The organism is Mesomycoplasma ovipneumoniae SC01 (assembly GCF_000218525.1).
GTDB classification, from domain to species: Bacteria; Bacillota_I; Bacilli_A; order Mycoplasmatales; family Metamycoplasmataceae; genus Mesomycoplasma; species Mesomycoplasma ovipneumoniae_A.
The window spans coordinates 1-57,671 of the sequence record NZ_AFHO01000003.1 but is presented as its reverse complement, the minus strand read 5'-3'; the positions used below and the strand labels follow the sequence as shown (position 1 = coordinate 57,671).

At 27.7% G+C, this 57,671-nt stretch carries 52 protein-coding genes and 1 pseudogene (1 of these 53 running past the window's edge); 37 read left to right on the top strand and 16 right to left on the bottom strand.

Annotated features, from left to right (window positions below):
• The 9 genes in view from dnaB to nusG are tightly spaced (at most 41 nt apart) and all read left to right on the top strand, a layout consistent with a single transcriptional unit that may run on beyond the window.
• A protein-coding gene (gene dnaB / locus MOSC01_RS0100735) for a replicative DNA helicase (RefSeq protein WP_010320918.1) crosses the window boundary here: on the top strand, positions 1–252 show its final stretch. The gene continues 1,146 nt to the left of window position 1, outside the view; 252 of the gene's 1,398 nt are visible here — the last part of the coding sequence; its start codon lies off the left edge, out of view; the stop codon is at positions 250–252.
• Positions 252–1,490, top strand: coding sequence for a CNNM domain-containing protein (locus MOSC01_RS0100730; protein WP_010320917.1), 1,239 nt, complete (start codon positions 252–254; stop codon positions 1,488–1,490). Before dnaB ends, MOSC01_RS0100730 begins: the two co-directional genes overlap by 1 nt.
• Positions 1,468–2,163: a YgjP-like metallopeptidase domain-containing protein gene (locus tag MOSC01_RS0100725; protein WP_010320916.1), complete on the top strand. Its 696-nt coding sequence runs from the start codon at positions 1,468–1,470 to the stop codon at positions 2,161–2,163. The genes MOSC01_RS0100730 and MOSC01_RS0100725 overlap by 23 nt, the downstream gene beginning before the upstream one ends.
• Positions 2,150–3,358 (top strand): cysteine--tRNA ligase, encoded by a 1,209-nt coding sequence (gene cysS, locus MOSC01_RS0100720; RefSeq protein ID WP_029513065.1) that lies wholly within the window; start codon positions 2,150–2,152, stop codon positions 3,356–3,358. The genes MOSC01_RS0100725 and cysS overlap by 14 nt, the downstream gene beginning before the upstream one ends.
• Before the next feature lie 33 nt (positions 3,359–3,391).
• Positions 3,392–4,081 carry a 23S rRNA (guanosine(2251)-2'-O)-methyltransferase RlmB gene (gene rlmB, locus MOSC01_RS0100715; RefSeq protein WP_029513064.1) on the top strand — a complete coding sequence of 230 codons (690 nt, stop codon included), beginning with the start codon at positions 3,392–3,394 and terminating at the stop codon, positions 4,079–4,081.
• 26 nt (positions 4,082–4,107) lie between these two features.
• The gene (locus tag MOSC01_RS0100710) at positions 4,108–4,659 is read left to right on the top strand and encodes a sigma-70 family RNA polymerase sigma factor (protein ID WP_010320913.1); all 552 of its coding nucleotides are present in this window, start codon (positions 4,108–4,110) and stop codon (positions 4,657–4,659) included.
• A gap of 41 nt (positions 4,660–4,700) precedes the next feature.
• Positions 4,701–4,841: a 50S ribosomal protein L33 gene (rpmG, locus tag MOSC01_RS04505; RefSeq protein ID WP_010320912.1), complete on the top strand. Its 141-nt coding sequence runs from the start codon at positions 4,701–4,703 to the stop codon at positions 4,839–4,841.
• Positions 4,841–5,077 (top strand): preprotein translocase subunit SecE, encoded by a 237-nt coding sequence (secE, locus tag MOSC01_RS0100705; RefSeq protein ID WP_010320911.1) that lies wholly within the window; start codon positions 4,841–4,843, stop codon positions 5,075–5,077. The genes rpmG and secE overlap by 1 nt, the downstream gene beginning before the upstream one ends.
• A gap of 18 nt (positions 5,078–5,095) precedes the next feature.
• Positions 5,096–5,671: a transcription termination/antitermination protein NusG gene (nusG, locus tag MOSC01_RS0100700; protein ID WP_029513063.1), complete on the top strand. Its 576-nt coding sequence runs from the start codon at positions 5,096–5,098 to the stop codon at positions 5,669–5,671.
• Positions 5,672–6,565: 894 nt separating this feature from the next.
• Here nusG and MOSC01_RS0100690 read toward each other — a convergent pair.
• The 9 genes from MOSC01_RS0100690 to MOSC01_RS04075 all read right to left on the bottom strand — a co-directional run bounded on the left by MOSC01_RS0100690 (position 6,566) and on the right by MOSC01_RS04075 (position 23,246).
• On the bottom strand, positions 6,566–10,198 hold the full coding sequence (locus MOSC01_RS0100690; RefSeq protein ID WP_010320909.1) for an Mbov_0399 family ICE element protein: 3,633 nt from the start codon (positions 10,196–10,198) through the stop codon (positions 6,566–6,568).
• On the bottom strand, positions 10,198–12,840 hold the full coding sequence (locus tag MOSC01_RS0100685; protein ID WP_010320908.1) for an Mbov_0397 family ICE element conjugal transfer ATPase: 2,643 nt from the start codon (positions 12,838–12,840) through the stop codon (positions 10,198–10,200). Before MOSC01_RS0100685 ends, MOSC01_RS0100690 begins: the two co-directional genes overlap by 1 nt.
• Positions 12,841–12,881: 41 nt before the next feature.
• Complete coding sequence (locus MOSC01_RS04085) at positions 12,882–15,197, bottom strand: Mbov_0396 family ICE element transmembrane protein (protein WP_010320907.1); 2,316 nt, start codon at positions 15,195–15,197, stop codon at positions 12,882–12,884.
• Positions 15,197–15,508: an Mbov_0395 family pilin-like conjugal transfer protein gene (locus MOSC01_RS0100675; protein WP_010320906.1), complete on the bottom strand. Its 312-nt coding sequence runs from the start codon at positions 15,506–15,508 to the stop codon at positions 15,197–15,199. Before MOSC01_RS0100675 ends, MOSC01_RS04085 begins: the two co-directional genes overlap by 1 nt.
• Entirely contained in the window at positions 15,508–16,287 is a 780-nt protein-coding gene (locus tag MOSC01_RS0100670; protein ID WP_010320905.1) for a DNA-processing protein DprA, read from the bottom strand. The genes MOSC01_RS0100675 and MOSC01_RS0100670 overlap by 1 nt, the downstream gene beginning before the upstream one ends.
• Before the next feature lie 229 nt (positions 16,288–16,516).
• Positions 16,517–17,872: an APC family permease gene (locus tag MOSC01_RS0100665; protein ID WP_010320904.1), complete on the bottom strand. Its 1,356-nt coding sequence runs from the start codon at positions 17,870–17,872 to the stop codon at positions 16,517–16,519.
• 83 nt (positions 17,873–17,955) lie between these two features.
• A complete protein-coding gene (locus MOSC01_RS04080; RefSeq protein WP_010320903.1) occupies positions 17,956–19,611 on the bottom strand; it encodes an LppA-related lipoprotein in 1,656 nt (551 codons plus the stop codon).
• 67 nt (positions 19,612–19,678) lie between these two features.
• Complete coding sequence (msrB, locus tag MOSC01_RS0100655) at positions 19,679–20,110, bottom strand: peptide-methionine (R)-S-oxide reductase MsrB (RefSeq protein WP_010320902.1); 432 nt, start codon at positions 20,108–20,110, stop codon at positions 19,679–19,681.
• Positions 20,111–20,651: 541 nt separating this feature from the next.
• Positions 20,652–23,246, bottom strand: a complete 2,595-nt coding sequence (locus MOSC01_RS04075) for an MAG2960 family serine endopeptidase lipoprotein (RefSeq protein ID WP_010320901.1) — start codon at positions 23,244–23,246, stop codon at positions 20,652–20,654.
• Between the two features lie 321 nt (positions 23,247–23,567).
• On the opposite strand from MOSC01_RS04075, the gene recO reads away from it, so the two are divergent.
• The 8 genes from recO (at position 23,568) to MOSC01_RS0100605 (ending at position 30,281) form a co-directional block, all read left to right on the top strand.
• Positions 23,568–24,248: a DNA repair protein RecO gene (gene recO, locus MOSC01_RS0100640; protein ID WP_010320900.1), complete on the top strand. Its 681-nt coding sequence runs from the start codon at positions 23,568–23,570 to the stop codon at positions 24,246–24,248.
• A 27-nt stretch (positions 24,249–24,275) separates the two neighbouring features.
• Positions 24,276–24,836 (top strand): 16S rRNA (guanine(966)-N(2))-methyltransferase RsmD, encoded by a 561-nt coding sequence (gene rsmD / locus MOSC01_RS0100635; RefSeq protein WP_010320899.1) that lies wholly within the window; start codon positions 24,276–24,278, stop codon positions 24,834–24,836.
• A complete protein-coding gene (gene gmk, locus MOSC01_RS0100630; protein ID WP_029513061.1) occupies positions 24,817–25,410 on the top strand; it encodes a guanylate kinase in 594 nt (197 codons plus the stop codon). Before rsmD ends, gmk begins: the two co-directional genes overlap by 20 nt.
• Positions 25,411–26,268: a ribosome small subunit-dependent GTPase A gene (rsgA, locus tag MOSC01_RS0100625; protein WP_010320897.1), complete on the top strand. Its 858-nt coding sequence runs from the start codon at positions 25,411–25,413 to the stop codon at positions 26,266–26,268. It abuts the gene before it with no gap.
• On the top strand, positions 26,249–26,899 hold the full coding sequence (locus tag MOSC01_RS0100620; protein WP_010320896.1) for a ribulose-phosphate 3-epimerase: 651 nt from the start codon (positions 26,249–26,251) through the stop codon (positions 26,897–26,899). Before rsgA ends, MOSC01_RS0100620 begins: the two co-directional genes overlap by 20 nt.
• 152 nt (positions 26,900–27,051) lie before the next feature.
• Positions 27,052–28,401 carry a phosphopyruvate hydratase gene (gene eno, locus MOSC01_RS0100615; protein WP_010320895.1) on the top strand — a complete coding sequence of 450 codons (1,350 nt, stop codon included), beginning with the start codon at positions 27,052–27,054 and terminating at the stop codon, positions 28,399–28,401.
• A 13-nt stretch (positions 28,402–28,414) separates the two neighbouring features.
• The gene (gene serS / locus MOSC01_RS0100610) at positions 28,415–29,656 is read left to right on the top strand and encodes a serine--tRNA ligase (protein ID WP_010320894.1); all 1,242 of its coding nucleotides are present in this window, start codon (positions 28,415–28,417) and stop codon (positions 29,654–29,656) included.
• Positions 29,657–29,744: 88 nt separating this feature from the next.
• Entirely contained in the window at positions 29,745–30,281 is a 537-nt protein-coding gene (locus MOSC01_RS0100605) for a DJ-1/PfpI family protein (protein ID WP_010320893.1), read from the top strand.
• A 627-nt stretch (positions 30,282–30,908) separates the two neighbouring features.
• On the opposite strand, the gene MOSC01_RS0100600 is transcribed toward MOSC01_RS0100605, so the two are convergent.
• The 3 genes from MOSC01_RS0100600 to MOSC01_RS0100590 are packed head-to-tail and all read right to left on the bottom strand — an operon-like array spanning position 30,909 to position 33,070.
• The gene (locus tag MOSC01_RS0100600) at positions 30,909–31,715 is read right to left on the bottom strand and encodes an alpha/beta fold hydrolase (protein ID WP_029513060.1); all 807 of its coding nucleotides are present in this window, start codon (positions 31,713–31,715) and stop codon (positions 30,909–30,911) included.
• 6 nt (positions 31,716–31,721) lie between these two features.
• Entirely contained in the window at positions 31,722–32,720 is a 999-nt protein-coding gene (locus MOSC01_RS0100595) for a lipoate--protein ligase (RefSeq protein ID WP_010320891.1), read from the bottom strand.
• A gap of 14 nt (positions 32,721–32,734) precedes the next feature.
• Positions 32,735–33,070 (bottom strand): hypothetical protein, encoded by a 336-nt coding sequence (locus MOSC01_RS0100590; protein ID WP_010320890.1) that lies wholly within the window; start codon positions 33,068–33,070, stop codon positions 32,735–32,737.
• A gap of 143 nt (positions 33,071–33,213) precedes the next feature.
• Between MOSC01_RS0100590 and dnaX the strand changes: the two genes are divergently transcribed.
• Genes dnaX through ligA form a run of 11 tightly spaced genes read left to right on the top strand, consistent with a single transcriptional unit; the run spans position 33,214 to position 43,888 of the window.
• On the top strand, positions 33,214–35,445 hold the full coding sequence (dnaX, locus tag MOSC01_RS0100585) for a DNA polymerase III subunit gamma/tau (RefSeq protein WP_010320889.1): 2,232 nt from the start codon (positions 33,214–33,216) through the stop codon (positions 35,443–35,445).
• Between the two features lie 60 nt (positions 35,446–35,505).
• Positions 35,506–35,784: a YbaB/EbfC family nucleoid-associated protein gene (locus MOSC01_RS0100580; protein ID WP_010320888.1), complete on the top strand. Its 279-nt coding sequence runs from the start codon at positions 35,506–35,508 to the stop codon at positions 35,782–35,784.
• Between the two features lie 9 nt (positions 35,785–35,793).
• Complete coding sequence (locus MOSC01_RS0100575) at positions 35,794–36,378, top strand: toprim domain-containing protein (protein ID WP_010320887.1); 585 nt, start codon at positions 35,794–35,796, stop codon at positions 36,376–36,378.
• Between the two features lies 1 nt (position 36,379).
• On the top strand, positions 36,380–37,039 hold the full coding sequence (tmk, locus tag MOSC01_RS0100570) for a dTMP kinase (RefSeq protein WP_010320886.1): 660 nt from the start codon (positions 36,380–36,382) through the stop codon (positions 37,037–37,039).
• Positions 36,999–37,874, top strand: a complete 876-nt coding sequence (locus MOSC01_RS0100565; RefSeq protein ID WP_010320885.1) for a DNA polymerase III subunit delta' — start codon at positions 36,999–37,001, stop codon at positions 37,872–37,874. The genes tmk and MOSC01_RS0100565 overlap by 41 nt, the downstream gene beginning before the upstream one ends.
• A gap of 4 nt (positions 37,875–37,878) precedes the next feature.
• Complete coding sequence (gene rsmI, locus MOSC01_RS0100560; protein WP_010320884.1) at positions 37,879–38,610, top strand: 16S rRNA (cytidine(1402)-2'-O)-methyltransferase; 732 nt, start codon at positions 37,879–37,881, stop codon at positions 38,608–38,610.
• A gap of 29 nt (positions 38,611–38,639) precedes the next feature.
• Complete coding sequence (gene hpt, locus MOSC01_RS0100555) at positions 38,640–39,182, top strand: hypoxanthine phosphoribosyltransferase (RefSeq protein ID WP_010320883.1); 543 nt, start codon at positions 38,640–38,642, stop codon at positions 39,180–39,182.
• A gap of 9 nt (positions 39,183–39,191) precedes the next feature.
• Positions 39,192–40,010, top strand: a complete 819-nt coding sequence (locus MOSC01_RS0100550; protein ID WP_010320882.1) for an energy-coupling factor transporter ATPase — start codon at positions 39,192–39,194, stop codon at positions 40,008–40,010.
• Entirely contained in the window at positions 39,983–40,888 is a 906-nt protein-coding gene (locus tag MOSC01_RS0100545) for an ATP-binding cassette domain-containing protein (protein WP_010320881.1), read from the top strand. Before MOSC01_RS0100550 ends, MOSC01_RS0100545 begins: the two co-directional genes overlap by 28 nt.
• The gene (locus MOSC01_RS0100540) at positions 40,878–41,840 is read left to right on the top strand and encodes an energy-coupling factor transporter transmembrane component T family protein (protein ID WP_010320880.1); all 963 of its coding nucleotides are present in this window, start codon (positions 40,878–40,880) and stop codon (positions 41,838–41,840) included. The genes MOSC01_RS0100545 and MOSC01_RS0100540 overlap by 11 nt, the downstream gene beginning before the upstream one ends.
• A 2-nt stretch (positions 41,841–41,842) precedes the next feature.
• Positions 41,843–43,888 carry an NAD-dependent DNA ligase LigA gene (gene ligA, locus MOSC01_RS0100535; RefSeq protein ID WP_010320879.1) on the top strand — a complete coding sequence of 682 codons (2,046 nt, stop codon included), beginning with the start codon at positions 41,843–41,845 and terminating at the stop codon, positions 43,886–43,888.
• A 26-nt stretch (positions 43,889–43,914) separates the two neighbouring features.
• Here ligA and mutM read toward each other — a convergent pair whose 3' ends face one another.
• From mutM to rpsD, 3 genes are all read right to left on the bottom strand, one after another.
• Positions 43,915–44,733: a DNA-formamidopyrimidine glycosylase gene (mutM, locus tag MOSC01_RS0100530; RefSeq protein ID WP_010320878.1), complete on the bottom strand. Its 819-nt coding sequence runs from the start codon at positions 44,731–44,733 to the stop codon at positions 43,915–43,917.
• Positions 44,734–44,735: 2 nt separating this feature from the next.
• Positions 44,736–45,170 carry a ribose 5-phosphate isomerase B gene (rpiB, locus tag MOSC01_RS0100525; RefSeq protein ID WP_010320877.1) on the bottom strand — a complete coding sequence of 145 codons (435 nt, stop codon included), beginning with the start codon at positions 45,168–45,170 and terminating at the stop codon, positions 44,736–44,738.
• Between the two features lie 93 nt (positions 45,171–45,263).
• Positions 45,264–45,881 (bottom strand): 30S ribosomal protein S4, encoded by a 618-nt coding sequence (gene rpsD, locus MOSC01_RS0100520; protein WP_010320876.1) that lies wholly within the window; start codon positions 45,879–45,881, stop codon positions 45,264–45,266.
• A 1,293-nt stretch (positions 45,882–47,174) separates the two neighbouring features.
• On the opposite strand from rpsD, the gene rpsP reads away from it, so the two are divergent.
• Genes rpsP through pgsA form a run of 6 tightly spaced genes read left to right on the top strand, consistent with a single transcriptional unit; the run spans position 47,175 to position 51,723 of the window.
• Positions 47,175–47,438 (top strand): 30S ribosomal protein S16, encoded by a 264-nt coding sequence (gene rpsP / locus MOSC01_RS0100510; protein ID WP_010320875.1) that lies wholly within the window; start codon positions 47,175–47,177, stop codon positions 47,436–47,438.
• Positions 47,439–47,459: 21 nt separating this feature from the next.
• The gene (trmD, locus tag MOSC01_RS0100505) at positions 47,460–48,146 is read left to right on the top strand and encodes a tRNA (guanosine(37)-N1)-methyltransferase TrmD (RefSeq protein WP_010320874.1); all 687 of its coding nucleotides are present in this window, start codon (positions 47,460–47,462) and stop codon (positions 48,144–48,146) included.
• 57 nt (positions 48,147–48,203) lie between these two features.
• Complete coding sequence (gene rplS / locus MOSC01_RS0100500; protein WP_010320873.1) at positions 48,204–48,566, top strand: 50S ribosomal protein L19; 363 nt, start codon at positions 48,204–48,206, stop codon at positions 48,564–48,566.
• Between the two features lie 15 nt (positions 48,567–48,581).
• Positions 48,582–50,486: a type I DNA topoisomerase gene (gene topA, locus MOSC01_RS0100495; protein WP_010320872.1), complete on the top strand. Its 1,905-nt coding sequence runs from the start codon at positions 48,582–48,584 to the stop codon at positions 50,484–50,486.
• Between the two features lie 26 nt (positions 50,487–50,512).
• Positions 50,513–51,157, top strand: coding sequence for an MHJ_0274 family protein (locus tag MOSC01_RS0100490; protein ID WP_010320871.1), 645 nt, complete (start codon positions 50,513–50,515; stop codon positions 51,155–51,157).
• Positions 51,142–51,723, top strand: coding sequence for a CDP-diacylglycerol--glycerol-3-phosphate 3-phosphatidyltransferase (gene pgsA, locus MOSC01_RS0100485; RefSeq protein WP_029513058.1), 582 nt, complete (start codon positions 51,142–51,144; stop codon positions 51,721–51,723). The genes MOSC01_RS0100490 and pgsA overlap by 16 nt, the downstream gene beginning before the upstream one ends.
• A gap of 4 nt (positions 51,724–51,727) precedes the next feature.
• Here pgsA and MOSC01_RS0100480 read toward each other — a convergent pair whose 3' ends face one another.
• Positions 51,728–53,332, bottom strand: coding sequence for a CTP synthase (locus MOSC01_RS0100480; RefSeq protein WP_010320869.1), 1,605 nt, complete (start codon positions 53,330–53,332; stop codon positions 51,728–51,730).
• Positions 53,333–54,089: 757 nt separating this feature from the next.
• Between MOSC01_RS0100480 and MOSC01_RS0100470 the strand changes: the two genes are divergently transcribed.
• The 3 genes and pseudogenes from MOSC01_RS0100470 to MOSC01_RS04970 form a co-directional block, all read left to right on the top strand.
• Complete coding sequence (locus tag MOSC01_RS0100470; protein WP_010320868.1) at positions 54,090–55,697, top strand: ABC transporter ATP-binding protein; 1,608 nt, start codon at positions 54,090–54,092, stop codon at positions 55,695–55,697.
• Positions 55,681–57,258 (top strand): ABC transporter ATP-binding protein, encoded by a 1,578-nt coding sequence (locus MOSC01_RS0100465; RefSeq protein ID WP_010320867.1) that lies wholly within the window; start codon positions 55,681–55,683, stop codon positions 57,256–57,258. The genes MOSC01_RS0100470 and MOSC01_RS0100465 overlap by 17 nt, the downstream gene beginning before the upstream one ends.
• A 205-nt stretch (positions 57,259–57,463) precedes the next feature.
• Positions 57,464–57,671, top strand: a pseudogene (locus MOSC01_RS04970) (IS256 family transposase); the annotation flags it as partial.

Below are 57,671 nucleotides of genomic sequence, written 5' to 3'. Positions count from 1 at the left end.
GGAGCTATTGAACAAGATGCTGACCTTGTTGCTTTTTTACACCGCGACAATTATTATAATAAAAAAGAAGATGATCAGTCTAATTTTGACAGTGGACCAAATACAAAATTAATTATCGCAAAACACAGAAATGGTCCAACTGGAACGCTATTTTTTAATTTTTTGCCTGAAATTGGTCAATTTGTTGCCGCCCTTGATTTTAATGTTTCAAATAAAAATAAAAATGAAATAAATTTAGGATTAGAGGACTAATGCCGGGTTATTTTATTGCTTTAGGGATTGTTTTATTATTTTTATTTTTGATTTCGGCCATTTTTTCAGCAAGTGAAACTGTTTTTACCGCCACAAGTCGGGCAAAAGTTGATGAAAATATTTCTGATTCTTTTTGAGGAAAAAAACAAATTCTTAAATATTATGATAATTATGAAAAAACTTTAACTATCATTTTAATTTGAAATAATATTGTCAATATCGGAATTTCTATCATAATTTCGGCACTTTTTTCTAATTTAGCAATTAATGAATCTCTACAAATTTTAATTTCAATAGCAGCAACAACTCCACCTTTAATAATTTTTGGTGAAATTTATCCTAAAATTTTTGGTCGAAAAAAACCCATTTTATTTTTAAAGTCTTTTTGGATTTTTATTAGTTTTTTTTACTACTTTTTACTTCCTTTAGCGGCTTTAATGACTAAATTTGTCAAAAAAATCAATGTAACAAATACTGAAAATGAACTAAAAAAAATAATTTTACAAGCTCACCAAGAAGATGTTCTTGAAAAAGATGAATCTGATTTGGCAATTAGAGCGCTTGAATTTGACTCTTTCAAAACCGCCAAACACTTTACCAAACTCGAGGATGTTGTCTTTGTAAAATATGAAGATAGTCTTGAATCCATAAAAGAAGTAATAATTGACTCAAATTTTTCTCGAATTCCTGTTTGAAAAGACGACAATTTTGTTGGAATTTTACTTTCAAAAGACATTTTACATCTTGATAAATTTGATATTAATGATCATATAATAAAAACTCCTCTTCTTCTTGCGACATCTTTAATTAAAACAAATTATGAGATTTTGAAAAAATCAAAATCTCATTTAGGGTTTGTAGTTGAGTCAAAAAAATCACAAAAAATTGTTGGAATTCTTACATTTGAAGATATACTTGAGTGTCTTTTGGGCCCAATTTATGATGAGTATGATTATCGCGATGACCTTGATTTTTATCAAATTAGTCCAAATCAGATCACAACAAAAGCTGATACTAGTATTTTGACAATCAACAAAATTTTAGCGGTTGATCTTCCTGTTAATTTTAAAAATTTAAATCAGTGACTTTTATCCCAAAGTTCGAAAAAAAAGCTGGTTTTAGGGGCAAAATTCTATTTTCAAGGGCCAACATATCAACTTGAATTTGAAATTATTGACAAAAGTGCAAATACAATTGAGCTAAAAATAACCAAAAATGAATTCCAACAAAAAAGCTAAGTTTCGCGAACTAAAAATTGATTTAAATGGTCAAAAATATCCTATTTTTGTTGAATTCAGGCCTAAAAGTTCGCGTTTAATAGTTAAATTAGTTGATGACTATATTCTTGTTCAAACCGGACTTGTTTTAAGCGATGAAGTTTTAATTAGAAGCGTCAGAAATTCAAAATATTTTAATAAAATTATAAAAATTTTGCCACTAAGGCAAGTATTACACTTTTCTGAATCTTTTTTTTACCTTTTTGGTAAAAAAAACTATTTTAGCTTAATAAAAACAAAAAACAAACTCTATTTGCAAAGTCAGTTTGCTATTTTTTCCTTAGGTCGGCCGAAAAATATTGAGGCTAAAATTGAAAAACTGTTAATGAAATATTTTGAAGACTACCTAATACAGCGAACAAATTTTTGAACCAAAACTTTAGAAGTCCCTGATTATATAGTCAAACTATCACGAAAAAACACATCATGAGGCACCAATTATTATCGCCAAAAAATTCATTATAGCAAATATTTATTTGCATTTTCAAAGGAAATTATCGATTATGTAATTGTTCATGAGGTAGTTCACCATTTTTTTCGCAATCACGGCAAGCTTTTTTGGGAAAAAATTGGTAAAATTATACCTAATTACACTGATTTAGTTAAAAAATTAACGAATTATGAGCTCAACTAAAAGTAATTTGAATGTTTATCTTTGCGGTCCTACGGTTTATAATCACGTTCATATCGGCAATTTAAGGTCGGTAATTGTGTTTGATTTTTTAGTTTCAGTATGAAAATATTTTGGCAAAAAAGTTAATTTTGTCCAAAATATAACTGATATTGATGACAAAATTATCGAAAAAGCTATGGAATTAGGGCTAACTGAAGCTGAACTAAGTCAAAAATACATTTTTGAATATTTTAGTGTTCTTGAAACATTTAACATTAAAAAACCAGACAAAATAATAAAAGTAACGCAAATTCTTGACAAAATTATCGACTATATTGTCGAGTTAAAAGATAAAAATTTTACCTATTTTAATCAAAACGGTGACCTTGTTTTTGAGGCAAGTAAAATTGCAAATTACGGTGTAATTTCACAACAAAAAGTCCACAATTTGTATCAAAAAGATCGTCAAACTAAGTCTGTAAACGATTTTGTTTTGTGAAAAAAAACAAAAAAAGGCGTACTTTTTGACTCGCCTTTTGGCCTAGGTAGACCTGGGTGACACACTGAGTGCTCGGCAATTATTTATAATCATTTTGAGAAAAATTCAGTGGATATTCACGGAGGTGGTGTTGATTTGATTTTTCCGCATCATGAAAATGAAAATGCCCAACATTTTGCTTTAACAAATGAACCAATTTCAAAAAAATGAATTCGTGTTGGTTTTGTAAACTTTAATGGTAAAAAAATGTCTAAATCAATAGGAAATATAATTTTTGCAAAAGAATTTGCCAAAAAATATGATCCAGATGTTCTTCGCAGCATTTTTTTGTCAATAAATCCTAGTGTCCCGATTAATTTAACAGATGAATTAATCCAAAATCACCAAAAATTAATAACAAAATACAAAAAAATTTATTTTGATTGAATTCTTGATCCTAAAGAAATTGAAAAAAGCGCTGTTGAGCAAATTTTATTACTTATTGATGAACAAAAATTTTCTAATGCTATTTTTTTAATCTCTAATTTAGCAAAACAAAAAAAGAATTCAGAAATTGTTTTTATATTCAAATTACTAAGATTTAGCTTTACAAAAAAAGAAATTAACTCTGAAGATCAAGAAAATATTCAAATCTGAAAAAAACTTCTTGAACAAAAAAAATATGAAGAAGCTGATAAATATCGCGAAAAATTATGAAAAAGGTTCATTTTTTCATAATTTTTTCCACGTTTCATACGAAAGTGAAAAAATATGATTAAATATATCTGTGGCAAGAATTCGGTGATAGAAGCAATTAAAAATGGGTTTGTTTTTAAACAAATTTATTGTTTAAAACAGCCCGATAGTCCAATTTTTTCGAACCAAAAAGTACAAATAGTTAATAAAGATTTTTTAGATAAATTAGTTTTAGCAAACCACCAAGGTTTTGTTGGCGTTGTTGAAAACTTTAAATTTTTTGAAATTGATGTTTTAAACAAGGATAAACCTGAAATTGTTTTAGTTCTTGATCATATTCATGATCAAAATAATCTTGGTAACATCATTAGAACAGCAAATTGTTTTGGAATTAAGCATATAATTTTGCCCAAAAAGCGAGCAGCTAAACTAAATGAAACCACATTCAAAGTTGCATCAGGCGGTTTTATAGGTATTAAGTTTATTCTTGTTAATTCAATTGTAGCTGCAATTAATAAATTAAAAAAAATAGGTTTTTGAATTTATGCCACTAATTTAAACGAAAAAAGCAAAAAAATTAATGAAATTCAGTTTAATTTTCCCTGTGCAGTTATAGTTGGCAATGAGTCTACCGGAATTAAAAAAAGTAGTTTGTATGCTAGCGATGATTCATTTTTTATTCCGATGGAAGGTAAAATTGATTCTTTAAACGTTACAGTTGCAACGGGAATTATACTTTTTTATCTAAAAAACAAACAAAAATAAAGAACTATGAGGTTAATATTTACAAAATGTGATTAGATCGTAAGAAAAAAATAGCTAAAAATAAGAGATATTTTACCGTTTTAAACAAATATTCACATATTTTATTAGCTTGTTCAAAACAAGTAATGAAAACTTTCGCCCTCACACCGATAACTTATCATGATCTATTTAATGCTTCAATCGACAAATTTGTACAGTTATATGAAGAATTTGACCCTAGTTTAGGTATCCCGCTTGAAAATTATCTTGTTCACAAAATTAAATTATTTATGTTGGGATATGCAACTTCTTTTACCACAAAAAACTATCAAATAGCAAATTTTTCAGTTTCACTTGATGAATTACCTGAAAATATTGAATTTGCTGTTGAATCCGAGCTTCACAAATTAGAAATTCAAGATATTTACAACCGAATTACCGAATCTTTTGATGAACTTGAGATGGAAATGTTTGAAATGTTTTTTATTCAGGATATTCCAACTAATGTTATTGCTAAAAAAATTGGCATCACCACACAAAAGGTTAATGATTTTATTCGAGCTACAAGTAATAAATTAAGAAGTTTTTTCCTAAATTAATATATAATTATAGACTGTAATGTTAAATTTTTAGGATTTATATGAAGAAAAAAATTAGTCTAAGCTGCTTTGTTTGTAAAAATCGGAACTATAAAACAAATAAATCCCTTCAAACTCGCCTTCAGATTAATAAATTTTGCAAAATATGTCGCAAATCTACTTTACACCAAGAGGAAAAATAATGTGAAAAAAACAAGCAAAAAATATTAAAATTCCCGATGGAATAAAAAAAAGGAAAAAAAAATTTTTCTTTCGCCTTTTTATTAAAGAGATGAAAAGGGTAAAATGACCAACAAGTCGAGTCGCTTTTCAAAGTTTTGGGCAAACAATAATTTTTTCACTTATTTTTATGGCTGTTTTTTTCACAATTACAATTATTGCTGCCTATATTTGAAATCAAGCCGGAGTAGGAATTTAGAAAGGAGCAAAAAATATTATGAAAATATATAAGTGATATATGATTTCAACTATTTCATCAAAAGAAGATGTTGCAATTACTTTACTTAAAAATCGAATAAAATACGAAAATTTAGAGGAGCACTTTCAGGAAATAATAAAATTTGATGTCCCTTATTATGAGGAAAGCACAAATGGAAAAGCTGAAAAAAAACTCAAATATCGTAATTTATATAAAGGCTACTTTTTTATCAAGATGAATATGGTTGATAAAGCCTGATTTGTTGTTAGAAATACTCAATATGTAACAGGGCTTGTAGGTTCTCACGGTAGAGGAACTAAACCAACGCCAATTTCAATACGCCAATTTGAGCGAATGAAAGAAAATTGAAATCAAAAAATTCTTAGTTTTCAAGAAACTAATGATACTACTGCAATAAGTTGACAAATTGGTGATTGGGTAAAAGTGACTCAAGGACCTTTTTCTGACGATATTGGTAAAATTATTGAGATGAATGAGACTAAAACCTTAATAACAGTTGAACTTGAAAATGTTTTTGGGCGTAAAGCTCCTGCAACTTTTGAATATAAAAATTTAAAAAAGGTCAATAACTAAAATTTAAATTTTAGTGTTGAATTTTAAATATTTTTTAAATTCGACTCTATCTATCAAGGCTAAAATTTTTCTTCTTAGTTGATAAAACTTATCTAAAACAACTATTATTTTGTTTTTTGAAAAAATTTTTGAAAAATCTGAAAACTCCTTTCTGAAACAAAGTCTAACAAAAAATAGTTTTATTTTTAGTCAACAAATTAATTTAAATTTATAAATAAAAAAAGTCTTTTATTCACGTAAAAGACTTTTTTTATTTACTATTTGTGATTTTCCCGAGTTTGGTAGTTTAATGGCCAAAATTCATTTTTAGTGAATACAAATATGCAAAAATACCGGTAAATCCGTGTTTTTCGACGCTAAATCCTTAATTTTTATAGTTTTGAAATTAAACTTTTGCAAAAAAAAAAAAAAAATGTTTGGTCTAAGAAAAAATTCTGTTATAATTACACTTACCAAGAATGAATTAATAAATTTCGATATTGAATTAAGGGGGAATTAGTTATGTTTTTTGTCGTATTAAAATAAGAAAATGCGAATTATCCATTATATTTTAAATATGATGGAATGCCTTAAATTTGACCGTTTAGAAATCTACAAATTTATGGCTTTTAATTATTGTTCTTTCAAAACTTCATATGTTTTTTAGGCTCAATTTAAATAAAAACGAGTTTTATATTTACATTGAGTTTAAATAGTAGTTGTATTTTTTTATGATTTTTTGCTGTTTTATCCATAAATTGATTTTTGCCAGTGTTTTAAAATAGGTAATTAACTTTTGCCAAAAAAGTTAAAAAAGCGCCCAAAAACCAGACACTTTTTTAAGATTGTCTCATCAAACTGGGAAACTCGGGAATTTAATATTTGGGATTTTGATTTATATATTTTTCTGGGCTACTAATTTTTAAACTTTGCAATAAATTTGTTATAAATCCAAAAACCAAAAAACAGTAATCCTATTATTGAAAAAATAATTAACGGAATTAGTCAATAAGCTGTGGATTTTTCAATATTGGACTTAGTAGTGTCAGAATTTTTTTCTAAACCGACAAAATTTAAATCACCTAAAGGTGAAAAATCTGAATTAAAAATAGTGAGTTCTTTTTTTCCGTTTAGCTGAGGCGTTCCAGGTTTTAAAACAAGTGTTGCCTTTTCCAATTTTGGATTAGTTCGAAAATTATTTACAATTTGTGAAATATTCTGTAGGTATAAATATTTTTTTGAATCAATTTCCTCAGGTAAAAGAAGATTATAGACATGATCTTTAATAGCATTTTCCAAATTATCACTATTTTTCGAGATAGAAAGACTAAATTCTTTGGCTTTGATTTGGCTTAAATTGTTAATTTTAGGGTTATTTAGACTTCCTACAATATTAACAAGTTTAATAGTTTTTGATCCATAAAATTTATTAATTTGATTTTCCTTGACTTTTAGAGTCAAATTTCAAATTTTGTGAGGTATTTGTTCACTTTCTTCGATATTTTTTATCGCATTTTCAACGACATTATCAAAATTTTCAATTACAAAGTCAAAATTATAATTGTATTTAACGTCTTTTCAACTCGCCTGGATTTGCTCCAATATAAAATTTTTGGCATTTTGTAAATTTTCAATACCAGTAAGATTAATTCGCTCTAACAAAAGTTCATCAAAAATATTTCTTGATTCCTGAAAAATATCACTATTTTTTGTGCTTTTTTCCACAACAATAAAGGGGGTTTGTAAATGAAAGAGCTCCTTAAATTCTGGTTTTAGATTAAAATTGGCGATTATATTTTCGTCATACTCTTCTAAAAATAGATTCACTTTATCAAAATTTTCTTGATTTGAAAAGTAATCAATTATTTGAGATGAATTTTGCAAATTTTGGTTTACTGTGTGTTTGTCGTTTTTCAAATTAAACTTAATTTTAGTTTTATTTTTATTTTGCTCAGAATCTTTAATTTCAATATCAGAAAAACTTAAGATACCTAAAACTTCTTCAAAATTTTCTGTTTTTTCATTATCTTTTTTAACTATCTTAATGTCAAAATCAAATTTATTATCTTGACTCTGAACAATATTTTCAATTCTTATATCAATATTACTAGAATTTTCATTGTCATTTATAAAAAATTTAGATATTTCAGAAATCATTTCTGGGTTAATTTCAAGAGCTTTGTTGCCTGTCGAGTTCGCAAAATCCTGATTTGAACTTGTGTTTTGGTTAATTGTCTGTTCTAAATTTTCAAAATTTAAATTTTTTTGAACTAATAAAACAATTTTGTTTTTAATTTCGATATTTTCGTCTAATTTTTGATTAATTCTGTTAATTTGCTGTTTTTTTACAACGTTATCAATAAAATTTCTTCAATATAATAAAATTTGCTCATAGGTTAATTTTTTGATATTTTCATTTGTTATTTTTTCTAGAAGTAAGTATTGCTCTAAAATTTGACCTGCTTTTGATTCCCAAAAAGGGATAATTGATTTATTTGGAAAAACATCATTAAAAAGCTGTGAACTTGAATTTTCACCAATAGAAACAATTTTATATGATGAAAGTCCTTTGTCAAATTTAGATGAAAAAAGTCAAACTCCCCCAATCGAAAAATATTTATTTGCACTATTAGTGATGTCAAATTTTTCTGATTTTTGACCATTTTTGCTTAAAATTTCAAAATTTTCGCTGTTATCTGAATCAATTAAATATCTAAATGATGAAACTTTATCATTCTCAGGATTTGAATTTAAAACTATATTGGCGCCTTTTCCACTAACACTTGCTTCTGCAATGAATCCAAATTCTGATTCAAGACCTAAATTAAAACGCGAAACTTCGCTTGGAAGTTGAGCAAAATTGCTGTTTTCAGGTATAGAATTAGGATTTTTACCGGTTGATACTCAAACAATTTGTTTTTTAGTCCCAGTTTTTACATCAATTAACGGGTCATATTCAGGATTCTTAACCTTAACTCCAAATTGATCATAAATTGTTTGCCCATTTTTATCTTTTAAGTAAGGTTCAATTAATTTTTGCTGATCCTTGTTATTTTTTGGATCTCAAGCAAATCACTTTATATCCATAATTGAATTTGCAGCTTTAATTACAAATTCAATTTCATAAATGGCAACTAATTCTGAATTATCCTGTATTTTATTGTCTTTTTGAAATTTTTTAATTTCAACTTTATAACTATTTGTTGAATTTTGCTGTTTTTTTTGCTCAAGTCTCAAGTCCTCAAGATCATAATCAAAACTAAGATCTAAAACATCGACAGGATTTCCGTTAACATATAAAATTTCATTTTCATCTGGATTAGTAATGAAATTTAACTTTATTTTATTATGATATTCTCATTTTCCGCCGTATATTTTCCGAACTCCACCTTCGATTGTTTGAGTTTTTGGTTCAGAAATTTGCACTGGTTCGTCTATTTTTGACTGATAAGTGTTGGGATCATAAATATTACCCGGAATAATTGTTAGTCTTTTTCAAAATTTATCTTTATCTTCAAAAAATAAGTTTACATTCACCTTGCTATTTAACTGGAAATTGTAAAAATTTTTGTCCTGAGGGTGCTTAAATCTTATAAAAAATTCAATTTGCCTGTCGCCAATAACGTTAAAATGTAGATCTTCGCTGTATTTTTTCCCTTCTTTAAAAAGTTTTTTTGAAAATTCTGCAACTTTTTTTTCAATTTCTTTTAGACCTTTTTGAGATGAAGTTAGTAAAAAACTTTGAATTTCATTATTTTTTTGTTGATCTGTTTCAATACTTATTGAAATTTGGTTATTCTTGATAATTGAATTATTAAAATTTTGCCTTAAATCAGACAAATATTTTTCAAGTTCTAGATCCTTATTTAGAACCCTTTTTTGGTAAGAATATCGATATTGTAAATTTACAGTAAATTTTTTAATTTTATCTTTTTGTAATTCAAATCCCACTCTATAAATCAAATGATTAATTTTTATGTTTTTAAGATTAAAATTCTTTTCAAGTTCTGTAATTTTATTTTTTGCATATTCATTTAAAATGTTTGATATGTTAATTTTATTATATTTTTTTGATGTAATTGATAATGAATTTCGATCAAAAATTGACTTATCATATTCGCCATAAATGCTAAAAATTGTTTCTTCTTTTCAATTTCTGAATGTCGATTCATTTAAATAAAATTGTCAATTTCGACAATTTTCAAGTTGATTGCAATATTCAGGTGCAAAATTTTCACTTTTTATTTCAGGTCTTGTGCCTGGTTGGTAAAATTTTTCTTTGATCTCTCGATCAAATCAATATGAATTTAGTTTCCTTATTTCACTTTTTGAGTCAATATTTTTATCTTTTATTCATTCAAAACTAAATGAATCAGGTTGTCTTTCAATTTCTAAGTCAAATTGAGCACTAAAATTTGCAAATTCAGATTTTATCTCATAATTATCATAATTATTTAATTTAAAATAAGTTGTGTTTTGGAAACCTGCTGACAAAAAAAGCACAGGAATAAGGCCAGAAATTAAAAAAAATGGTATTTTTTTGCTCATTAATCCCCTTTGTTAATTAGTTTATCGCCTTTATCGAAAAATAATTTTTTCTCGGCATTGTTAAAATAGCCTGAACAAATATATCGATCATTTAAATTTGCAGAAAAAATGAACTCACCTATTTGGGCCAGTGCAATAAATTTTTTTTCTTCATCAGTAAGTCCACCCGAAGATGAAAAAAGTTTGTCTACTTTATTTATATCGTTACTTTTTAAATTAAAAAAGAAAGCATACTGGCAGTTTTCAATAATAGCTTCACTTTTTCGGGCAGCTTCGCCACTAATTGCAAAATCGCCGGGATTTTGTGTTGTTATTATCAAGCCACCATTATATTTACGAATAGTTTTAGCAATTTTAAACAAAAAATCTAGCGCGATTGTGTTTGATTCATCAATAAATCGGTGTGCTTCGTCGACAATTAGGGTAATTTTTTTATTTTTGTAAAAATTTGTAGCAATTTTTCCTTCTATAAATGACAGAATTAAAAAAAATGCTGCTTGGTAAATACGTTTTTCTAGATGCATCAATGTTGAAACATTAAATATTACAAGACCATTTTCAATATTAAAATTCGAGTTTTGACCATTAAAAAGTCTATTAAGTTTCCCGTATTTACTAAATTCGTACTCCAAAGTTGATGAGACAATCATTTTTTCATGCTGACTGATGTAGGAAAAAGTCATTGATTTGTAACTAGCAATTAAGTCATCAATAGTTGGAAATTCACGGGGTTCTAGAAGGCTAACATCATTAAAAAGTGTATAAAAATTCTTATTTTTATAAATTTCATTAACACATTCAATGATAGACATTAGCATTTTGTGATCTAAATTTGGAAGCAAAATACCGAAAAATCGCTCTAAATTTTGTAGGTGAAGTGAAATAGTTTCGGCGTTGTTATAAATAGTTTCATCAATAATTTTTGACTGAGGATTAAAAACTTTTTGAATTTGTAAAGGGTTAAAAATTGTTGATGATCCGCTGGCAAAATTAATTGTATTTGCTTTTAGTTCTTCACCTATTTTTCAATATTCATTTTGTGGATCTAAAATAATCACTGAATTTCCGACAGCTTTATTATAAGTTAGCAATTTTTTTGTCAATGTCGACTTACCAGCACCAGAAGTTCCTAAAATAAAACAATTTGAATTTTTTCGATCTTGATTTTGCAAAAAAAGATCGAAAAAAATAGGAGTATAATCAGTTTTACTAATCCCAATTATATTATAATTTCCGTCATTAAAATTTCGAGATGTAAAAGGAATTCCAAATGCAACATTACTTGCCTGCATTTCAATTTCTTCCTTTAAAAGGTTGCTAAAACGGAAAAAAAGTGAAGCAAAACCCTGTAATTGACGGTATTTTAGTGGATTTATTGTTCCGCCAATATTCCTTAAATTATTTCGATTTTTACTTTCAATTTCTTTAAGTTGAGACTTTGTTTCCCCTCAATTCAAAAAAATGAATGTCGAATAAAATATTTCTTCATTTGAAGAGCCAGCGATGTTAATTATTTCTTCAAGAGCTGCTCGCTCAGTAGCGGTTTTAGATTTTTGGACAACATTTTTTTGGTCATTCAAATTAGATTCTAAATTTTTTGCACCTCGGTTAAAACTTGTTTCTTTTTCGGCGCTTGTTAGTCGATTCAAATGCCAAACAACGCTGCTATTTGTTGAAAAAAGTTGTGCTGCTCACCCAAGAGGAAGATTGAATGGATATTCATTAATTGTTTGGACTGAAAAATAAATGTCATTAATTTTAAAATATTCTGGATGTCATTCAATTCGGTCTTGTGCCAAATATTTGCTAATATCATCACCTTCTTGAATTTTTTTATATTCTTGATCACTTAAAAAATCACTAAAATTAATTATTTTCAAATTTAAATCAAGTAAATTTCTAAGTGTGCAAGTTTTAGCGCGAAAACCTGTTGATGAAATGTTCGATCTAAGCAAATTAAGTTGCTGAAGCAAACTAACATCATTTTTTTCATAAATAATAATAAAATAACGATGATGTAGATAAGTGTCAAAATTCGCAATATCATTTTTGTAAAACTGGCAAAAATTCTCGTTCAAATTAGCTTTACATTCTTCTTGATTTTGTAAAAAAAATAGTTTATTTTTCGTTAAATCATTAGGGTGAGCAATTTTTACAATCGAAATTCGACTATTAACAGCATTAAGACTTGTTGTAAATTGTTCAAGAATTTGTTCAATTTTTTGACTTCCAATGCTAAAAATATCTTGACCATAAATTTCAATTCCAGCTATAAATCCGCCTGAAATTTTAATAAAATCTTGTTTAGCGCGGCTATATGGTAATAAATTTCGTGTATTTGCACTTGTAGAGGAAATTTTGCTATAAACTTTAGGTCTTGTAATGTAAAGAGCGATATACCAGATAATTTTATATCCTTTTAGCCCCCAATTTTTGTAGTATTTTATTAATGGAACTGTTCAAGCTAGAAAAAAGGCAGTAGAAATTAACATTTTTAGCAAAATAAATAAATTTTCAGGCAGCGCAAAACTAATAGAGGCAGAAACTAAAAACATAACTATAATTATTGGAATGTCAATTAGCGTAATGTGTCGAAAAATTTGGATTTGAACATTTTTAATTCGTTTATTTTGTAATTTCATAATTTCCCTATCCAAAATACAAAAAGTTTGTATTAATTGTTTTAATTATCTTTTTCTTGTTTTTCAGCGCCATTAGTGTTTGGTTTATCTGATTGACCCTCAATTTGCTCATCTTTTTTAGTATTATTTTCGTTTAATTCATCTTTAACTGGTTTTAAATTTTGCTTAGATTCAGCAGTTTTTAACTCAGAATTTAAAATTATTTCAGTATTATTTTGGGCTTGATTGTCAACATTAATTTCATCTTTTTTCTTTCTAGTTCGTGTTTTTTTGGGCACAATATTGTCAATTTTTTCATCATTTTGTTCAATTTGTGGACCAACTTTTTCAATGGTTTTTGAGTTTTCTTCTTTAGCTATGGATGATTTTTTATCTGATGTTACAGAGTCACCGCTACTTTTTTCACTAGTTTTTATTTTTCTTGTTTTTTCTTTTTTGTCAGTAGTTTTTTCATCTAATTTTGAATCAGACTTGTCAATTTTTACCTTTTTTTCTTTAGGTTCACTTGCTTTTTCTGCTTTAGTTTCCTTCTTTTTTACTGCTTTTTTAACTTTTTTAGTTTCTTTTTCAACGGTTGTATCTTTTGTTTTAGAAGATTTTCTTCGCGTTTTTTTAGTCTCTTCTTCAGGTCACTCACCTCAAAATCTAGCCCAAAAACCTTGTTTTTTTGCAGGTTTTTCTACTATTTCTGGATTTTCAGTTTGATTTTTTTCATCAGTTTTATTTTCAGGATTCTCTTGTTGATCTGAATTTGGTCTAATTTCAACATCATTTTTTTCCATTTTTAGTTGTTTTTCACCACTAGATTCATTTTTAGATTGGCTTAATGAATCAGTTTGTTGTAGTTTATCTTCAGAAGTTGCACTTTTTTCAGTCAATAATGAATCATTTTGATTTATTATTGGCGCTTCGTCGATTTTATTTTGAGATGACGGATTTTCTGATGTTTTTTCAATAGTTGAGCGTGTATTTTTTGGCTTTTGCTTTAAATTTTGACTTGAATCGCCTCTTTTAAATTTCGAGAATAAACTATTAATTTTTTTGTTAAAAAAATTTTTTAATCCTTTTTGCTCCCCATTTAAAGCCCGATTAGCTCTGTAATTTCGTCATTTTCGAATCAAAGGTTTAGCTTGTGTCGCGGCAAAAGCAACTCCAGTCCCAATTCCCACTAGGTTCATTGCATTTCTTCAAGGACTTTGTTTTTGATTTGGAAGAATTGAATTATCAATAATATCAAAAGGTTTTTTTTGATTTCATTTTGAAGGCAAACCTGTTAAATCGGTAGCATTTTTGTGATTATTTTGGTTTAATCTAAACATTGTCCCGGTAGCTCCAGCAAGAGCAACCCCCCCAACTTTTAGAGTAGAGGAAGCCAATCTTTGGTGATGTTCAACAGCTCTAGCCTGTCCATAATTAGCCGCAATTTGGCGAGTAAAGGTAGAAATTGCCAGTCCGCCGCCGATTATAAAAGATATTTTTAGCAAAAAACGGAAGATAAATATCCCTTTTGCTCCTTCAAAATCAATTGAGTCTGCAATTTTATAGGTCGAAGCTACTCAAATTAGGAACAAATTAAAGCTGACTTGGTAAATAATAATTACTGCAAATTGGCCAAAAAATGTTCTTGTTCAAGTTTTTAGTTTTCGACCATCGTCCCAAATGCTACTTACTGCTCAAAGTGGCATGGTTATAAAATTCATAAAAAGTTGCGCTGATGCCGTGAATAGCGAAATAAAACTAATTCCTAAAATATAAGCAACAACAATTGAAGATGCTGAAAGTGTTATAATTAAAATTATTCCCTCACCGGATTCCATTGAAGTAAAAGTTGAATAAGATGGAACACTAAAATCTTGACTAATTGTTTGAATTTCGCTATCAGGAATTTTGTTTGATGCCGATTTTAACATTAATTCAATTAAATTTTGGTCGCCACTAATATAATTATTTATTATTGTTAAGGTCGACTGAATAGCAATTAGTAAAGCAAAAAAAATAACTGGAAAAGTAAAAATAAAAATAAAAGAGCCAACACTAACTTTAGACATTGCCGCAATTTCTATATCTGCGGAATTACGGCGAATAATTAAAAATTTAACATATCGTAAAATAAGAACAATAAAACCCATTGAAATCGAGGCAATTGCAAAAATTCAAAAACCGATTGGAAGACTTTCAAAGGAAAAAGTTTGTCTATGAAAAATTGCATGAACAATAATGTTTATCCCAATTTTTTCGAAAATATAATTAAAAAAGGCAATAACTGAAAAAGGTAAATAAACAAGTAAATACCATCCCAAAGTAAAAAATGGGTAAGTAATAATATTGATTAAACCATTAAAAAGTCAACCAAACATTACCCTTTAACCCCGCCAGTTGCGGCTGAACTTGCAACAGAGATTATTACTGTTGATAATCCAAGGGCAACTAGAATGATCACAAATCCAATTGAGGACCAAATTAATGCTTTTTTTCATTTATCCCGCTTTTCAACATCGTGGGTAATTGCAAGCATTGTTGCGAAAAAAACAATTGCGGCAACTAAAATTCCACCAACAACAGGCATTCCTATTTGAGTCAGATATTTTATTCAATTTTGCAGCGTAGTTGCAAGAGTCGATAACTCGCCTCCAACTTTGGCTTCTTGAAATAAACTTAAAAAATACATTATTTTTCACCCATTCCTATTTTGTAATACACATCTTTGATTTCAGTTATCCAATTTGCTCCTTGATAAATTAAATCAAAAGAACCTTTAAAATCATTTAGATTCTCATAATCATCATCATAAAAGCAATAAATTTCCTTACCAAGATCGAGAAAAAAATTAACTAGATTTTGTGATCCACCTTTTTGTCTGAGTGAATAAACCACTAAAAAATTACTAAGGGCAGCAACTATTCGATTCCGTTGGATTAGCCGTTTTTTATTAATGTTAACCCCCTTAGGGTATTCGGAAATTATCAATAATTTATCGTAATCTTTAAAATTTTCAAACATTCAAGGATTTTCAACTCCATTTACTGAAACGCCAATAATTGGTATTTCATGTAAACGAAAAAATTCCATTACTTTTTGTTCTACTCCTTTATATCCATTTGTTACTAAAACGTGTCTTTTTATTATTTGATCAAGTGAACGATTAAAAAAATTTTGAATTTGGGGAATGTAATTTTCACCAATTAGTGAAGCTTTTGGCTGTAAGTCATTTAAAACTTCGATATTGCCACTATAAAATATCACATATGGTGGGTTTTTAAGAATCCGTAAGGATTCAGGGTAATTTTTATCTGTAATTGTAATTGCCCTAACTTCTCCTGAATTAATTAATTGTTCAATTCTTTCTATTTGCTCATCTGTTACCTCTTCGTTTTGTTGAATTGCCTTTTGGATTGAAAAATAATCCCCTTTATATTTGATTGCATAGTGAATTAATTTTTTATTCATACGTCCTCCTTCTGCTCTAAATTAAGAAAAAAGCCCAAGAAAACATTTAAAAAAAACTTTTTAGCTAAAAAGTCTTTTTATTATCCTTTTTTAGTAAATAAACTTAAATCTGGCTTAACTTATTGTCTTTATTTTTTTGGAAAAATTTTTAGAATTATAAAAGCTAAAACATAAAAAAAGCTATGAATTCATAGCTTTTTTTATGTTTTGATGAACCTTAAAAGAATAATTAACTAAGTTTTTTATTCATTTTTCTCTTTTTTTGCCAATTAGTTAAAAATTTAACAATATATCCAATTAAAATTGCGCCAACATAACTTATTAAAGGTATAAACTGCTCAAAAGTTACTTTTTCAGTACTAATAAAAGGTAACTGAGAAACAATAAGTGTAAATAAAATAACAATCATACCTAAAATATAAATTACAATTTCTCAAATTGGTATTTGTTCGTTTTTTCGTCATTTTCAAATTAAAACTGTAAAAAGTGTGAGAAAATACTGAATTAAAAAGGAGATATTTCCTGCCTTTAAAATCGTACCAAAAGTGTCTGTAACACCGGCAATTCGAGGAATAATTGTAAAAATTATACTTGAAGTAATTGCCAGCGAAACTGAAAGATAAATAGCATGTTGGTATTCGTTGTGCTTATTTTTTTTGGCAAAAACTGAAGGCAAAAAACCGTCTTCAGCAAGTGGGGCAATATATCTTGCATAAGGTTGGACTGATCCCATTGTTGCTGACATTCGATTAAAGAATAACCCGATTGTAAAAAGTGATACTCCTGAGGCACCTCAAAGAGTTTCGTAGACTTTTTCAAGTCCAAAGTTTGAAAGATATTCGTTACCAAGTCCTAAAAAAATTATATAAAATAAAAAATAGGCGGAAATTACTATAAGAAACATTAGAATTATTACTTTTTTAAATCGTTTTGTTTCGACATTTTGTGAAATTGTCGCTAATGATTCAAAACCACCATAAGAATAAATAAAGGATAAAATTGTACTAGCAAATAATGTAACACTAAAAGGTTGGATTTGGCTAAAACTATGTCCATATGTATTTGATTGAATAATTAAATAAATAATTAAACCAAAACCAATAAAAAGAGTTGCCCATTTAAAAATGGCAGTAAATAAAATTATTTGTTTTGAGAGCTTAAACCCAAAGCTACCGGCAAGAATTAAAATTATATAAACTACTAATGAAATTGCAACATAAAGTCATTGGCGATCAGGATCAAATTCTGTTAGCAGAGTTGAAAAAAATAGCGGACTTGTTGCCGAAAAAAGCATAATTCGGGCAACTTGATTTCAACCTAAGAAAAAAACAAGTCCATTTTTAAAGGTTTTTTTAGCATATGCATATGAACCACCAACTTCATTTTGGTATTTCTGTCCAGCTCGCGCAAAAGCAAAAATAACCGCTAAAGTAATTAAAGATGTTAGAATAAAGACAAAAACACCCCAAATTCCTTGATTAATTACTCTCGAAATAGTGGCTATGAAGCCAAATCCTACAACATAATTTAGCCCATAAAAAATAAATTGTCGTTCTGTAAGTGAGTTTTTTGATTTCGTTTTCATTATTTTGGCCTTTAATTTTCAAAATTGTATTAAATTGTACCACTAGAAAAATAATTAATTAAAAAAATTTACTTGAAATTTTTTTAATTAATTTCAAGAACACCACTAATTTTGTGAATTTTTTCCTTGCCTAGCAAAAATTCGCCATTAGGGGTCAAAATTTGATTATTATTTAGTAAAACTGTTTTTAAATCTAAGGTTCAAGTAATTTTTTTATCATTTCTTTCCAAAGTCAAATCATTTATTAATTGAGTGGGAATTAAATTTGCAAATTGAATTTGCGGGAAAATCAGTCATCTGTTATGTTGAACTTCAGATAATTTAATCCACTTATTATTAATTTCAGTATTAACTCTTATATATAAGTGTTCTAGTAAAAGTTTTAAAAACTCATGTTTTCTAAAGTTAGATTTTAAATCTCTTTCTAATAATGTTTTTTTAACTTTACTTTTTAAAGTTTCAATTTCTAAAGTATTTTCTGCTAATTCGATTTGGTAAATATTGTCTGAATTTTTAGCTAAACCTGAAAATTCAAGACTTTTATTATCTGGTAAAAACGTTTTTATCTCAGTATTTTGTTCTATTTTTCAAATTTGTAAATTAAGTTTTAATTTTCCATTTTCGTCATCGGGTTGAGCACTAACAACATCAAATCCATATTTTTCCTTTTCATCATCGCTAATTTCAGGGCTAAATTTGGCAAAAGTATCTTTAAGTCCAACCCCAAAATTTCGATTATTTAAAACATGACCAATTTGATTAAAAAATGGGTTGGATATAACATCATTGTTTGAGTTTATCAAGGAAAAAGCTAAAAATGAAGGAAAAATGTTTTTAAAATCATCAGGTAATTGTTTAGCTACTAAACTTATTTGCGATGTTTGTTCTTGTTCATAAAAAAGACTGACTGTTTTTGAGGATTTAATCGAGGAATTATCTTTACGATATAAAACTAAAAGCACGTTATTTATAGGTTTTTTTTCGTTTGATGCGCCTGTAGAAGCAACAACAGCGCTGGAAAAATCTAATTTAATATCATACTCATTTTTCAAATCATGGATTGGGTCAACAAAATTTACATAAGAAAAATTTTTATAATCAGTGTTACCTTTGTAAATTATCGTTTGGGGGTATGAACTTTGCATGTTATTTGTAATGTGAAATGAATTAGGTAATGTTGAAAGATAACCTTTTAATTGAGCTAATTGGACATCAGTTTCTTTTTCTTGTTTTTTTGGCTCAAAAGGTTGAGCAATTATTTCTTCTTCATCACTTGGTTTTTGTGGTTTAAAAGATGGAATTTTTGGCTGTTCTGGATCTTTTTTATCATCTATTTTTTTAATTATACTAGATTTTTCTTTACCTTCATCAGGCTTTTTTATAATAGTGGGTGGCAAATTAGGTTTTTGACTAATCACTGAACTCTTATTTTTTTCGTGATTTTTATCGTTATCAATTTGGGTATCTTTTTTAATTTCAGGAGTTGATGGATTTTGATTTGGATTTGATGGCTGAGGTGGTTGAGGTGGTTGAGGTGGATTTGATGGTTGAGACGGTTGAGGTGGATTTGATGGTTGAGGTGGTGGTTCAATTTTTGGTGAATCATCAATATTTTTATTTATTTTACCAGCAGGATTTTTTATTTCAGGCACACTTGACTTAACTGAACAACTTGATAAAAATAAAAAAATTACTGAAAAAAATAAAAAGTTTAATTTTGATTTTCTTAGTAATTTCATGATTTAAAATTTTACAATATTTATTATTAAAAATAATACTTTTTCTTATTTTTATTTTAAATAAAATTTAGTCAAAGTATTTTAAAAGGTGTTCTAGATTATTGCTTTTTAATTCATTTTTAGGAATAAATTTAAGGGCAGCCGAATTAATGCAATAACGTCTTCCTCCCTGTTCTTTAGGTCCATCATTAAAAACGTGGCCTAAATGGGAATCAGCATTTTTTGACCGAACCTCAACTCTAGTCATTGAGTGGCTAAAATCAAGAACTTCAACAATCGAGTCCTCGTTTAAAGGTTTTCAAAAAGACGGTCAACCAGATCCTGAATTATACTTAGTTGAAGATAAAAAAAGCGGAGTTCCGTCGATAATATCAACATAAACACCTTCTTCATAATTATTGTTATAAAGATTATCGAAAGGTGGTTCTGTAAAATTTTCTTGGGTAACTTTGTATTGTAATTCGTTCAAATGATCAAGTTTTTTCTTGTTATTTTCCATGTTTTCTCCAAAATAAAGTTTAATTTAATAATTATACCATTTTTAAAATTATTTTTTAAAAATCTATTTAAAATATAAAAAATAGTACTTTTTTATTAAAATTTTAAAAAAAGCGTTATTTTAAGCAAAATGAGCAAAAATGCAAAGACCTTAATTAACAAAACAATTTTATTACAATAATGAAAATTTATCAAAAATTTGATCAAATCATCTAACCTCATTTAAGGTTAAAAATAAGAATTTTAAACCTAATTATCAAATTTTGCTAGGAAATGCTGAAAAAATTTGGCTTTATAGCTTCATTATATTAATAAAATCAATATATCAACTTTTATTTGGTTCAAAATAACCAAATTTATAATAAAAACTTAAGGTTTTACGAAATAAAAAGAACACAAATTTTACATTTTTTAATAGTTTTTGCTCAAAATACTAGGGAATCTTGATCCAACACTTCGCAAATTTTTCCAAAAAATTCAAAATAAAATATCTAAAAAAGCCGCCAAAAACTGCTAAACCAAAAAATTAGTTAAGATAATTTTTAGGATTTTGGATTAATCTTGACTGTATATAAGCCATCTTTTTGTAATTTTTTCTTAAAATCCTCGCGAATATTGCCATTAAATCCATTAAGATAAGTAGACTGACCCTCCATTAATGAAATTGCATTTGAAAAAGTGTTGCTTTCTGAGTCAGTTGAATAGGAATAATTTATACCAATTAAATTAAAACTTGAATCAATAGCCATCGATCCTGAAGATCCAGGACCAAGAGCGTCTAATTTATTTTTAGGATTTACTTTTGTATACAAATTTGAATGCTGATTTAAAACCCTTTTTAGCATTCCGTGCTTTAAATTGTCAAGAAATGGTTTTTGGTAGTTTTTTCACTTTTCATGTTTACCATTTCAGTCTTTATTTTCAGCATCATTATAAGGAACTCAAAGGCTATGAAAAAGACTATCATTAATTACACGTGATCGGGTGTTAATTATTCCGCCTGTTGATTTATTAGATTTAAAATTTACGCCTTTATCTCAATCACCATTTTCATTGTCTTTAGTAGCAACTGGATATCCGCCATAAAATTGTGTTTTTATTGGGCTAAATTTTTCATTGCGACCTAGACCAATATGTCAATCTTTTTCATTACCAGAATCAATAACTTTTTTTAATTCAGGTAAAATATGTCCTAAATCAGTTTTTTTAATTTTAAGTCGTAGAATAACAAAGTCTGAACCGCCGTTTTTGGTTGTTCCAACTCGAGTAGCTTCATTATAATTATCTAAATATTTATAGCCAACATCGACATCATGGCCCATTATTCCGTCAACTTTGTAGCGCGGAGTGTAATATGGAGCGCTTAAATAGCTATCATAGGCATCAAAAACTGGGTATTCTTTAATTTTTTCGTATGTATTTTCGTATTTATTGTCAGAAATTAAATTACCTGAACGAGCTGCGGTAAAAAAAGGTCTTGATTTATTGGCATTTTTTATATCTTGCTCAGAAATGAATTTATAGTTTTGGTCAACAAAGCCAGCATTCCATTTTTTTGATTTTTCATTTTGGCTATCTACATCAAAAAAATACATGCTTTTGTCAAAAATTTGTGCCATATTTCAAACATGGATGTTTGTTCCAACTAAAAGTTCATAACTATCAGAATTATCATCATTATTTGTTATTCTATCTAAAACTCAGGCAGTACCGTATTCTTTAAAAGGATGAGTGCCATAGTCATTTCAAATATAAGGATTTTGAAAATATTTAAATCCGTAAATTCCAAGACTAAATGATCGATCATAAATGAACTTTTCATAGTCAATATCTTTTTTTAAATTAGAATTAGCTGAGCTTGATTTTCAAATTTGTTTTTTGCCATCGCCACTTTCAAACAAAATACTAATTTCACCTTTTTTGTCATCAAAATTAGCGCTAACTTTTTTTAAATTGGAAATTTTAAAAATTTTGCCAATTTCTTCGATTTTCATGTAATAAAATAACTGACTTAAATTAGATGGCAAAAAACCAAAAGGATTTTTCTTTACAATTTCTGTCAGATTTTCAGAATTACTTGAAGCCCCAGAAGATTGAGCCTCAGAAAACTTTGGAAGATATACTTGTTCAGCCATTCCATTATAGGAAATTCCACGATTATAAAACATCAATTTTTCATCATTGTTTTTACCAAAATCGCCGTAATGACCGACATTTTTTGCTAACTCTCAGAATCTTTTACTTCTATTTGGATCGTTTGGATCAAGAAAATTAATTGGCTGATTATTATCACCATTGTACAAAAAAGTGTATAAATTATGCACTCCAGTTTGATATTTTGGTGTATTTTGAATAATTTGCATCACTGAATGATTTAGTAAAAAATCTTGGTCAAAATAATGATCATCTTTAAAATATTCAGGATTTTGTGATTCGCTGTAAATTCTATTTGTATATTTTAACTTTGGAGTTGCTTCAAAAAGTGGATTATAAGCTTTTGTATTGTAATTTACGCTTTGAAATTGGTTTGTGTTTATTTTATTAATAGGCGAATTATTAATTGGAACATTATTGATTGTTGGGCTAGGATTATTTATAATTTGTGATTTTGGTTTTTCTTGAGGTCTAATAATTCTTGTGATTTCAGGTTTACTAGCGCTAGGTGGTTTTAAAATTCTCTCTCTTTTAATCTTAGAAATATTAGGTTGAGGATTAGTGATTTTTTCAACTTTTTTTGGTTCTTCTTTAATTGGTTTTTCAGGTTTATCTAAATTTTGTTCTTGTATCTTGTCTTTTACTTTTAAAAACGAAGTAAAAACAAACTCTTTTGGTATTGAAAGTTGCTTTTCATTATCAACGAGCAAAACGCTAACTGTTAGCAAATTTTGTTCAAAATTTTTATTTAAATTCAATTTTTGCAAATTGTATTTTTTGCTGTCATATTCAAAGTTAATGTTTTTCCAATCCACGTCATCAAGACTGGTTTGTTGTTGGTTTTCAATTTTTGCATGAACTTTCGGACTAATTTGTTCTTTAGAGCCCAATTTATCGCTATTTACATTGCATGCTGAAAATAAAATTATTGATAAAGACCCTAAAAACAGATTAGAAAAAATAAGTTTACTAAGTTTTTTCATAAACCAACCATTTCGCTTTTTACAAACTTAAATTCAAATCTTAAAGATTTTTATTAAGTTTTGTTAACCAAATTATAGCATAAAGATGGCTAAATTTTAAGCTAAACCATTTATGTAATTAACAATTTTAAGCATTATCAAAAAAATGTAATAAAAAAAATGACAAATCAATCAAAAAAAATTAATTTGTGGTATAATTATATTTTATAACTAAAATATTTTAGAAATTAATTTTTTACCTTAAAATAAATTTCATCTTAATAGAATTAACTAAATTTAGATCTTTAAACCTAAATACCATAAATAAGTTTTAATGAAAAAATGGCTGAAAAAATCATTAAAGGGATAGTTGTCGAGAGATTTAACTTTAGGGACTTTGATTTAATAGTTAAATTAGTAACAAATTTTGGGATTCTTAAGATGGTTGCCCTTGGCGTACGTCGCCCAACTAGTAAAAATATTTATATATTAAATCCCGGCTGCCTTGGTGAGTTTGAGATTTTTTTGGCCAAAAATCCTAATAAATTATCCAAACTAAAAAAGGGTGAATGCCTTGTTCGGTTGGATTTAACTAACGAAAATATTTATAAGTTTTGAAAAGTCATTTATCAATTTAGTGATGAAAAAAACTATGATTCTAAAATTTTTGATATTTTTCAAAGTGCATTTTCCAAAATAAACGACAAAAATGTAAATGCAATAATAGTATATGTAATTATCAACTGAATTAAAATTAACGGTTGAATCGGCAATTTAACTAGTTGTAAAGTTTGCAAAACCAATAAAAGGCTTGTAAATTTTGATTTTTATGGCGGAATGGAATGTGTTTATCATCGCACTTTAAAACCTTTTTTTAGATTTAATGTTAAGGAATTGGAAATTTTGTATTGAGCCAATTTTTCCCTTGATGAATATTTGGAAAAAATCAATTTTGACCATGTTTATTCTATTTTTGAAATTTTAAAGATGTTTTTAAAAAAAAATTCATATATTATTTTTTAATTTTTTGGTATAATTTTATAAATATTTATGATTAGAATAATTTCTGGTAATTATAGGCGAGCTGTAATAAAAAATCCTGAATTTTCAGTAGTTAGGCCTATGTCTGATCGTTGTCGTGAGTCGATTTTTTCACAGTTACAATTTGAAATTCCAAATTCAAAAGTTTTAGATTTGTTTGCTGGAACAGGCGCAATCGGTCTTGAAGCAGCTTCACGTGGTGCAAAAAAAGTTGTAGCTTCAGAATTAAATCAGCAGGCATACAAAAATATTGTTGATTTTTGTAAAAAATATAACGTAAAAAAATACGAAATATTTAATAAAAACGCAATATTTTTGCTTAACGATCTTATTGGACAAAAGTTTGACTTTATTTTTTTAGATCCGCCACATGCTGAAGAAGAAATTACCAAAAAATGTTTTTTAAAAATTGCAAGAAATAATTTATTAGAAGAATCTGGAATTATAATTTACAAAACTAATTTAGGTTCTAAATTAATTCCCAATTTTTTTTCAATTGAAAAAACAAAAAAATACGCTAAAAATACTGTTTTTTTCCTAAGATTTGATAATGAAGCAAAAGATGAATAAACTAATTGTAATTTCTGGTCCTTCAGGTGTTGGCAAAGGGACGATTGAGTCGATTTTATTAAAAAATAACAAATTGCCTATAAAACTTGCAATTTCGGCAACAACCAGGCCAAAACGCGTTAATGAAATTGACGGAGTGAGTTATTTTTTTTTAGACCATGCAACTTTTAAAGAAAAAATCAAAAATAATGAATTTATTGAGTGAAGTTGTCATCTTGATAACTATTATGGAACTCTAGAGTCACAAATTCAATATATTCAAGATCAAAATTTCATTCCGTTACTAGAAATTGACACAAATGGCGCTAAAAATATTATTGAAAACTATAAGAAAAATAACCAATTAGATAAAATTTTAACTATTTTTATTTTACCCCCCTCGCTTGAAGTTCTGAAAAAAAGAATTGAAAATAGACTCACAGAGACATCAAGCCAAATCGATCTTCGACTTAAAAAGGCTGAATCTGAAATTAAAATTAAGGATTTATTCAAATTTCAAGTTGTAAATGACAATTTAAAACAATGTGTCGATGAAATTGAAAAAATTATAACAACAGAAATAAAAGAGCTGTAGATGAAGGGACAAATTGTTAGAGTTATAGCGGGTTTTTATGATGTTTTTGAACCATCAACCCAAAAACTCTATCCACTTTTGAGAGGATCTGGATCACTTAGGCAAAAACAAATATCTCCTTTAGTTGGAGATTTTGTTGAGTTTGATCCTAGTGGATTTATTAAAGAAATTTTTCCAAGAAAAAACTGACTAAATCGTCCAAAAGTCGCTAATATAGACCAGGCACTTATTTTTGTTTCCCTCAAGGAACCAAATTTTTCGCCTTTATTACTTGACACTTTTTTGTTAATGATTGAATTTAAAAATATTAGTCCAATTTTGATAGTTACCAAAGTTGATCTTGAACCAGATTATAAAAATTTGTTGCTTGATTATCAAAAAATGGGATATTCTATTTTTTTTATTAATAATAATGAAAAAAAAATTCCTAGCGATTTGCAAGAAAAAATTAAAAATAAACTTAATTTTGTTATCGGCCAAAGCGGAGTTGGAAAAACAAGTTTTATCAATAATTTGTTTGGCACACAATTTCAGGTTCAGCAAATTTCTTTTTCATTAAATCGCGGAAAACACACAACGCGAGTTGTTCAAATTATAAGAAAAGGAGACTTTCAGATAGTAGATACGCCTGGATTTTCTAGCTTTCATTATGATGAAATTCCCAAAGATCAAATTAAAAGTTCGTTTGAAATTTTTCGCCAGTTTTTGCCTAAATGCAAATTTAGAACATGCTTTCATTTTCATGAGCCAATAGAAAACTGTGCAGTAAAAAATGCTGTAAAACACGGCATAATTTCAGAAACTAGGTATAAAAATTATCTCTATCTTTTAGAAAAATATGAAAAAAAAGATTATTAGCCCCTCACTTTTGAATGTTAGTAAAAATAACCGTCTAAAATTAGTTAGAACTTTTTTGAATCTTGGAATAAAATGATTTCATTTTGATTTTATGGATGGAAAATTTGTTGAAAATACAGCAATTTCTCTTTCAGAAATTAAAAAAATTGTGACTAAATCCAAAAAATTTATTTCTGATGCTCATTTAATGTCGAGTGATCCTGAAAATCAAATTGAAGAACTAATTGGCTATGTTGATTTTGTGACAATTCATTTTGAAAGTAAAAATTATGACGAAATTCATAGGATAATTTTAAAATATTCTGAAAAAATTAAAATAGGACTTGCGATAAAACCTTCTACAAAAATTGAAGAAATTTTAGACTTATTACCCAAAATTGATCTGATTTTGGTAATGTCAGTTGAACCTGGAAAAGGCGGGCAGGATTTTATCCAAGAAACATACCAAAAAATTAGCAACTTATCAAAAATAATTCGTGAGTCAAATTACAACATTTTAATCCAGGTTGACGGTGGAATTAAGGATTACAACGCAAAAAAAGTCTTTGAAACAGGGGCTGATGTAATTGTTGTAGGAACTTTTCTTGCTCAAAAACCCAATAAAACAAAAATCCAAAAGTTACTAAATTAACACTAAAATAACAAGTAAAAATTACTATTTAAGAATTTGCTAAATTCATAGTTTATGATATAATTTTTAGCATGTTATTATTTTTGATCTTTACTTAGCATAATAATACATTCAATAAATTTAAACTATAAATAACAAATTCGAGGTGTTTTATGTCAAAAATTACAAGAATTTTTGCAAGAGAAATTCTTGATTCACGGGGAAATCCTACAATTCAAGTTGAGGTTCACACCCAAGCTGGCGGTTTTGGGTCTGCAATTGTTCCATCAGGAGCTTCAACTGGATCAAGAGAAGCGCTTGAATTACGTGATTCAAATACAGAGTATGCTTATAACTGATTTGGTCAAAAAGGTGTAATGACCGCAGTTAATAATGTAAATAATATTATTGGTCCTGAAATTATTGGACTTTGTGTTAAAAACCAAAGACTAATTGATCAAAAAATGATCGATTTAGACGGAACTCCAAATAAAGAAAGACTTGGTGCAAATGCTATTTTAGGTGTTTCTTTAGCAGTTGCAAAAGCAGCCGCAAGTGAGTTGAGACTTCCGCTTTTTCGTTATTTAGGTGGTCCAAACCCAACTTTAATGCCAGTTCCAATGCTTAATGTGATAAACGGAGGTGAGCATGCTTCAAATACACTTGATTTTCAAGAGTTTATGATTATGCCACTCGGTTTTTCAACATTTAGAAAAGCTTTGCAGGCATCAAATAAAGTATTTCACACTTTAGCCAAACTTCTTAAAAAATCAGGATTTGGAACTCAAGTTGGTGATGAAGGTGGATTTGCTCCTAATTTAACTTCTCACGAACATGCACTTGATTTTTTAGTTGAAGCAATCAAGGAAGCAGGATTTAATCCGGCTGTTGATGGTGAAAATGCTATTGCAATTTCAATTGATGCTGCTGCTAGTGAATTTTATGATGGCCAAAAATATGTCTTTAAAAAATTAAAAGCAGCTTCTACTGATCAAGAAAATCACCAAAAATATGAATTTACATCAGAAGAATTGCTTGATTATTACGGACAACTTTTTGATAAATATCCAATAATTTCAGTCGAAGATGGTTTTGCTGAATCAGATTGAGATGGCTTTATTGCTTTTACCAAAAGATTTGGACAAACACACCAAATTGTCGGTGATGATTTAACTGTTACAAATGTACAAATTTTAAAAGAAGCTATCAAAACAAAGGCAATTAATTCCATTTTAATTAAATTAAATCAAATTGGAACTCTAACTGAAACACTTGATGCAATTCAACTTGCTCAAAAATCAGGACTAACTGCCGTTATTTCACACCGTTCTGGTGAATCTGAAGATACTACAATTTCTGATCTTGCAATCGCAGTTTCATCTGGTCAAATCAAAACAGGATCACTTTCAAGAACTGACCGAATTGCCAAATATAATCGACTTCTAGTAATTGAAGAATTTTTAGACACATATTCAAAAAGTGAATATACTGGAAGAGATGTTTTTTATAATCTAAAAAAATAATTTAATTTAAAATATGGATATTCGTTTAATTTTAAACAATAAAGCTTTTGTTGAAAAAAAATTATCAGACCGTGGTTTTGATATTTCTATAATTGCAGACTTATATGAAAAAGCCCAAAAACGTAACTTTTTGCGTCAGGAAATTGATGAATTATTAGCGCAAAAAAATAAAACTAGCAAACAAATTGGCCTTTTTGTCCGTGAAAATAAAGACTCTGAAGATTTGAAAAACCAAGTAAGTCAAATTAAAGATAAACTTGCAAATTTAGAAACAGAGTGACAAAAACTTGATAACTGAGTTAGTCAAAAAATTCTTGAAGTGCCAAATCTTCCTGATGATTCAGTTCCTTTTGGAAATTCTGAACTTGATAATCAAGTAATTTATCACTGAGGAAAACCAAAAAAAATCGATCCTAAAATCAAACCTCACTATGAATTTGGCAAATCTAAAGACATTTTAGATTTTAAACGAGCTGTAAAAATTTCAGGAAATCGCTTTGTAATTTATAAAAATTTAGCCGCAAAATTAGTTCGAGCTTTGATAAATTTTATGATCGATACTCATGTAAATTCAGGTTATGAGGAAATTATTCCAAATACTTTAGTTCTCGAAAATTCGCTATATGGAACAGGTCAACTTCCGAAATTTTCAGAAGATTTGTATTCTTTAAAAAATTCTGATCTTTGATTAATTCCGACAGCCGAAGTTCCTTTGACAAATTATTACCAAGACGAAATTATTGACCTAGAAAAACCAATTTCGCTTGTTGGCTATAGTAAATGTTATCGTTCCGAGGCTGGAAGTGGTGGTAAAGACACAAGAGGTTTGATTCGACTTCATGAATTTCATAAAGTTGAACTTGTTAAAATAACAAATGAAGTTAATGGAATAAAAGAATTTGACAATGTTGTTCAAGATGCTGCTAAAATTTTGAAATTACTAAACATTCCTTATCGTGCTGTGCTTTTGTGTACTGGTGATCTTGGATTTTCAAGTAAAAAAACTATTGATTTAGAAGCATGACTTCCATCAGAACAGACATATCGTGAAGTTTCATCAATTAGTTATTGTGGCGATTTTCAAGCTAGAAGAGCAAAAATTCGCTATCGTGATGAAAAAAATAACATTTATGCACACACAATTAACGGATCTGGGCTTGCAATTGATAGAATTGTCGCGATTTTACTCGAGCAAAATCAAAACCCTGATGGTAGTTGAACAGTTCCAGAAGTTTTAAAACCTTATTTTAATTAGATTTTATATATAAATTTTTAACGAATAAAATTGTGCCATAAAAATTTATGGTACAATTTTATTTTATTTTATTTAATGAGGAGTAATAATGAAAAAATTATTGGTAGTTTTGCTTGATAAATTTCAGGATATAGAGTTTACAACTTTTGTTTCGTTAATAAAAAAGGCCAATTTATACGATAAAATTGAATTTTATAACCCTGAAAACAAAATTGTAACAGGGCAATTCGGGGTTGTTCAAATTGAAGCCAAAAGCAATTGAAAATCTAATGAATTTGATGCAATTTTTATACCAGGCGGAGTTGCGGCACAACATCTTCGAACTTGTGAGCCAGCACTCAAATTAATTAGTGAATTTTTTGCACAAAACAAGGATATTTTTGCAATTTGTGATGCGCCAAATGCTATTTTTGAGCGTAATTTAGCCCCAAATTATGAATTTAGTTCATACCCTGATGAAACAAATTCAAACACACCAACAAGAAAAAACGATTTAGTTACAGTTGATCGAAATTATATTTCAGCTAGAAATGCCTCATCTTCAGCTGAATTTGCATTTAAAGTCATTGAAAAATTAGCTTCAAAAGAAATTGCTGAAAAAATAAGAGACGGATTTCAAGCTTAAATTTCTAGAATTTTCCAGTTTGATGAGATAATCTTAAGAAAGTGTCCTAGTTTATTATTTTGGGCACTTTCTTAACTTTTTTCGCAAAAGTTAATTACCTATTTTAAAACACTGGCAAAATCAATTTATGGATAAAATAACAAAAATCATAAAAAATACAACTACTATTTAAACTCAATGCAAATAAAAAACTCATTTTTATTTAAATTGAGCCTAAAAAAACATGTGAAGTTTTGAAAGAACAACAATTAAAAGCCACAAATTTGTAGATTTCTAAACGGGTAAATTTAAGGCATTCCATCATATTTAAAAATATAATGGATAATTCGCAGTGTCTGATTTTTTTAGACAAAAAACATAACTAAGTCCCCCTTAATTCAATATCAAAATTTATTAATTATTCTTAAGTAGGATTTATTATAACATATTTTTTTCTTGGGCAAAGCATTTTTTTTTTTTTTTTGGAGAAGATTAATTTTAAAATAATAAAAATTAAGATTTTAGGTCAAAAAACACGGATTTACCGTTATTTTTCGTATTTATATTCACTAAAAAGTGAATTTCTGCCAACAAATAGGGAAGCTCAGCAAAAGAAATTGCTGAAAAAATAAGAGCCGGATTACAGGCTTAAATTTCTAGAATTTTTTCAATTTCAGTATTAATTTCATCACTTCTTTCGAAAAAAACTGCATGACCAGTTTGTTCAAATTTTATAAGATTTTTATTAAAATTTGAACAAACTTTTTGAAGACTTTCTAATGGCACAAAATGATCTTCAACACCAGCAATTAAAAAATAATTATTATTTTGTTGGTAAAGTGGCAACAATTCGGTTTTAAGCCATTCTAAATTAAAGATTTCATCAAAAACAATCTTTTTAAAAATTTCTCTTTTTTTTGTGACATTTTCAAGAAAATTAATAGCATTTTTTGCTAAATTTTTCTTATAACTAAAATTATCAGTAAAAACTAAATGTTCAAGACTATCTTTTGCAGACTCAATGTCTTGAGGCAAGAGTCAATTTGCTAATTTTTCAGCTTCACTTTGCGAATTTTTCTCTAAAATAAAAGGATTGAGTGGAGCAACTAAAATCGCTTTTTTTGCCAAATTTTCATTTAAAATATACAGAGCAATAGCTCCGCCAAGTGAGTGACCGATTACAATTTGGATATTTAGATTGAGCTTTTTAATGAAACTAGCCGCAATTTTTTGGTAATTTTTAACATTAATTTCATTATTATTAGTGCTTTGACCACAACCGGGAAAATCAAATGAAACAATGTCATAGTTACGATTTTGTTTCTTTTTAAGTTGAAAAATGAAATTATGACTTGAATTAAAACCGTGTAAAAATAATACTTTTTGCTTTCCAGTTTCTTCTAAAAAATAAAAAATATCCTCATTTTCAACAGTAATTTTTGAATGAACCATCATTAATAATTAACTTCCAAAAATTGTATCCAAAATTTCATTAAGAGGAATTGCGCCAAAATATTCATCAAGATTTGTAATTTGAAGAAGCTCTGATTCTAGAATTGATCTAGTAAATTCCTTATTTTCTAAAATTTCTTGAATTTCCTCAATTGATCTTTGAGATAAGAAATCACCTTCAAATTTTATTTTAACAATGTGATTTTTCTCAATATTTGCAAGCACTTTTAAAACCCCGCCACTAGTTCGGGCTATATTTTCATAGCTAAAATAAGGATTTGAACCAAAAACTCATTCTCTAGATCGTCTTAGGTCTTGAACTTCTTGAAAATCTTTTTGAGATATTCTCCCATCTTGAAAATAAGTTTCAACATCTTGTGCTTTTGTTTGATATTTATTTTCAAAAAATGTGATTAGTCTTGAAATAAACTCAGAATCTTCGATTTGTTCTTCAATTTCATGCAAAATATTTGTTACCCGTTGACGTATAGATTTTATTCCTTTGGACTCAATTTTTAATCGATTTGGCTTTAATACTTGGCCTAATTTTGCCAAATTAGCATTAAATAGAATTGTTCCATGGTGAACAATTCTATCTTTGTAAATTATTTGAGCATTGCCCGAAACTTTAGCCCCATTAACTATTAGATCATTTCTACCTTTGAATTCAGCATCTAAACCAAAAGATTTAAAAAATTCTATAATTGGTGTCAAGAATTTTTGATAACTGTGATTCTGTTTTTTAGTTATAAATGAAAAATTAATGTTTCCTAAATCGTGATAAACAGCACCGCCCCCAGAAAGTCGACGATAAATTTCAATTCTTTGTTTTTCAACTTCTTCAAGCTTAATTTCCTCGTAAATATTTTGATTTTTTCCGATAATTATTGCATTATTATGTTGGTAGAAATATAAAATATCATCCTGATTCTGGTCATCTTTTAGAATCATTTCTTCGCAAACTAATGTGTAAAATGGGCTTGTTTTTTTAGTAGTATAAATCTTCATGTTTCCTCCATATTTTAGTTATGTTCTAAATCAAAAGTTGTAATTAATTTGAATTTTGATTTAAAATCATCAAGATTTTCTGCTAATTGTAAATTTTCTAAATTAAAAAGTGTTATTTTTTCATAATCTCAACGGAGCGCATATTTGTTTTTTGATAAAAAGAAGATTAAATTTTCAACAAACGAAAAAAAATATTCTGAATCATAATCGATTGTTCTATTAAGACCTTCAACTGAAATTTCTAATTTCCGAAAGGAATAACTTAAAATTCGAAAATTAAATACAAATCTTTCGTTTATAGGACATTTCTTTTGAGCTGAATTTTGTTCCTTGCTGAATGCGACTGACATCTAAAAATCCTTAAATTATATAAAGTCTATTTTTAATTTTATTTTATTATAATTTATAATTATAAACTATTTAAGTATACTTTTATTTTTAAATATTAAATTTAAAAATTTTAAAGGATTTTTTTTGAAAATCTTGGAGAAATATGAAAAATACAAATGAATATGTAGCTTGATATCGAAAATATCGACCTACTAAATTTGCTGATGTTGTTGGCCAACAATATTTAGTTGAAAGTTTAAAAAATATCGTTAAATCAAAAAAGTTTTTTCACGCTTATCTTTTTTCAGGACCACGAGGCACTGGAAAAACTTCGCTTGCAAAAATATTTGCAAACGCGATAAATTGCACTCACAAAGAGCAAAATCCGATTGACCCGTGTCAAAATTGTCTTAAAAATATAAATAACTCTATTGATATAGTTGAAATGGATGCTGCTTCGCACAATGGTGTTAAAGAAATCCGTGAGATTGTTGAAAACTCTATTAATTTACCTCAGGTTAGCCCATATAAAATTTATATTTTAGATGAGGTTCATATGCTTTCAACTTCAGCTTTTAACGCTTTTTTAAAAACTCTGGAAGAACCGCCAAGTCATATTATTTTCATTTTAGCAACAACTGAAGTTCATAAAATCCCTTTGACAATTCTCTCGAGAGTGCAGAGATATAATTTTCTTGGCCTAAACAAAGAGCAAATTTCACAACGACTTTCACAAATTTTAGAATATGAAGGCGTAAAATATGAAGAAGATGCCCTAAAATCCGTGTGTTTATTAAGCCACAATAGTCTGCGGGATGCAATTTCAATTCTTGAGCAGGCGGTAATTTTTGGTAACAACTTTTTGAGTAAAACAAGTGTCGAAGAACTTTTTGGGCTAGTTTCAAGTGAAAAACTTGTTGAATTTATAAATGTTCTTTTTTTGGCACAGTCCCAAAAAGCCTTTGATTTACTAGATAAACTTTTATTACAAAGCAAAAATTTTCAAATTTTAATTGAGTCATTAATAAATTTAGTCAAAGAGTGAATTATATGAGAAAAAACTCAAGAAGAAGACTTAATCGAAATTTATTCAACTTCTGATTTGGCGAATTTAAAAATTAGCCATGATTTTGCTTTTAAATTTTTAGATATTGGCTTTTCAACTTTAAAGGATATTAATCATGATAAGTTTCAAAGTTTAAGCCTTGAAATTTTTGTCATGAAAATTCTTGCTTTTAAAAAGGAAAACTTGCAAGAAAAAAGCCAATCTGTTTTAGAAAATTCGGACAAATTTGCTGAAAAACCAAAAGAAGAGGTAAAAATCGGCACTGAAGAAAGCGAAAAAAATATCAAAAATGAGGAAAAACCTCCAAAAAAATTAGAGTTTGTTACTGTCCGTGATAAAAATTTTGGCTCAAATTATAATTTGAGCCAAAAAACAAATACCCAAAATTTATTTAATTATGATGATCCAATTCTTGATGACGATGATGATGCCGATTTAGATTTGCATGGTAGCGATGATTTGGCTTGGGAATCAATTTTTAACCGTAAAATCAAAAATAATTTAGAGACAAAAATCTTAAAAACTCAAAAAAGCTCTAAAACAGGCGATAATTTTAAAAACAGGGACAATGCTTTTAATCCTTTGTTGGATCCCGAGGGCGCTAGTTATCAAAGTAATTTTTTATATAAAACTGAAAGTTCAAATTTGAATTCGCCTGAAAACATCGATTTTTCAAACTCTTTTTTAAATTCTAATGATAAAAATACTGATGATACTGCCAAAAAAAATGATAATTTCATTGATTCAGGCCAAAAAACAAATAATAAAACATCATATTTTAATAAAAATGAAGAAAAAGACGATAATTTTTCATTTGACAGAAATTCATACGTAAATAAATTTTTAAAAAAGAATCTGCCAAATGATTATTTGTCCGTTGATGAGGCGCTAAATCTTATACTTTTGGGAAAAAAATTTTATGACACAAACCGTGAAATTTATTTAGATTTACGCAAAAAATGAAGCAAAAATTTGTTAGATTTTCAGTATACTTTAGGATTCATAGATACTGTTGGAGTATTAAAACATGCACAAATTCTTTCATTAGGATCTAATTTTGTGTGTTTTATTACTAAAAATCCAGAATATGAAGAATTATTAATTGAGAAAATGGAAAAAGAAAGCGATGGAGTCAATGAATTATTAAAAACTATTTTTGGCCAGGAAATCTACGGTCTTGCCTTAAGTAATAATCTTGTTGAAGAAACAAAGAAAAGGGCAAATGAAATTAAAGCACGCGGTGAAAAATTTTTGCTAAAACCTTTTGAAAAACCAAATAAACCCGCTATTTCTAAGGCAGATTTAGAAAAACTATTCTTTGATGAATAAAAATTTTTAAACTTTTTAAAATAGTTTATATAATTTACTTAAATAAGAGAAAGGAAAAACATGAATCTTCAAAAACTATTAAAAGAAGCACAAAAAATGCAAAAAGATCATAAAGTAAAAAAAGATTTGTTAGAAAAAACAGATTTTGACTTTGAAAATCAAGGAATTTCGCTGACTATTTCAGGAGGTTTTGAGTTAAAAAAGTTAAAAATTGCTCCATTTTTAGTTGACAAAGACGATATTGAAACACTAGAAGATTTAATTTCTATCACATTAAATCAAGCTTTGTTGAAAATTAGAGAAGAAAATGAGAAAATTGCTCCAAATCAATCACATTAATTTTGAATCATGGTAGATGAAAATTTTGAAAAACTAGTTGATCAATTAAGAAAAGTTCCCGGAATCACAAAAAAACAGGCTACTAATATTTTATTTTCTCTAATCGATACGCCCCTTAGTCAGATTGAGATATTTGTCGAGCAAATTTATAATTTAAAACGAAATCTTCAATATTGTGAAAGATGCGGATATCTAAATGCTAATTCAGTTTGCCAAATATGCCTTGATTTTCAGCGTTCTTTTAAAATATTAGTGGTTGAAAATTCCGAAATGGTCACAAAATTTGAAAAACTAGGAAAATATGATGGCAAGTATTTTGTTTTTGGCAAATATGATATTAAAAAGCTCGAAAATCATGACTTGCAAATAAAAAAACTGGCAGACCTTGCTCATGAAGAAAGTGAAATTATTATTGCACTTTCTTCAACAATGGAAGGCTGAATTTTTGCAAATTATCTTGCAAAACACAAGTTTTTATCGTCAGCAAAAATTACTAGGCTAGCTACTGGTATTCCTTTTGGGGCTGCAATTGATTATATTGATAATATAACCTTGAATCAAGCACTGGAAAATCGGCAAGAAATGGAAAAATAATATGTTTATAAGTTTTGAAGGGATCGATGCAAGCGGTAAATCAACCGTTATGAATTTGTTTGCAAAGTATTTAAGAATTAAATTTCCAGAAAAGGAAATTGTTATAACTTTTGAACCATATAGCGGCAGAGATTCGCAAGAAGCACAACAAATCCGTGAGTTTTTACTTAATAAAAAAAATCAAATTAGCCCGTATGTTGAGATGCTTTTATTTTCAACTTCGAGAAGAATTCATCTTGAACAAGTAATTTGACCAGCCTTAAAATCTGGAAAAATTGTTCTTTGTGATCGCTATATTGATTCTTCGATTGCATATCAAGGGTTTGGAAATAATTTAAGCCCAGATTTAGTTTTTAATTTAAATAGTTTAATTTCTGAAAACACTTTTCCAGATTTTACAATTTTCCTTGATGTTAAAATTTCAAAATCACGCGAGCGAATGGCCATTTATCGAAATGAAAAGCGAGACCGACTTGAAAATCGCGGCGAGGATTTTTATAGACAAGTTATTAAAGGATATGAATATTTATTAAAAACAAGGAAAAATTTCTTTAAAATTGACGGTAACGGCGATTATGATCATGTTTTAGCAGATATAATTAATTTTTTTGAGAGCTATTATGAAGCAAATTACGACAAATTGGCGCCATTTTCTCGATAATTTGTCAAAAACTAAAACAATTTCACATGCAATTTTACTTGTATCGAGTTACTCAGATTTTCTAGATGAGAAAATAGCTGATTTTTTAGAGATATTTAGTCAAAAACCACAAATTTTTCAACATGATTTTTCAGATAATCGCCTTTCAAAAACAGAATTTTTAGAAGAGGTAAACAAGTTGTATTTTTCCTCTCTTTATGGCGATAATTCAAAGATTTTCCTAATAAAAAACATTGAAAATGCCCATATTTCTGTACTAAATTCATTTCTAAAAATTTTAGAAGATCCTCCTTTGAATACTTATTTTTTACTAACTTCTTTTTCCTCTGATTTAATTATACCGACTATTGTTTCTCGTTGTCAAATATTTTTTTTCAATGATTTAAATAGAAAAAATGAACTTAAAAAAAAGTTAGATACATGAAAAAAAACACCTTATAATGCTATATATGCAAATATTTTCACCAATTTTGATCAAGCAACTTTAGCTATTAAGGCTATTAGTGATTCGGATTTAGATAAATTAAAATCATTACTAAATAATTTAAATAAAACAAAATTTGATTTTTTACTATTTTTAAATCAAGTTTTAACAAAAGAAAACTCATTTATTTTTGTTCAGATAATAGTTGCTCATTTTAAACAATTTTTTTTAAACAACTCCGGTGCTAACAAAAAACATGCTAAAAAAACGAATTCTTTTGATTTAAATTCTGAAAAAATGGTGAGTATTAATCAAACATTTAAAAAATTTCTTTCATCACTTGAAACAAATGCAAACTTTAATATTCAAAAATCGGGCTTTTTAGTTCGCCTAAATAATATTTTAACTTAAAATTATGGCAAAAATCACTGTTATAGCAACTCCAATTGGAAATTTACAAGATATAACTCTGCGTGCAATTCAAGCACTAAAATCAGCTGATTTAATTTTGTGTGAGGACACCCGAACTTCCAAAAAAATATTAAATTTTTTGGAAATTAAAGATAAAAAGTTAATTTCCTATCACAAATTTAATGAAAAAGCAACTATCGCCAAAAAGTCTGACATATTTTTAACTAACAACAACATTATTCTAATGTCCGATGCAGGTACTCCTTCAATTAGTGATCCAGGTCAAATTTTGATAAAATGAGCCCATGAAAACAATGTTGAAGTTGATTTTTTGCCTGGTGCATGTGCTTTTGTTGGCGCTTTTGTTCTTTCTGGTTTTGATTTACCGTTAGTCTTTATGGGTTTTTTTAACTCAAAAAAGCAGCAAATAATTAAACAAATTGAGCATTTTATACTAAATTATAGTTATATTTTTTATGTTTCGCCATATAAATTAATTTATATTCTTGAAGTAATTAATGAATTTTATGGCGAGAAAGTTGAAATTTTTCTTATCAAGGAAATGACAAAAATTCATCAAAAATATTTTTTTGGATCTCCTTTAAAAATTTTAGCTGAACTTCAAAATTCTACCAAAGGTGAATTCACAATGGTTTTAAGGCTAAAAAGCGATGAAAAACCGAAGTTAAAAGCAAATAAATATGAAAATTTTTCTAAAAATAGTGTAAAATTTTAGATTAAAATATTTTAAAAAGACGGGTTAAAATGATTAACAAACATATTGTAAAAATTTTGTTTGACAATAAACAAATTAAAACTAGAATTCATGAGATTGCAAAGTGAATAAATTTAAATTATAAAAATTCACAAGAAATTGTTTTTGTTGCTGTTCTTAAAGGTTCATTAATATTTCTTACTGATTTAATTCAGCAAATCGAAGTTGATTCAATGGTGGATTGCATAATTGCCAAATCCTATTTTGGTGGTACACAATCAGCTGGTGAATTGAAAGTTATTACCGATATTGACCTAAAAATTGAAAATAAAGATGTTATTTTAATTGATGATATTTTTGATTCAGGTATAACTTTAACAAAAATTAGTGAACATTTAAAATTAAAAAAACCAAAATCACTAAAAATAATTACTTTATTTTATAAAAGAGAAAAAAGAAAAACTGATATTGAACCAGATTATTTTGGCTTTGATGTTCCCGACGCTTTTCTTGTTGGTTATGGACTTGATTATCAGGAAAAATATCGAAATTGACCTTTTGTTGCTATTTTTGATCCAAACAAAAAGGAATAAAATAAAAAAATGATAAAAGTTACAAATGTTTGCTTTAGTTACACTAATGATATGAACCAATTAGTGCTCAAAGATGTTAGTCTAACTTTTGAAAAAGGCAAATATTATGCAATTTTAGGCCACAATGGATCAGGAAAGTCGACATTTTCTAAAATTATTTCCGGAATCGCTAGACCGCAAAAAGGCACAGTTGAAGTTGATTCAATTTTATTAAATAAAGAAAGTTTACCTAAAATTAGAAAGAAAATCGGCATTATTTTTCAGAACCCAGATAATCAATTTGTTGGGGCAACAGTTGAGGACGATATTGCCTTTAGTTTGGAAAATATTAACGAAGATCCAAAAAAAATGCCCAAAATTATTGCAGAATTGGCACAAAAAGTACAAATGCAATCTTATCTCGAGCGTGAGCCGCAATTTTTATCTGGTGGTCAAAAGCAAAGAGTCGCTATTGCTTCAGTTTTAGCCCTAAATCCGCAAATAATAATTTTTGATGAAATAACCTCAATGCTTGATCCGAAAGGAAAAAGTGATGTTGTTAAAATTTTAGATGACCTCCGTAAAGATAAAAGTAAAACTTTGATTTCAATAACGCACAATATGAATGAAGCGATTTTGGCCGATGAAGTTGTTGTGTTTGCCAAAGGCCAAATTATTGCAAAAGGTGATCCAAAATTAATTTTAAATAATGAGGAAATAATCGAAAAAGCCAAAATTGACTCGCCTTTTATTTATAAAATTTCCAAAAACCTTGATTTTATTAGTCCGACCTATGATGAAAATGAATTGCTGGAACAATTATGAAAATTAAAGCAAAAAACATTGTAAAAATTTATGACCAAAAATTACCAATTGAAATAAGAGCACTCGATAATGTATCTGCTGAAATTAATCAAGGTGAATTTATCGCAATAATAGGTCAAACTGGCTCAGGAAAAACAACTTTTATCCAACATATGAATGCGCTTTTGCTCCCTGATAAAGGTCAAGTTGAGTATTTTTATTTTGATCAAGAGTCAAAAACTGAAAAAAAATTAGTTGTTGAAAGACCAAGATTTTTAAAATCAAAGTTTAAATTTATAAACCAAATTCGCCGTAGAGTTGGAGTGGTTTTTCAATTTGCTGAATACCAACTTTTTGAACAAACTATTGAAAAAGATATTATTTTTGGTGCCGTTTCAATGGGAGTAAACAAAGAAGAAGCCAAAAAAAAAGCAGCTGAAATGATAAAACTAGTCGGCCTTGATGAGACTTTTTTAGACAAATCGCCTTTTGAACTTTCAGGTGGCCAAAAACGAAGAGTTGCAATTGCCGGAATTTTAGCAATGGATCCGGATATAATTTTTTTTGACGAACCAACGGCAGGTCTCGACCCTCAAGGTTCAGTAAAAATGCTTGAAATATTAGACACTCTTCACAAAAAAGGTAAAACAATCATTTTAGCAACTCATGATCTTGATAGTGTTTTAGAGTGAACAAAACGTTGTATTTTTTTTAAAGATGGTAAAATTATATACGATGGCGAAACATATCCTATTTTAGATAATAATCAATTTCTTATTGAAAATGAAATGTTACCTACAAATTTGCTGAATTTCCGTGAAAAATTAGCAAAAATAGGATATCCAATTTCCAAAGTCAAGTCAATTGACGAATTAATTAGTCAAATTAATCTATTAATAAAAAAGGAAAAAAATGCAAATTAGTGTTGCTAAATATGTCCCAAGAAACACAATAATTCATAAAATGGACCCCCGACTAAAAATAGCTTTTAACATTCTTTTTGCAGTGCTTTTTTTTGTCACTACCCATTTAGCGACAATTTCAATTCTGCTTTTGCTCTCACTTGTTTTTTTCTATATAACAACAAAAAGAGTTAAGCAAATTTTTACTTTAATGAAAATGCCAATAATCATTTTCATAATTATGTTAATAATTTACGGATTTATTATTGATCACCAAAATATTAATATAATTTTAGGCATTTCATCTGATAATGAATTGCCTAAATATAAAGTTTTAGGTCTAAATCCTGAAGAAACAACGCATTTTATTTCTTGATATTTAGTCAAGCCAACCGCTTTATTTGGAAGTATAAAATTTTCAATTGGAACTGTTAGCATAATTCGCTCACTAGTTTTAGCGATTCGAATTTATGGAATGATAATTTCAACTACAATTTTAACTTATTCAACAAAACCATTTTTACTAACCCGTGCAATTGAAGATTTAATTTTGCCCTTAAAACTTTTATTCATTCCAACTCATATAATTGCAATGATTATTTCAATCGCGATTCGTTTTATTCCGACTTTGTTACTTGAGGCGACCCGAATTATGAAAGCTCAATCTTCCCGTGGCGTTGATTTTAAACACGGAAAAATTAAGGATAAAGTCAAATCATTAATAACTTTAGTAATTCCACTTTTTGTGCTTGCTTTTTCACGGGCTGAAGATCTTTCGAATGCTATGGACGTCCGTGGTTATGATGTTTATGCAAAAAGAAGCCGTTATCGCCGTCTAGTTTTTAACAAACTTGATTACCTTTTTGCCCTTATTTTTATTGGTCTTATTACTTTAACTGTTTTAATGGAAATGAATATTATTCCAATTTCACGCTTGCCACTTTGATGACTCTACACTAATCAAAAAATTTAATCATGGAAAATAATTCTAAAATACGCAATGAAATTCTTGAGCTAAGAAAGCAAATTGAAATTTGAAATCATCATTACTATCAATTACAAAATCCGCTTGTTGATGATTTAATTTACGACAAAAAGCTGAGAGAATTAATAAATTTGGAGCAAAAATATTACTATCTTTTTACTTTAGATGAACTTAATTCATCACCAAGCCAACAAGTTGGTAGCAAAATTACGTCAAAATTTGTCAAAATTAAGCACTCAGTTCCGATGTTATCGCTCAATAAGGCTCATACAAAATCCGAACTTGAAAAATGAGCCCAAAAAGCAATGGCAATTTTAGAAAATGTAACTTTTTTTGTCGAGCCAAAAATTGATGGAATTTCACTTTCACTAATTTATAAAAACGGCCAACTTATTCAAGCACTAACTCGTGGCGATGGCGTTTTTGGTGAAGATGTTTTAGTTAATGTCCTTAAAATTAAAGATGAATTTATCCCTAAAACAATTGATTATTTTGACGACCTTGAAATAAGAGGGGAAATTTACATAGATAATTTTGTATTTGAAAGTTTACAAACTGAGACAAATGTGTTTAAAAATCCTCGTAATGCCGCAAGTGGAATTCTTAGACGATATAAAAAAAACCAAAAAGATTCAAACAGCGATGATTTTTCATTTTTAAGCGGGTTTTTTTATACACTTGTTGAACCAGAAAAACATAAAATTTTTACACAGTCAGAGGCAATCTCTTTTCTAAAGAAATTAGGTTTTAAGACTAATGATTTTCAAAAAGAATGTAAGAATTTAAACGATGTTTTTGAATTTATTGGTCAAATTAAGCAAAAAAGAGACCAACTAAATTACAATATTGACGGCGTTGTTATCAAAATTAATGAGTTTTTACTCTATGATCAGTTAGGTTATACATCAAAATTTCCTCATAGTATTATTGCCTTTAAATTTGAAGATGACGTTGCAAAAACTAAACTACTAGAAATTTTCCCCACAATTGGCAGAACCGGAAAAGTTACATATAATGCCAAAATTGAACCCGTAAATCTTGGTGGTAGCCTTATTTCTTCGGCTGTTTTGCCTAATTATTCTTATATTGAAAATCTAAAATTAAATTTAATGTCTGATGTTTTTGTTAAAAAAGCGGGCGAAATTATCCCGCAAATTATCGGAAGTGTTGAACAACATGAAAAAACTAATTTTTCAATTGCAAAAAACTGTCCTAAATGTCAGTCTGAACTAATTTATAGTGAATCAGGAATTGATCAATTTTGTCAAAACAAAAATTGTCCTGGCATAATTCTCCAAAAAATCGTTCACTTTTCATCAAAAGCCGCTTTAAATATTGAAACCTTAGCCGAAAAAAGAATTCAAACACTATTAGATAAAAAAATTATTTCTAATATTTGTGACATTTTTGACCTTAAAAATAACCTTGAAAAAATTTATTCTGAATTTAAACCTAGTCAAATAAATTCAGAAAATAAACGCGCTCCATCCTTGCAAATTAAGTCAATAATTAAATTGCTTAATGAGATTGAAAAAGCAAAAAACATCGATTTTCATAGGTTAATTTTTGGTTTAGGAATAAAAAATGTTGGAATAAAAGCCGCTAAAATTCTTGCAAGATATGCCAAAAATATTTCTGAATTAAGAAAATTAGATTTTGAAATACTAAAAAATCAAAATGATTTTGGCCCTGTTATAATTAGTTCACTGACTGATTATTTTAATAATGAGGAAAATCAAAAACTACTTGACTGTCTTGAAAAGGTGAATTTTAATTTTAAAAATCCAACTATTTCACCGTCATTAATTGGTTGAACATCGTTTGCAATTTCGGGCAAATTATCCAAACCAAGACACGAATTTGTTAAAATTATCGAACAAACAGGCGCATATTTTCATACATCAATAACAAAACAAACCGCTTATTTGGTAACAGGGGAATCGACCGGATCAAAAATAGAAAAAGCAATTAAATTAGGCGTTAAAAGAATCTCTGAAGAAGAATTTTGAGAGCTAATAAAAAGTAAAGTTGAATAAAAAAACCTATAAATTCATAGGTTTTTTTATTCAACTTGGCAATTTGGGCAAAAATAAGTACCTCTGCCAGCAACAACAACTTTTAAAATTTTTTTATTGCATTTAGTGCAAGGTAAATTTTTTTTAGTGTGTACTTTTAAAAAATTTTGAAATTTACCCTCTTTAGCATTCAAAGAAGTATATGAATTTATACTTGAACCGCCTAATTCAATTGATTTTTGCAAAATTTCCTTGCTCTTTTCAACGATTATTTTGGCCTGTTCTAAGGTTATTTGGTTAGCAATTTTGTCTGGAGAAATTTTAGCCGCAAAACAAACCTCATCAGCATAAATATTTCCTAACCCACTCATTATTTTCTGATCAAGTAAAATCGATTTGATTGAGCGAGTTGATTTTTTGATTTTTTGGTAAAAATCCTCAACATTTATATAAAAAGGTTCCGGTCCTAAATCGACTAAGGGTTTAACTTTGAATAAATTAAAATAATCTCTAATAAAAAAAGTCCCGAATTTTCGACTATCATTATAATTTAAAACCGAATTATCTGAAAAAATAAAGGAAATATAATCAAATTTATTTCATTTTGGATACTTATAAGTAAAATATTTCCCATTCATTCGCAAATGTGAGAGTAAAACTTTTTGGTTATCTAGAAAAAATAAAATATGTTTAGCCCTATTTTGAACATCAATTATAGTTGAATTTTTCAATATTTTTTGAAACTCAACAAATGAAATTTCTTTTATAAAACTCTCATCTTTAGCCAAAACATTGACTATTTTTTTACCGATAATCTCGTTTTTTAAGGCATTTACAACGGTAACAACTTCTGGCAATTCAGGCATTTTTATTTGTCCAATTCGTCAATTCGAGATTGGTGTCGGCCAGCTTCGTATTGTGCTTCTAAAAATTTATCAATAATTTTTTTAGATTCTTCAAGGGAATTAAATCTACCTGAAAGAGCTAATGCGTTTGCATTATTATGTAATTTGGCAAGAAAAGCATCATTTTCATTTGTTACTCTTGCCGCGCGAATTCCTTTAAAACGATTTAGCGCATAAGACATACCAAGACCAGTTCCGCAAATTCCAATTCCAATCTGATTTTCGTTTTCAAGTAAAAAATTAGCTAACTTTTTTCCATAAATTGCATAAGAACTTGACTCATCATTATATGGACCTAGGTCGGTAACTTGATGACCTAAAGATTCAAGATATTGAATTATTTCTTTTTTTCTTTCAAAACCAGCATGATCCGAGGATATAGCAAATTTTTTTGGCATTTTTCCCCCTTATTTCTTTGTTAAATTATACCATTTTTAACAAAAAAAATCCAAACTAATCAAGGTTTGGATTTTTGAATATAGAATATTAGATTATTTACTGTAGAACTCAACAATTAGTGATTCTTTAATTTCTTGATTTAACTCAGAACGTTCCGGACGACGAGAAAAAACAACTTTGAAATTTTGTTTATCCACTTCAAGCCAAGGTGCGGCTGTTTTTGTTTCTAACGCTGTTAAAATTTGCTCGTTTTTACGGATTTTTTCATTTTTTAATTTAGTTAATTCAAATGTATCACCTTGTCTTAATTGATATGATGGAATATTAACTTTTTTTCCATTAACCAAAAAATGACCGTGGCTAACTAATTGACGAGCTTGACGACGAGTTTCGGCAAAACCTGCGCGGTATACGGAATTATCAAGACGAGATTCGAGTGCCTGTAAGAATAAAGTTCCGGCAATACCAGTTTTTTTAGTTGCTTTTTTATATGTATTTCTAAACTGTTTTTCTGATAAACCGTACATAAAACGGACTTTTTGTTTTTCACGAAGGTGAACACCGTAGTCAGAAAGTTTTGAACGTCTTTGACCATGTTGCCCTGGTGCGTATTTTCGTTGTTTACCTTTTGCAAATTCTTTTCCAGTTTCAAGAATAGAAAAGCCAACACGACGTGATTTTTTAAAAATTGGGCCTGTATAGCGTGACATTTTTTCTCCTTTTACTAATTTAATTTGCATTTTTAGACTAAAAAGAGAAAACTAAATATTTACTAAATGAATTCAAAATCTAATGTTTTCACCAACAGCAGGATACTCACAAATCTAGACAAATTTTGAATTTTTTTTAATAATATTTAATGCTGTTAATTTAAAAATGCAAAATAATTATAGCACAATTTAAAATTTTTGCAATATTTTTCCGAATTTTTAATTTCATTGAGCGACTAAATTTTATTTAATAGGAAATTTACCGTCTTGAAATTATCACAGACCTTTTGTTAATATTTAACCATAAAAAAATAATTAACAAAATTCCTGAGTTTGCCAGTTTGATGGCAAAAATTCACTTTTTAGTGAATATAAATATGAAAAAATACCCGTAAATCCGTGTTTTTTGGCTAAAACCTTAATTTTTATTATTTTAAAATTAACCTTTTGTAAAAAAAAAAAAAAAAATGTTTGGTCTGAAATAAAATTATGTTATAATAAGCCTCACTAAGAATAAATTAATAAATTTTGATATTGAATTAAGGGGGAATTGGTTATGTTTTTTGCGATAAAAAAATCAGATAGTGCGAATTATCCATTATATTTTTAAATATGGTGGAATGCCTTAAATTTAACCGTTTAGAAATCTATAAATTTATGGCTTTTAATTATTGTTCTTTCAAAACTTCATATGTTTTTTTAGGCTCGCTGTAAATAAAAACGAGTTCTCTATTTACATTGAGTTTAAATAGTAGTTGTATTTTTTTATGCTTTTTGTTGTTTTATTCATAAATTGATTTTGCTAGTGTTTCAACTAAAAAAGGTAGTTTAAATATTCCATAATTTTGCTTTTTAAGTTAAAATTTTGTGTTAAAATTTAAAAAATTTAGAATTTATGGTAAACTATCCTTATTCAATTTTAATTTGCAAATTTATGAAACAATTTAGATTTAAATAATTTTATCAATAAAGATTTTGGCACAACTAGTCTCATCAATCCTATAATGAAAAGGTTTGAAAAAAGTTCCATTGTTTTAGAAAATATAAAAATGATAAAAAAACAAAATTTATCATTATATTATAGGCAACAATTGGCTGTTAAAAAAATTAGAACCGCGTTTCTTAGACAATATATTGAGATATTTCAAGAAACAATAAAATTAACTGTGTTTCCTAATTTTTTTAGATTTTTCATGCTCAAAAATTATTTAAAAATTTGTTTTTTATTATTTTATGATATAATTATTTAATTGCTTAAGGAAAATAACCCAAAAAGCTAGTAAAGGAACTAAAATGGTAAAAATTCGTCTTCAAAGAATGGGCTCTAAATTTAATCCAATTTATAAAATAGTTGTCGCAGATGCGCGCGCACCTCGTGATGGTCGTTTTATTGAATCACTTGGATTTTATGATCCTCAAAAAAAAGTTGCAAGGGTTAATTTAGAAAAAACATATCGTTGATTACATATAGGCGCTCAAACAACAAACACTGTGCGAACTATTTTTTCTAAAAAAGGTATTTTTGAAACTTTTTTAGAACAAAAACACTCAGCATAAAGTTCTTTCAAAACTTAAAAGATGAAAATTAATGTTTTAACATTGTTTCCCCGCTATTTTGAAGCCTTTACTTCTGAATCAATCATTGGAAAGGCAATTCAGAGAGGAGATATATCTGTTAATATTATTAATTTTCGCGATTTTAGTCAAAATAAGCATCAAAAAGTAGATGATTATGTTTATGGCGGTGGTCCTGGCTTGCTTTTGCAAATTCAGCCAGTTGTTGATGCTCTTGAAAAGGTTGGAGGCATAAAAATAGCCTTGAGCCCTCAAGGTAAAAAATTTGACCAAAATATTGCAAAAAAACTAGCAAAAGAGTCAGAAATAACTCTTTTATGTGGTCATTATGAAGGTTTTGATCAAAGAATTATTGATAATTTCATTGATTTTGAATTGTCTTTAGGTGATTTTGTTTTAACTGGTGGCGAAATAGCAGCAATGGCAATAATAGATGCAATTTCGCGTTTACAGCCAAACGTAATAAACCCAAATTCTTTAGATAATGAGACTTTTAATAATTTTTTATTAGATTATCCCCAATATTCTCGACCAGCAAATTTTCGTGGGTTATTAGTTCCTGAAGTTTTAATTTCAGGCAATCATAAAGAAATTGAATCCTGGCGTCAAAAGCAAAGAGAAATTAATACCCAAAAAAAACGCCCTGATTTATGAGAAAAGTATATAAAATTTAAAGAAAAAAATAGTTAAATAAATTTTTTTTATTATAATTTATAAATCAATAAAAAAATTTTTAAGGAGTAAGACATGCAAACAAGATTAATGGAAATTGTTGAAGCAACCCAAATACGTGATTTCCAAACTTTTCAGCCAGGTGATAACGTTCGTGTTCACGTTAAAATTCAAGAAGGTAATAAAAGTAGAATTCAAATTTTTGAAGGTTTAGTAATTAAATTTAAGAAAAATGGGCTATCCTCAAGTTTTGTAGTTCGTAAAATTTCCCACGGCGTTGGTGTTGAGAGAACATTTTTACTTCATTCTCCACTTGTTGACAAAATTGAAGTTGTCCGTTCAAACAAAGTTCGTCGTGCAAAATTATATTATATGAAGGAACGTTCTGGAAAATCTGCACGTCTTAAAGAAATAAAAAGAAAAGAATTAAAAAGTTAAAATTGTCCTTAAATCGTGGAAAAGCTAATAATTGTTGAATCTCCAAATAAAATCAATACGATTTCATCTTATCTAGATTCATCTTATACAGTAACATCTTGTGTTGGCCACATTACAAATTTGGCTAAAACAGGTGAATTTGGGCTTGGAATTAATTTAAAAACCTGAACTCCTTCTTATGTAATTGATAAAACTAAGAGAAAAACAGTAACTGAAATAAAAAAATTAGCAAAAAAAGCTAAAACAGTCATTATAGCAACCGATGCTGATCGCGAAGGTGAGGCGATTGGAGCTTCACTTGTTGAATATCTTAATGTTGCTGATAAATATCAACGGATAAAATATAACGAAATTACAAAACCAGCAATTATTTCTGCTCTTGAAAATCCAGGTCTTCTCAATCAAAATTTGGTAAATTCGCAGCAAACTAGACGAATGCTTGATCGAATTATTGGCTTTCGTCTTTCTTCGTTGCTAAAAACTAAAATTCAAAACGCACCTAAAATTCCTGCTGCCGGTCGTGTCCAATCTATTGGCCTAAAGTTAGTTGTTGAAAGGGAAGAAGAAATTAAAGCTTTTATTCCCGAGGTTTATTTTAATCTTTCTGTACTATTAAAAGATGAAAAACGCAATTCTTTTGAGGTTAATTATTATAATCCTGAAAATGAATCCAAAAAATCTGACTGGATTTTTTCCCAAGAATCTCTTACAGAAATCACTGATGAAATTAGAACTAATCCGTTTTTAATTCTTGATGAATTTAAGATTTCCCAAAAAAAGGATCCTAAAATTTCACCTTTAAAACAAGCGACTGTTTTTAAAAAAATGTCGCAATATTCGTCTTCTTCTGTTTCATTATCGCTACAAAAACTTTATGAAGGTTTTGGCGATCATGGTTTAATTTCCTATCCAAGAACTGATTCAACTCGTCTTAGTGAAACATTTCTTGAAAAGGGTCGCGACTTTATTTCAAAAAATTTTGGTCAAAATTATATAGCTAAATCAATTAAGGGATTTGCTGGTGATCAAGATGCCCACGAAGCCATTAGACCAACAGATTTAGAACTTAGCCCTGAACAAGCAAAAGAAAAATATCCTTTAAGTCAACTAGATTTCCAAATTTATCAATTAGTTTATAATACAACACTTTCAGCAATGATGGAAGTTCCAGTCCGAAAAATTACCCGTCTATTATTTAAAACATCCTCAAAAAAACACAATTTTACTTATTCATTTTCAGAATTTATATTTGATGGATACTTCAAGGCAACTGAACTTCCAGAATTAAAATTTAAACCTGAATTTGAATCATTAGAGAATTTAGTTGACTCAAAATTTGAAGTTGAATCAAATTTTGAAAAAACTATTAAAGAATCTAGACACGAAACCCAACCACCTGCAAGATTTAATGATGGTACTTTAATTGAAAAGTTAGATGATATCAAAGTTGGCCGTCCATCAACATTTGCAATCTCAGTTAAAAAACTTAAAGATCACTTATATGTTCAAAGTGAGTCAAAAGCGTTAATTCCGAGTGAATTTGGGCGAGTAGTTTTGGAAAATCTTTTAAAAATTTCACCAGATATTATTAATACTAATTTTACTGCTAAAATTGAAGAAGAGCTTGATTTGATTGCTCAAGGAAAACAAGATTATAAGGAATTTCTTGATAATTTTTGAACAAAAATAGAGCAAATTACAAATTCATCAAAACCGCTTGAAAAAATAGTTATGGAAATTGAAACAACTGGTGAAAAATGTCCTGAATGCAGTATGGATTTGGTTTATCGTTACAATCGAAAAACTTCACAGCGTTTTATTGCATGTAGTGGTTTTCCTAAATGTCGCTTTCTAAAACCTGACCCTGAAAGCAAAAATACCTATAATTTTAAGGCAAAATTTAAGAAAAAAACAAAATAGATAGCTATATTTTTTAATTTTTATTTATGGTTGATACTAATTTAATAGTCGTAATTGCATTGCTCACAACTTTAATCATTGGATTTTTAGCCTATGGTTTTATTTCAAATCGTCTTAAATTAAGGCGACTAAAGATAGAAAAAGCCGAACTTAAGGAATTAAGTAACAAAACCTTAGCAATTTTTTTAGCGCGAATTATTGTAATAATTGAAAAAAATATTGATTTAGTATCAAATTTTGTTGTTGGTGCTAATCTAAAAATGTCAGATGTAAACAATTTGGCCCGTGTTCACCTTGAAGTTCTCCAAAATGATCAAGTTGTTTCTCAAATTATTCAAACAGGATATGAAACTGAAAAAATTTTTTTCAATAATATAAATATTTTATCCAAAAGTAAATCAAATTTATGAGCAAAACATAATTCTAAGGAAATTAATTATTTCACTGATTTTGCTAGTTATTTGAAAAAATATGACAAAACTATTCTTGGATTATTTAATGACGAAAAAATCCGTTTTTTGAAATATTATAGTCATTTAATTGCTGATTTAAAACAAAAAAAAGTTCAAATTGACGATCTCTCAACATTAAGTCAGCAATATTTTGATCAAAATCGCATCCCGACAAAACCGGTTAAGTTACCTTTTTGAAAAAAATGAAGAAAAAAATAGATATTTTATTTTATTTTATTAATTTTTTAACTTTTTTTCGCCTTCTTGGCAGCTTGATAATTTTTATTTTACTTTATCTTTTTTCCAAATATAATTATTTTTCGCTATTTTATATAGCGTTTTTCTTTTTTGTTGTCTCAAGTCTTACCGATTTTCTTGATGGTTACCTTGCCCGAAAATTTAGACTTGAGTCAGAATTAGGCAAAATTTTTGACCCAATAACTGATAAAATACTGACAACAACGACCTTTTTTCTCTTATCTTATTTAGAATTAACACCGTGATTTCTTGTTTTGGTTTTTGTTTTGCGCGACATTATTGTTGATGGCTTTCGTATTTTTCTTGCCAAAAAAAATATTAATGTCGCTGCTAATTTTTTAGGAAAACTAAAGACAGTTTTACAAATTTTAGCAATTGTTATTATTTTCCTTGGATACTCAATTAGTGCTGAAATTTTTATAAAATACTATTATTTATTTAATTTGACAACTATTTTTGCAGCAATTATATCAGTTATTTCTGGAATTTATTATGTTGCCCCAGTCTTTAAATTACTAAAAAAATAATAATTTAGTACTTATTTTTAATAATAGTTTCAAAAAAGCTATTAAAAAGCGGGTGAGATTCTAGCGGTCTTGTTACAAATTCGGGATGATATTGGACACCAATATAAAAAATATGAGATTTAGACTCGCAAACTTCAATTAAATTAGAAACTGAATCTCGTCCAGTAAAACTAAAGTCAGAATTCTCAAGTTGGTCAACATATTTTTGAACAACTTCAAATCGATGACGGTGTCTTTCATATGCAAAAGAAGTTCCATAAATCTGGGCAATTTTGGAATTTTGCGCAAAAACAACTTTATACTCACCAAGTCTGAGAGTTCCACCGATTTGAAGTTTAGATCCATCAATTTTGTTGTAATCAAGAACGCTTGTTTGATTAGGTTTTTCTGCTAAAAATTCAGCTGAATGCGCGTTTTTAATTCCATTTAGTCGCGCAATTGCAACTGTCATTGCTTGCATTCCAAGGCAAATTCCAATTGTTGGAATATTATTTTGATAAGTAAAAATAGCAGATTCTACTTTATTTTCAAATCCACGAAAACCAAAACCTGGCAAAATTATTATACCATCAAAATTTTTTAATTGACTAGTTGAAAAATTTAGATCAGCGGTATTAATAAATTCTAATTCTAAATTTATCTTTTGGTAGGCGGCTGTTATTTTTAGTGCTTCTAAAATTGACTTATAAGCATCTAAAAATTGTGTGTATTTTCCAAGCGCACCTATTTTTATTGTTTTATCTCATTTTTTTAATAATAAATTAGTAAAATCTCGCCATTTGTCTAATTTAGGTTGCCTATGTTCTAATTCAAAATGGGAAAAAATAGCATTTAATAGGTTACTTTTTTCTAATAACAACGGAAGTTGGTAGATATTTTTAAGATTCGGAATTACAATAACATTTTCTAATGGCAAAAAGGCACTTTTTGCAACTTTTTTTGAAACATGATCATCAATTTGATCATGTTCAAGTCGTAAAAAAATGGAATTTGCACGAATTCCGCGCGAATTTAATTCGGCTATAGAAAACTGAGCCGGTTTAGTTTTAAATTCATTAGAAGCATTCAAAAAAGGAATGTAGGTTGTGTGAATAAAAAACACATTTTTAAAATTTGACTCAGCGGCCATCTGTGAGGCTGCAAAGAAAAACGGATTTGATTCCATATCACCAACAGTCCCACCAATTTCGACTAAAATAAAATCACTTTGGTATTTATTGCCAACACTTTTGATTCGTGAAATAATTTCATCAATTACATGTGGAATTATTTGGACAGTTTTTCCTTGATAAAAACCTTTTCTTTCTTTTTTAATAATTGAAAGTAAAATTTTACCACTTGTGTGATTTGAATCTTTTGAAAAATTTTGACCAACAAATCGCTCGTAATGCCCTAAATCTAAATCAGTTTCACCACCATCGGCGGTTACAAAAACTTCACCATGTTCATAAGGTGATAAAACTCCTGGATCAACATTTAAATATGGATCCAGTTTCAAAATATAAACCGAATAGCCGCAATTTTTTAATAAATTAGCAACTGAAGCAACTGAAACACCTTTGCCAATCCCGGATAAAACTCCACCGCTGACAAAAATATATTTTGGCATAATTTTTCCTTTAATAACAAATTATACCATAAATTTCATTTTTTCCTACAAATTGCTAAAAAATTAGCATAATAATTTGTAGGAAAGCATTTTTAAGTTAATACGAAAATTCTATGTTAAATTAGCAGAAAAATTTAACTTTTTAATTCTTGAAACAAATGGTGATTTTCTCACACTATTAAAGATTAAAAAAACATAATTACTATTAAACCTAAGAAAAAATGTCTTGATTTTTTAATAAATTAGATATTATTTATTATTTTTTAGTTTTAATTTGAAATACTGAAAGATTAATTACATGCAAGAAATTTATAGTTTTTTTTGATTTAGCTAGTTTTATTTAATTCCTTTAACCAATAAAAAAACATAAAAAATTTTATTAGTTTTTCTTCTTAAAATTTTATTAAAATGCTAAAATTATGGAAAAAATATTGCAGGTGTGTAATGAAATTCCTAGATTTAAATTAATTACCAGAATCAGAGAAAACTACATTTTTTGGGTATGTTAGACAAATTTTCCAAAAACTTGATATGTTTAAGTTATACAACGAAAAAATGTTAAGAAAAATTTCATTATTTAATGACAAGTTTTTTAATAAAACCTCTGCTTTTTTAGTTAATATTCCCCAAAAAAATTTAAAAATTAATAATTATAATTCAAAAATTTATGCCTCTATAATAACAATTTCAGAACTATTGCTTAATTACTTTCCCTAAATGTTTGTACTATCTTAATCAGAATAATTGTGGAGAAAAAATGAACATTTTCAAATTATTCAACTTAGCAAGAGCAAAATTCATACTAATAATTTTTATAATATTTATAAAAGAAGCAGGTCTTCTAGTTCATATTTTTAGTTATAAATTTGTTATTGAATTTTTTTCCGAAGAAAAACCTTCCCTTAATTTAGGTTTAACTTTGGTTATGCTGATAGCACCACTTGGAATTTTTATCCTTTTTTCATTTCTAAGAGGTTGGATTTTCAGTCTTTTAGAAATGGATATCAGGAATAAATTAAGCGATATTATTATTAAAAAAATTCAAAACAGCTCCTATTTTCACTTGAAATTTAACAGAAATTCTATGATTTCCTGGTTTAATTATGATCTTAGACTTGCTTTGGAAATAATTGGTAACTTTTTAAATATAATAACTCCACTTATATCAATTTTTGGCGCAATCTCATTAATGATAATTTTGTCGTTAAATTGAAGTTGAATTTTGATTTTATCAACCATGATTTTGAGTTTAGTTTTGCTATTGCTTCAACAAAAAATTAACAAGTTTGCATCAGGGCCTGTCATGAATCTATCAAGAAATAGTGAAATTTTTTCACAATATAATTTAGGGCTTCTTAATTCATTTAAATCATTTTATTTTCACAATAAAATAGAAAAATTTAAACAATTATTTTACACAAGTTATAAAAATTTTTCTGAAAAACAAATAAAAGAGTATAAAAAAGTTACAAAACTAAATGTTTGATTAAATTTTTTATTTAGTATTTCAGTAGCATTTATTATAATGGAAATATCAGTTTTAACATTTTATAATTTTTATAGTTTGACGGTTTTTCTATCACTACTTTTATATTCAAATCGATTGCATTCTGATATTGGAGGCATCGTTCTCGCATTATTTTCATTCAAACAATCATCATTTTTGTTTGACAAAATTGTTGAAGATAATAATTTGTCAGAACAAAAAATAATAATTGAAGAACCTATTAATAGTATTAAATTTCAAAATGTTAGTTTTAAATTTGAAGATAAAACTATCGTAGATAATTTCAATTTTATTTTCGAAAAAAATAAAAAATACTTGATTTCAGCACCAAATGGCGCCGGGAAATCGACCCTAATTAAAATAATTTCCGGAGTTTATGACACTTACGAAGGCAAAATTTTAATAAATAATAACTATGAGCAGAAAGAATTGGACCAAGAATATCTAAGACAACAAATCGGACTTATTGATAACCAAAATTTAATTTTTAATACAAGTCTCAAAAACAACATTACTTTATTTGCAGAAAATCCAGATTATCAAAAGCTAAATTTAATTCTGAAATCACTAGAAATTGACTTTGACCTTGAGGACCAAATTAGTTCTAATAATCTTTCAGAAGGTCAAAAACAAAAAATTGTTTTTGCACGACTCCAATATTCTCCTATTAAATTTTGATTAATTGATGAAGCTTTTGATAATATTCAAAAGGATTATTCAAATATTTTAATAGGTCAATTGCTAAAAAATCCTGAATTAACTATTATTTTTGTTAGTCACCATATAAGTGATTTGCAAAAATTAGGTTTTGACGAAATAATTAACCTGGAGAAAAATAATCATGAAAAAAATATCTAAATTGCATATTTTTAATATTTTTTATTCACTTTTTATATTTTGTCTTACTGGTCTTTCAGTAGTTACAAAAAGATTTTTATACCAGGCTTTATTAGACAATAACCAAATTCAAATGTGAATTTGGTTAGGGTTAGATATGTTTGCAATTATAATTAGCTCTCTTTTATCTGTTATTTATAATTCACTTTTTACAAGAATTTTTGGACAATCAAGTGCGGTAAAATTAATTAAAGAAAAATTGAGTATATTTAACAATTTATCATATAAAGAATATGTTAAAAATACGCCTGGCAACTATTTTTCATTGTTTTTTAACGAGGCTTTCACAAAGGGTGAGTCACTTTTTGCGTTTTTATTTTATATTATTTCTTTAATTTTTCCAATTATTGCGATTTTGGCAACTATTTTTTATATAAATCCAATAATTGGATCAATAGTTCTTGGTTTGACTTTGGTTTGAATTAGTTTTCCCGTTTTTTTTAGAAAATTTTTTAGTGAAAAAATTAGACAACAGCTAGATTCACTTGAAAATTTAAACAGCGAATTTAGTGAAAAATTAAATAAATTTGAGGCATTTTTATTTTTCGGTAAAATTCATTTACTAAAAAAAATCCTAAAACCAACATCAAAAAACGCAAGTTTTATGCAAAGAAAATATACATTGTGGGATCAATTTAACGCAAATATAAATTTAACAATTCGCAAATTATTTTTAATTTTAACGGATTTAGCAATCATTTTTTTAGGAATTTATTATGAAAATCCAGCATCAACAATTATTGCTTTGGTAACTATCAATAGTGCCAATCAGTTATTTATCAGTGATTTTAACACTTTTATTGTTCTGGTTGTTCAATATTTATCACTAAAAAAGCAATTTAAAGATTCTAAATTAAATGAAAATAACCCTAAAACAAACTTGAATTTTGATGATTTTACAGAAAAAATTCATAAAATTAGCGTCAAAAACTTGAATTTTGACTATGAAGACAAAAAGGTGTTAGAAAATATTAATTTTGAAATTATCGGTGGCAAAAAATATTTGCTTCAAGGCGATAATGGCTCTGGAAAATCGACGTTTTTAAAAATTTTAATGGGTATCGAGCGCGATTATAAAGGTGAGATTCTTTTCAATTCAACTAATTTAAAAACAATTTCTGATAAAAATATTATTCAAAATATAAGTTTTATTGATAATAGTCCGGCCTTAATTGAGGGCAATTTAGCTGAAAATATCAGTTTTTATTCAAAAACTGATCTCGAAAAAATCAATGAATTAATCAATTTAGTTAATTTAAATGACCTAAAAGACAAAAATTTAATTAATTACCACGAAAAAACAGATCTATCAGTTGGGCAAAAACAGTTAATTAATTTTGCAAGTCATGTTTTTGAAACAAAAAAAATATTAATTATCGATGAAGGTTTTTCAAACCTTGACAAATCAAATATTAATAATCTTATAAATTGACTACTTGAGCAAGATGTAACCCTATTGTTAGTTTTGCATAATTTAGACCAAAATTTAATTGAAAAATTCGATTTTTGTCTAAAATTTTAAAAATGACAATGCACAAAAATAGAAAATTTTTTACCTTTTCAAGCAAAAAAGAAATTTTTTGCTCATCAATTTCGGGAATATTAAGTATTTTGTGTTCTAATGTAAATCTTTTTTGATAAAATTTACCTAAAGGACTAAAATATGAAAAAACAGCAAAAAAATTTATCCCCGTTTGAGTTAGAAGCTAAAAAAATTACTAACAAATATGGTGATTATAAAAAATTAAAAAAAGAAGATTTTCACAACGAAATTTCGTATATGTTTAAAACTTTTACTGAAGCGCTCTTAAGGGCGGAATTAAGCCAACATTTAGGCTATGAAAAAAGCAACCGAAGCAAAAAAGGCGTGCATAGACCGAATAAGCAAAACGGATTTTCGGACAAAACTGTGAATTATAATCATAATAATTTTCG